General features: G+C 49.3%; 53 protein-coding genes (2 of these 53 running past the window's edge). 31 read left to right on the forward strand and 22 right to left on the reverse strand.

All coding sequences use genetic code 11. The features are described 5' to 3' along the window. The 4 genes from MRJ96_07480 to MRJ96_07495 form a co-directional block, all read right to left on the reverse strand. Positions 1–1068: the beginning of an NADP-dependent isocitrate dehydrogenase gene (locus MRJ96_07480; protein ID MDR4501273.1), read on the reverse strand. Its footprint begins 1170 nt before the window's first position; only the first 1068 of its 2238 coding nucleotides appear in the window; its start codon is at positions 1066–1068; its stop codon lies beyond the left edge, outside the window. A 346-nt stretch (positions 1069–1414) separates the two neighbouring features. Continuing rightward, positions 1415–2746: a HAMP domain-containing histidine kinase gene (locus MRJ96_07485; protein ID MDR4501274.1), complete on the reverse strand. Its 1332-nt coding sequence runs from the start codon at positions 2744–2746 to the stop codon at positions 1415–1417. A gap of 3 nt (positions 2747–2749) precedes the next feature. Further along, a complete protein-coding gene (locus MRJ96_07490; protein ID MDR4501275.1) occupies positions 2750–3463 on the reverse strand; it encodes a response regulator transcription factor in 714 nt (237 codons plus the stop codon). Between the two features lie 61 nt (positions 3464–3524). Then, positions 3525–4025 carry a Spy/CpxP family protein refolding chaperone gene (locus tag MRJ96_07495; GenBank protein MDR4501276.1) on the reverse strand — a complete coding sequence of 167 codons (501 nt, stop codon included), beginning with the start codon at positions 4023–4025 and terminating at the stop codon, positions 3525–3527. Positions 4026–5107: 1082 nt separating this feature from the next. Here MRJ96_07495 and MRJ96_07500 point away from each other — a divergent pair. The 8 genes from MRJ96_07500 (at position 5108) to sucD (ending at position 15671) form a co-directional block, all read left to right on the forward strand. Beyond that, on the forward strand, positions 5108–5482 hold the full coding sequence (locus MRJ96_07500) for a hypothetical protein (GenBank protein MDR4501277.1): 375 nt from the start codon (positions 5108–5110) through the stop codon (positions 5480–5482). 144 nt (positions 5483–5626) lie between these two features. Continuing rightward, positions 5627–6823, forward strand: a complete 1197-nt coding sequence (locus tag MRJ96_07505; GenBank protein ID MDR4501278.1) for an ATP citrate lyase — start codon at positions 5627–5629, stop codon at positions 6821–6823. Between the two features lie 34 nt (positions 6824–6857). Next, on the forward strand, positions 6858–8684 hold the full coding sequence (locus MRJ96_07510; protein MDR4501279.1) for an ATP citrate lyase: 1827 nt from the start codon (positions 6858–6860) through the stop codon (positions 8682–8684). A 202-nt stretch (positions 8685–8886) separates the two neighbouring features. Beyond that, a complete protein-coding gene (locus MRJ96_07515; GenBank protein MDR4501280.1) occupies positions 8887–11133 on the forward strand; it encodes an aconitate hydratase in 2247 nt (748 codons plus the stop codon). Positions 11134–11189: 56 nt separating this feature from the next. Further along, positions 11190–11906 carry a 2Fe-2S iron-sulfur cluster-binding protein gene (locus tag MRJ96_07520; protein ID MDR4501281.1) on the forward strand — a complete coding sequence of 239 codons (717 nt, stop codon included), beginning with the start codon at positions 11190–11192 and terminating at the stop codon, positions 11904–11906. A gap of 26 nt (positions 11907–11932) precedes the next feature. Further along, entirely contained in the window at positions 11933–13513 is a 1581-nt protein-coding gene (locus MRJ96_07525) for an FAD-binding protein (protein MDR4501282.1), read from the forward strand. Between the two features lie 61 nt (positions 13514–13574). Continuing rightward, complete coding sequence (gene sucC / locus MRJ96_07530) at positions 13575–14759, forward strand: ADP-forming succinate--CoA ligase subunit beta (GenBank protein ID MDR4501283.1); 1185 nt, start codon at positions 13575–13577, stop codon at positions 14757–14759. A 39-nt stretch (positions 14760–14798) separates the two neighbouring features. After that, positions 14799–15671, forward strand: coding sequence for a succinate--CoA ligase subunit alpha (sucD, locus tag MRJ96_07535; GenBank protein MDR4501284.1), 873 nt, complete (start codon positions 14799–14801; stop codon positions 15669–15671). Between the two features lie 24 nt (positions 15672–15695). Here the strand turns inward: sucD and MRJ96_07540 are convergent, their stop codons facing one another. Next, on the reverse strand, positions 15696–17069 hold the full coding sequence (locus tag MRJ96_07540; GenBank protein ID MDR4501285.1) for a hypothetical protein: 1374 nt from the start codon (positions 17067–17069) through the stop codon (positions 15696–15698). A 343-nt stretch (positions 17070–17412) separates the two neighbouring features. On the opposite strand from MRJ96_07540, the gene MRJ96_07545 reads away from it, so the two are divergent. From MRJ96_07545 to MRJ96_07555, 3 genes are all read left to right on the forward strand, one after another. Beyond that, on the forward strand, positions 17413–17760 hold the full coding sequence (locus MRJ96_07545) for an STAS domain-containing protein (protein ID MDR4501286.1): 348 nt from the start codon (positions 17413–17415) through the stop codon (positions 17758–17760). Between the two features lie 231 nt (positions 17761–17991). Next, entirely contained in the window at positions 17992–19788 is a 1797-nt protein-coding gene (locus MRJ96_07550; protein ID MDR4501287.1) for an aminopeptidase P family protein, read from the forward strand. A 53-nt stretch (positions 19789–19841) separates the two neighbouring features. Continuing rightward, positions 19842–20153: a hypothetical protein gene (locus MRJ96_07555; GenBank protein ID MDR4501288.1), complete on the forward strand. Its 312-nt coding sequence runs from the start codon at positions 19842–19844 to the stop codon at positions 20151–20153. Between the two features lie 95 nt (positions 20154–20248). Here MRJ96_07555 and MRJ96_07560 read toward each other — a convergent pair whose 3' ends face one another. After that, a complete protein-coding gene (locus MRJ96_07560; GenBank protein ID MDR4501289.1) occupies positions 20249–20440 on the reverse strand; it encodes a hypothetical protein in 192 nt (63 codons plus the stop codon). Positions 20441–20637: 197 nt separating this feature from the next. Between MRJ96_07560 and MRJ96_07565 the strand changes: the two genes are divergently transcribed. From MRJ96_07565 to MRJ96_07600, 8 genes are all read left to right on the forward strand, one after another. Beyond that, positions 20638–21864 (forward strand): TraB/GumN family protein, encoded by a 1227-nt coding sequence (locus MRJ96_07565; GenBank protein ID MDR4501290.1) that lies wholly within the window; start codon positions 20638–20640, stop codon positions 21862–21864. A 1772-nt stretch (positions 21865–23636) separates the two neighbouring features. Continuing rightward, the gene (locus tag MRJ96_07570) at positions 23637–23990 is read left to right on the forward strand and encodes a transposase (protein MDR4501291.1); all 354 of its coding nucleotides are present in this window, start codon (positions 23637–23639) and stop codon (positions 23988–23990) included. A gap of 125 nt (positions 23991–24115) precedes the next feature. Beyond that, a complete protein-coding gene (locus tag MRJ96_07575; GenBank protein ID MDR4501292.1) occupies positions 24116–25219 on the forward strand; it encodes a hypothetical protein in 1104 nt (367 codons plus the stop codon). Between the two features lie 59 nt (positions 25220–25278). Beyond that, the gene (locus MRJ96_07580; GenBank protein MDR4501293.1) at positions 25279–26397 is read left to right on the forward strand and encodes a hypothetical protein; all 1119 of its coding nucleotides are present in this window, start codon (positions 25279–25281) and stop codon (positions 26395–26397) included. Between the two features lie 104 nt (positions 26398–26501). Next, on the forward strand, positions 26502–27083 hold the full coding sequence (locus MRJ96_07585; protein ID MDR4501294.1) for an LPP20 family lipoprotein: 582 nt from the start codon (positions 26502–26504) through the stop codon (positions 27081–27083). Between the two features lie 77 nt (positions 27084–27160). Further along, positions 27161–27610 carry a hypothetical protein gene (locus tag MRJ96_07590; GenBank protein ID MDR4501295.1) on the forward strand — a complete coding sequence of 150 codons (450 nt, stop codon included), beginning with the start codon at positions 27161–27163 and terminating at the stop codon, positions 27608–27610. Between the two features lie 285 nt (positions 27611–27895). After that, on the forward strand, positions 27896–28663 hold the full coding sequence (locus tag MRJ96_07595; GenBank protein MDR4501296.1) for an SIMPL domain-containing protein: 768 nt from the start codon (positions 27896–27898) through the stop codon (positions 28661–28663). 114 nt (positions 28664–28777) lie between these two features. Next, positions 28778–29659, forward strand: coding sequence for a GTP-binding protein (locus MRJ96_07600; protein MDR4501297.1), 882 nt, complete (start codon positions 28778–28780; stop codon positions 29657–29659). Positions 29660–29798: 139 nt separating this feature from the next. Here MRJ96_07600 and MRJ96_07605 read toward each other — a convergent pair whose 3' ends face one another. The 3 genes from MRJ96_07605 to hflK form a co-directional block, all read right to left on the reverse strand. Beyond that, positions 29799–30470 carry a pentapeptide repeat-containing protein gene (locus MRJ96_07605; GenBank protein ID MDR4501298.1) on the reverse strand — a complete coding sequence of 224 codons (672 nt, stop codon included), beginning with the start codon at positions 30468–30470 and terminating at the stop codon, positions 29799–29801. A gap of 70 nt (positions 30471–30540) precedes the next feature. After that, positions 30541–31404 carry a protease modulator HflC gene (gene hflC / locus MRJ96_07610; protein MDR4501299.1) on the reverse strand — a complete coding sequence of 288 codons (864 nt, stop codon included), beginning with the start codon at positions 31402–31404 and terminating at the stop codon, positions 30541–30543. After that, complete coding sequence (gene hflK, locus MRJ96_07615) at positions 31401–32444, reverse strand: FtsH protease activity modulator HflK (protein ID MDR4501300.1); 1044 nt, start codon at positions 32442–32444, stop codon at positions 31401–31403. The genes hflC and hflK overlap by 4 nt, the downstream gene beginning before the upstream one ends. Positions 32445–32710: 266 nt before the next feature. Here hflK and MRJ96_07620 point away from each other — a divergent pair, with 266 nt between their 5' ends. From MRJ96_07620 to MRJ96_07635, 4 genes are all read left to right on the forward strand, one after another. After that, positions 32711–33304 carry a pseudouridine synthase gene (locus tag MRJ96_07620; protein MDR4501301.1) on the forward strand — a complete coding sequence of 198 codons (594 nt, stop codon included), beginning with the start codon at positions 32711–32713 and terminating at the stop codon, positions 33302–33304. Positions 33305–33733: 429 nt separating this feature from the next. Beyond that, positions 33734–35875 carry a V-type H(+)-translocating pyrophosphatase gene (locus MRJ96_07625; GenBank protein MDR4501302.1) on the forward strand — a complete coding sequence of 714 codons (2142 nt, stop codon included), beginning with the start codon at positions 33734–33736 and terminating at the stop codon, positions 35873–35875. A 305-nt stretch (positions 35876–36180) separates the two neighbouring features. Continuing rightward, positions 36181–37503, forward strand: a complete 1323-nt coding sequence (locus MRJ96_07630) for an ATP-binding protein (GenBank protein ID MDR4501303.1) — start codon at positions 36181–36183, stop codon at positions 37501–37503. Further along, positions 37500–37943, forward strand: a complete 444-nt coding sequence (locus MRJ96_07635) for a response regulator (GenBank protein MDR4501304.1) — start codon at positions 37500–37502, stop codon at positions 37941–37943. Before MRJ96_07630 ends, MRJ96_07635 begins: the two co-directional genes overlap by 4 nt. A gap of 88 nt (positions 37944–38031) precedes the next feature. Here the strand turns inward: MRJ96_07635 and MRJ96_07640 are convergent, their stop codons facing one another. From MRJ96_07640 to MRJ96_07650, 3 genes are all read right to left on the reverse strand, one after another. Further along, entirely contained in the window at positions 38032–38487 is a 456-nt protein-coding gene (locus MRJ96_07640) for a winged helix-turn-helix domain-containing protein (protein ID MDR4501305.1), read from the reverse strand. Positions 38488–38734: 247 nt separating this feature from the next. Further along, positions 38735–40060 carry a cytochrome b N-terminal domain-containing protein gene (locus MRJ96_07645; GenBank protein ID MDR4501306.1) on the reverse strand — a complete coding sequence of 442 codons (1326 nt, stop codon included), beginning with the start codon at positions 40058–40060 and terminating at the stop codon, positions 38735–38737. Between the two features lie 3 nt (positions 40061–40063). Beyond that, complete coding sequence (locus MRJ96_07650; GenBank protein MDR4501307.1) at positions 40064–40606, reverse strand: ubiquinol-cytochrome c reductase iron-sulfur subunit; 543 nt, start codon at positions 40604–40606, stop codon at positions 40064–40066. Positions 40607–41028: 422 nt separating this feature from the next. Between MRJ96_07650 and MRJ96_07655 the strand changes: the two genes are divergently transcribed. The 3 genes from MRJ96_07655 to MRJ96_07665 all read left to right on the forward strand — a co-directional run bounded on the left by MRJ96_07655 (position 41029) and on the right by MRJ96_07665 (position 44233). Beyond that, positions 41029–41796: a hypothetical protein gene (locus tag MRJ96_07655; protein ID MDR4501308.1), complete on the forward strand. Its 768-nt coding sequence runs from the start codon at positions 41029–41031 to the stop codon at positions 41794–41796. 240 nt (positions 41797–42036) lie between these two features. Beyond that, positions 42037–43476 carry a hypothetical protein gene (locus MRJ96_07660; protein MDR4501309.1) on the forward strand — a complete coding sequence of 480 codons (1440 nt, stop codon included), beginning with the start codon at positions 42037–42039 and terminating at the stop codon, positions 43474–43476. Between the two features lie 4 nt (positions 43477–43480). Further along, a complete protein-coding gene (locus tag MRJ96_07665; GenBank protein MDR4501310.1) occupies positions 43481–44233 on the forward strand; it encodes a DUF3313 domain-containing protein in 753 nt (250 codons plus the stop codon). Positions 44234–44396: 163 nt separating this feature from the next. Here the strand turns inward: MRJ96_07665 and MRJ96_07670 are convergent, their stop codons facing one another. After that, complete coding sequence (locus MRJ96_07670; GenBank protein MDR4501311.1) at positions 44397–45281, reverse strand: universal stress protein; 885 nt, start codon at positions 45279–45281, stop codon at positions 44397–44399. A 322-nt stretch (positions 45282–45603) separates the two neighbouring features. Between MRJ96_07670 and MRJ96_07675 the strand changes: the two genes are divergently transcribed. Genes MRJ96_07675 through MRJ96_07690 form a run of 4 tightly spaced genes read left to right on the forward strand, consistent with a single transcriptional unit; the run spans position 45604 to position 49083 of the window. Continuing rightward, on the forward strand, positions 45604–46218 hold the full coding sequence (locus tag MRJ96_07675; protein ID MDR4501312.1) for a paraquat-inducible protein A: 615 nt from the start codon (positions 45604–45606) through the stop codon (positions 46216–46218). A gap of 41 nt (positions 46219–46259) precedes the next feature. Next, positions 46260–46859: a paraquat-inducible protein A gene (locus tag MRJ96_07680; protein ID MDR4501313.1), complete on the forward strand. Its 600-nt coding sequence runs from the start codon at positions 46260–46262 to the stop codon at positions 46857–46859. Continuing rightward, positions 46852–48456, forward strand: coding sequence for an MlaD family protein (locus MRJ96_07685; protein MDR4501314.1), 1605 nt, complete (start codon positions 46852–46854; stop codon positions 48454–48456). The genes MRJ96_07680 and MRJ96_07685 overlap by 8 nt, the downstream gene beginning before the upstream one ends. Positions 48457–48468: 12 nt before the next feature. Then, complete coding sequence (locus tag MRJ96_07690; GenBank protein ID MDR4501315.1) at positions 48469–49083, forward strand: PqiC family protein; 615 nt, start codon at positions 48469–48471, stop codon at positions 49081–49083. Positions 49084–49195: 112 nt separating this feature from the next. Here the strand turns inward: MRJ96_07690 and MRJ96_07695 are convergent, their stop codons facing one another. The 3 genes from MRJ96_07695 to MRJ96_07705 form a co-directional block, all read right to left on the reverse strand. Then, positions 49196–49732 (reverse strand): hypothetical protein, encoded by a 537-nt coding sequence (locus MRJ96_07695; protein MDR4501316.1) that lies wholly within the window; start codon positions 49730–49732, stop codon positions 49196–49198. Positions 49733–50059: 327 nt separating this feature from the next. Then, positions 50060–50704 carry a pyridoxamine 5'-phosphate oxidase family protein gene (locus tag MRJ96_07700; GenBank protein MDR4501317.1) on the reverse strand — a complete coding sequence of 215 codons (645 nt, stop codon included), beginning with the start codon at positions 50702–50704 and terminating at the stop codon, positions 50060–50062. 164 nt (positions 50705–50868) lie between these two features. Continuing rightward, positions 50869–51348 carry an acyloxyacyl hydrolase gene (locus tag MRJ96_07705; protein ID MDR4501318.1) on the reverse strand — a complete coding sequence of 160 codons (480 nt, stop codon included), beginning with the start codon at positions 51346–51348 and terminating at the stop codon, positions 50869–50871. A 463-nt stretch (positions 51349–51811) separates the two neighbouring features. Here MRJ96_07705 and MRJ96_07710 point away from each other — a divergent pair, with 463 nt between their 5' ends. Further along, positions 51812–52339 (forward strand): Slp family lipoprotein, encoded by a 528-nt coding sequence (locus MRJ96_07710; GenBank protein MDR4501319.1) that lies wholly within the window; start codon positions 51812–51814, stop codon positions 52337–52339. 94 nt (positions 52340–52433) lie between these two features. Here the strand turns inward: MRJ96_07710 and MRJ96_07715 are convergent, their stop codons facing one another. The 6 genes from MRJ96_07715 to xerC all read right to left on the reverse strand — a co-directional run. Beyond that, complete coding sequence (locus tag MRJ96_07715) at positions 52434–53231, reverse strand: tetratricopeptide repeat protein (protein MDR4501320.1); 798 nt, start codon at positions 53229–53231, stop codon at positions 52434–52436. A gap of 313 nt (positions 53232–53544) precedes the next feature. Then, entirely contained in the window at positions 53545–54189 is a 645-nt protein-coding gene (locus MRJ96_07720; protein ID MDR4501321.1) for an isochorismatase family protein, read from the reverse strand. 4 nt (positions 54190–54193) lie between these two features. Beyond that, on the reverse strand, positions 54194–55087 hold the full coding sequence (gene argB, locus MRJ96_07725; protein ID MDR4501322.1) for an acetylglutamate kinase: 894 nt from the start codon (positions 55085–55087) through the stop codon (positions 54194–54196). Between the two features lie 68 nt (positions 55088–55155). After that, entirely contained in the window at positions 55156–56553 is a 1398-nt protein-coding gene (gene hslU, locus MRJ96_07730) for an ATP-dependent protease ATPase subunit HslU (protein MDR4501323.1), read from the reverse strand. 4 nt (positions 56554–56557) lie between these two features. Then, positions 56558–57100 carry an ATP-dependent protease subunit HslV gene (gene hslV, locus MRJ96_07735; GenBank protein MDR4501324.1) on the reverse strand — a complete coding sequence of 181 codons (543 nt, stop codon included), beginning with the start codon at positions 57098–57100 and terminating at the stop codon, positions 56558–56560. 110 nt (positions 57101–57210) lie between these two features. Then, positions 57211–57671 carry the final stretch of a tyrosine recombinase XerC gene (gene xerC, locus MRJ96_07740; protein MDR4501325.1) on the reverse strand. The gene runs 487 nt beyond the window's last position, so only the last 461 of its 948 coding nucleotides appear in the window; its start codon lies beyond the right edge, outside the window — the gene reads right to left on this strand; it ends in the stop codon at positions 57211–57213.

Below are 57671 nucleotides of genomic sequence, written 5' to 3' on the forward strand. Positions count from 1 at the left end.
CGAGGCGTCGATGATGATATCGCTGGGAACGTGCAAGTTGGTAATGCCTTTATCCGAATCCACCATCGCCAACGTCGGCCCATTCTTCTGGGCGGCTTGAAGGTCGTCTTTGATTTCATCCTGCTGAGCCTGGGGTAATTTTCCGATTTTGGCATATACGTCGCCGATGCCGTTGTTTGGATTCACGCCCAATTCAGTAAACGTCTTCTCGTGTTTCTTAAAGACGTCTTCATAGTAGACGCTCACGCAATGGCCGAAGATGATGGGGTCAGAGACTTTCATCATCGTGGCTTTCATGTGCAGTGAAAACAGGACTCCTGGTTCCTTTTTGGCTTCTGCGACCTGATCTTTGAAGAATTGACGCAATACATTCACGCTCATCTTGGTGGCGTCAACGACGTCACCCTTATCGAACGTGACGCTCTCTTTCAAGACCGTGGTGCTGCCGTCTGCCCCAACAAATTCGATACGGCCTTTGCCTGCGGTTTGTTCGGTAATCGTGGCTGACTTTTCGTTGCCGAAGAAGTCGCCTTCCGACATGGACACCACGTGGGTTTTGGAGTCCTTGGACCATTTGCCCATCTTGTGAGGATTTTTCTGAGCATATTGTTTCACTGATGAGGATGCCCGGCGATCGGAATTACCTTGTCGCAAGACAGGATTGACCGCACTTCCTTTGACCTTATCGAATTTGGCCTTAATCGCTTTTTCTTCATCGTTTTTTGGCTCTTCCGGATAGTCGGGAATATCGTATCCCTGCTCTTGCAATTCTTTGACGCAGGCCTGAATCTGAGGAACCGACGCGCTGATATTTGGAAGCTTGATGACATTGGCATCAGGCGTAACGACCATTTCGCCAAGCAAGGCCAGATCATCCGGTTGTTGTTGCTCCGGTTTCAGCCGCTCAGGAAATTGGGAAATAATACGCCCGGCCAGAGAGATATCCTTGGTCCCAACATTCACGCCAGCGGTGCTGGCAAAGGCCTGAATGATCGGAAGAAAGGACCCACTCGCCAGCTCAGGGGCCTCGTCAACTTTTGTGTAAATGATATCGGGTTCTTTAGACATGGTCGATTCTCCTTTAGAAGGTTACATGTTAGCTGTCTGCTTGAAAGGGGATTAATAAAACAGAATCACTCGAAGTCGGTATTTTATAAGGATTTTTTGGGGTGAGCAATAAACCGAATGGCCTACGAAAATTGGAGAGACTAAAGGCCCAGGTAAGAAACACGAGCCTGAGAAGCCCTACTGGTTCACAGGACCATTAGGTGAAAATCCATTGAGATTCAATGGGTTGTCACTCATCGGACAAAGCCCGATTGCCTTCGAACATTTCCGAGGTTCATGTGGAGAAGTCACTTCAGACATCCACTCAAAAGCCGCTCGTGTATCGTGACGGAGTTTTCGTCCAGATTCAGGAGTTTATAACTGGAAAATTCAGTATAAACGTACTCCCGATTCCCACTTCGCTTGAAACTCGAACATTTCCTTCATGTGCGACCATGATCTTCTTCACTAAGCTGAGTCCAAGTCCATATCCGCCGGTGTTGCGTGTTCGTGACGGGTCGACTCTATAGAATGGTTCAAAGATTCTGGCTTGGTCTTCTGCGGGAATACCCAATCCAAAGTCTTGAACGGAAACCGAGGCTGACCCAGGAGTCGTTTCAATTCGTACGATAATCGGCCCGAATTCCGGACGAGAGAACTTAATCGCATTTTCGAGTACGTTCCTGATTGCCATGCGAATACGTTGATGGTCAAGCCGTAAAATCAGCGTGCTAAGCGAAGTCGTGAGTTCAACGCCAGGTCCGATATCATTATAATCGTGGATGACTTCCTGGGTGAGGGTCACCAAGTCTACCTGTGTTCGCGTCAAGCTACCGGCTTGGCTCTTGAGGCGCTCAGACTCAAGGAGCTCAGTCACCATCATTTCAAGCTCGTTGATTTCTTGTTGAATCTTTTCTTTGACCGTGGCATCGTCGATGAATTCAGCAGCTACTTTCATGCGCGTTAATGGCGAGCGCAACTCATGGCTGACATCGAGCAACAATCGGTCTCGTGACTGAATCATGTCATGCACTTGCCTGCCCATCTCATTGAACGATATCGCCAAATCCCCGAGTTCATCCGAGGACGTCACGGGTACCTGATAGTCCAATTTTCCTTTCCCGATTTCTTTGACGCCTTCCGTCAACCAATGGACTGGCCGGATGAGTCGTCGAACAACCAAATAACTGCCGCCGATCACGATTGCGACGAGCCCAGCCAAAAGCCCAAAAGACCAAGCCGGCAGCTCATCAAAGGGCCGGTGAAGAAAAAAGACCGCATATTGCGTGTCCGCACGGTTGAGAATCACGAACGGATGTCGATGGAATTGTCCAACCTGCGCCGTCGTTCCAGAATATGCCTGCTCAACGCTGAGCGAGTTTATTGGTGGCAGAGAAGGATCGGTCGACCAGGACTCTTTCGGAGTCCTGATTCGAAATTGTAATCCCAGTTCCTCAGCCAAGGCGTCAGCACGTTGTTTATTGGGAGGCGTTCCGATTTCCTTGACCAATTGAGCAGAGTATTTCGTGAGATTGTTGAATAAATCCGATTTGAACGAATGGCTACGGTCGATGGCGAGGAAAAAGAACCCCCGTATCACGACCATCAGGACACAAGCCGTGCCCAAAAAGATGAGGAATAATTTTAAGAAAATCGAACGACGAGGGGAAAATTTGAATTTTGGAATAGATGGCGACATGTGTCATGTGGGAACGATGGGACGAGGAGTCGGTAAGAATTGATAGCCTGCGCCCCAAATGGTTTTGATGTAACGAGGACGTTTGGGATTGTCGTGTAACTTCTGCCGTAGCCGGCTCACGCCGACATCAACAGAGCGATTGTAGGCCTCCCAGTCAATCCCGCGAATGCGGTCCATCATTTCTTCTCGGGTCAAGACCACACCTGGATTGTTCAGGAATAACGACAGGATTTCAAATTCCATCGTCGTGAGGTCAAGCGGTTTGTTGTCCAACGAAACGGTTCGTGTTCGTAAGTTGATGGCTAGCTCGTCGGCTTCGAGTTGCTCATGCTCGATATATCTGGCGGATGTTGAGGTCCCTCGCCGAAGGACCGTTTTGATGCGAGCCACTAACTCCCTGGGTTCAAATGGCTTGGCCAGATAATCATCGGCTCCGAGTTCGAGTCCTGCGACACGGTCAGGCAAGTCCCCTCGAGCCGTCAGCATAATAATCGGTACCGAACTTTCCTTTCGAATTTCCCGACAAACCGCGAACCCATCCTGGTCGGGCAGCATGAGATCTAAAATGACCAAGTTGGGTGACTGTTGGTGTAAAAGGCTCAATCCCTCCCGTGGATGCTCGGCAGTGAAGACCGTCATTTGAAACTGGCCGAGGTACTCGGTTAGGAGTTCGTTGAGCTTTCGATCATCGTCGATGATGAGAATCGTGTTAGGCATGGAATAGGAAGCTCACGCTCAAGATGGGGAAGGCCTGTACCTTCCCCATCCGGTCTAAATGTTACGCTTTATGCTTACCCCGACGCTCCATGCGACTTTTCCATTTTTGAATGAACTCAGCCGCTTTCGACTTTTGTGCTGGAGTGAGTGAGGCGTGAAACTCAGCGATCCTCGCGGTGACTTTTGGTGCGAAGTCATCTACCAGGGCTTGATGCCGTTTCACGATTTGTTGAACTTGGCTCTGGTCCAGCGTGTCGCTGGTAACCAGGCCAAGTACCTCATCGATGGTTTGCAGCCGTACATCACCAAAGGCCTGTCGTGCGTCTTTCATGGTGTTGTGTACGCCTTGCAGCTTTTCTTTTTGAGCGTCATTCAGGTCTAAGACTTCAGCGATGACGTCCACTCGATGTTGCCCATCGCCATGTTTTCCCCAATGAGCCGGAGAAAATCCCCCAGCATGAGACCCGCACCATCCGGACTTGCCTTGCGATGCTCCAAACGCGAGAGCCGATCCAAGAACTACTACTCCGACCGTGCTGAGAATAAGTACTTGCTTTGTCATGTGACACCTCCTGTGAGTGATGGATGAGTGTTATTGATCTTTCATCACACACGGTATCAATCATCGACTTGGCAATCTTCTCACAATCGTAATCATTTGTAACGAATCGTAACAGAGGTTGGTACTGTTACGAACTTGTGAGTCAAAAGAAGATGCAGACTAGGGCGTGTTCACATTTAATCATCCGTCAAGTATTATTCTGGCCATCATAAATCCTTGTGTTTTTGTCTGCAGGAGGCACGATGGCACGCAAGCTGTTGCGAAACGACAAAACTCCGATTACGGGTCAGGTTGCGTGCTTTATGACACAGCGCTTCCCGAACTCAATGGCTTGAGACCATTATGGTGTCCATCTCTCTTCCGTCAACGTTGCCCTCTCATTACTCATCCGCCCAAGACGCAAGTCTGTCATCACTTTCCACGCTCCTCATACATTCCAGGAGCCAATCCCGCGTTTACCGACTTTGGGTATACCGACTGGGATTATGGGGTCAGGTCTTGCTATACAGCATCACGTTTTATTCTCCTCTGGATTCATCCCCGTCAACCTGGCATTACAAGACCTGACTCTCAACTCCGGAAACAGCACCCCAACGGTATTTTCAGGGACGACGAATCTGGTGAAATTTTGTACGAGTTGTGCATGAATACTGACAATTTTTAGCCATAAATACATACTATTTCCTAGAGGGAGGGTTCCTATGCCTATGAATATCTCGTTAACTCCAGAATTTGAGGCGATGATCCAGAGCAAAATCCATACGGGCTTACACGAACGCCAGTGAAGTGGTACGGGATGCATTGCGACGGATGGATGTGCAGGATCAATATAAAGATCTTCGTGCATACTTTGCTCCGTGAATTGAAGAAGCACAACGTGGGGAATTGTCAGAGAAAAGTTTTGAGACCATCATTGCAGATGCCAAGAGACAAGCAACAGCAAGACAAAGATGATCGGCCGGTTTGAATACCACCTCACCAAATCAGCAGAGGGCGACCTGGGTGAAGTTTGGATTTACACATATGATAAATAGGGTGAAGAGCAAGCCGATTGTTATGTGACAGGACTCAAAGATTGTTTTATGAAGATTGGTGGAAATCCGTTCATTGGCAAGCTTGTCAATGAGATCGGGGCAGGATTGCGGATGTTTCGTTGTCAGCATTACTACCTGTTTTATGCACTTCAGGAGCAAGCCGTGATTGTTGTAGGCATCCTTCCTGAAAAAGATGTATGTAATTCAACGGCTTCAAGAAAAGGATGCACGATAATCGCTAGTGGTTTATGGCTAGGCGCACGTGGGGTGCTCTCTGTCTCTCATCACAACCCATTTCCCATATCTGCTCGCCAGATCCTCTTAAAGGGCACCTCTGTGTCTATTCCACTATTATATTATGATGTCCCACACTCATTTGTAGAGATTTTTCTGCAGCAAGACTTTTTACCCCAGAAGGTGTGAATAAAATTGGGTTTCTAGGGCTTCAGGGCTGAAAATTGGGCCTTTTGATTGGTTGCGAAGCCTCTTCCATCACCGTACAATCCACATTTTCACGCGAGCCGTGGTTCACTCTAGACTTGTCTTTTCATAAATAGGGGCACAATTATGGCAAAAGTACTCGAAGGTCCAGGAATGGGCTTACTCAAAAAGTGGGGATTGAAAACTCCAAACTATGTCGTCGTTAGTACCGGTGATGAGTTTGACCAATTGGCTACGGCCAATGATTGGCTTCAAAAAAGCAAGCTTGTTGTCAAAGCCCACGAAGCGCTGGGGTCGAGATTTAAGTTGGGGCTCGTGAAGGTCGGGTTAGATTTGGCTGCCGCGAAAGCCGCAGTGCGAGAAATGATCGGGAAGCAGGTCGAATCGGTCAAGATCGGTCAAGTGATTGTCTCCGAAGCGATTGATCACAAAGAAGAATATTATGCCTCAGCCAAGTCCACGCGTGATGGTGTGGAAATTATGGTGACTACTCATGGCGGTGTAGAGGTTGAATCCAACTGGGACCAGGTGAAGCGAATTCTCGTGGATATTGGGGAGTCTCCTACTGACGCTGAGCTATTAGCCCTTGCGAAAGATTCTGGGTTTACTGGCGACACGGCGACAAAGATGGCGGAATTTCTGAAAAAACTCTACACCTGTTTTGATAATGAAGACGCGCAATATCTGGAAATCAACCCGGTGGTGAAAGCGGAAAACGGCGATCTGGTCGCACTTGATGCGGTGACGCTGCTCGACGGCGATGCCAAATTCCGTCATAAAGATTGGAACTTTCCCTTTGCCGCAGAGTTTGGACGGGCCTACACCAAGAATGAAGAAGAAGTGATGGCGGTCGATGCAAAAGTAAAGGGATCGGTCAAGCTCATTGAAATTCCTGGAGGGACGATCGCGATGTTGCCGGCTGGCGGTGGAGCGAGCGTGTATTATTCTGATGCTGTGGTTGCACGAGGTGGAACACTCGCGAATTATGCCGAGTATTCCGGTGATCCGCCGGACTGGGCCGTGGAAGTGCTTACCGAAAAGGTCTGTTCATTGCCGAACATCAAACACATCATCGTCGGTGGAGCGATCGCGAACTTTACGGATGTGAAAAAAACGTTTGGCGGTATCATTAACGCGTTCCGAAAGGCCAAAGGCGAGGGCAAGCTGGATGGTGTGAAGATTTGGGTGCGCCGTGGAGGTCCCAATGAGAAGCAAGGGCTGGCCGCGATGCGGGCATTAGAAGATGAAGGTTTTGATATTCATGTGTTTGACCGGACCACCCCGTTAACGGACATCGTCGATATGGCGATGGCGGCGAACTAATACATTTGAACTAGAAGACTAGGAGATTGCTTCGATGAGCATACTTGCCACAAAAGACACACATGTTGTGATTCAGGGAGGGGCTGCCGGTGTGAATGCGGCCCGCCGCATGGCCGAGTTCCGGTACATGATCAAACAACCACTGAATGTTTCGGCTTTTGTCTATCCGCCGGATGCCGGCAAGACGAATGAAGTGGTGTGTGGAACCGAACTGGTTGCGATCCCCATCTATAAAACGGTTGCTGAAGCCACGGCCAACCACCCAGAAATTAACACCAGCTTGGTCTACATCGGCGCGAATCGGGCTTATGAAGGCGCCATGGATGCCTTGAACGATCCCAAGATTCAAACGGTGTCGATGATTACGGAAGGCGTGCCTGAGAAGGACTCGAAGCTTTTGGGTAAACACGCCAGAAAACTGGGGAAGATTTTTAACGGTCCATCATCCATCGGCGTCGTGTCAGCCGGTGAATGCCGATTAGGTGTGATCGGCGGGGCGTTTGATAATTTAGTGGCGTGTAAGTTGTATCGTCCGGGTTCCTTCGGTGTGATCACGAAGTCCGGCGGTTTATCCAACGAAATCATCTGGATCTGTTCTCAATTCGCGGATGGGATTACGACGGCGATCGGGATCGGCGGCGATGCGTATCCTGGCACGGATTACGTTAGCTACCTGGAAATGTTCGAGAACGACCCACAAACCAAGGCTGTCGTTATCGTCGGAGAGATGGGCGGGGATTTGGAAGAGCGTGCTGCCGAATGGTATGGCGCGAAGAAGCGGCGCGTTAAATTGTTGTCGGTGGTTTCGGGGTTCTGCCAAGAGAGTCTCCCCAAAGGTATGAAGTTTGGACATGCCGGCGCCAAAGAGGGATTAAAAGGGGAGGGTTCGGCCCGCGCGAAATCCGATGCGCTTAAAAAAGCCGGCGCACTCGTTCCCGATACATTCGGCGCGTTGGGTCCCGCGATCAAGTCGACGTACGAAGAAATGGTCAAGAGCGGAGAAATCAAACCCATTCCTGATTTGGCCCCAGCGGATCAGCCTAGACTTCCGAAATCTGTCGCCGAAGCGAAACAAGATGGAGAAGTGCTGGTCACACCGTTGATCCGGACTACCATTAGTGATGATCGTGGCGATGAGCCTTACTATCAAGGATATCCCGCATCGGAATTAATCAATGCCGGCTACGATATTCCCCATATTATTGGCTTGCTCTGGGATAATCGGCTGGTCACAAAACAAGAAGCGGAAATTATTAAGCGTATTATCATATTGTCGGCTGATCATGGGCCCTGTGTCAGCGGCGCCCTGACCACGGTGATTGCGGCCTGCGCAGGCATCGGGCTTTCCCAGGCTGTTGCCGCGGGCATGATCATGATTGGTCCCCGATTTGGCGGGGCGGTTACCGATGCGGGGCGGTGGTTCAAGTATGCTATCGATAACCAGTTGACAGTTGATGACTTTCTCGCCTACATGAAGCAAAATGTCGGACCGGTTCCTGGTATCGGTCATCGAGTGAAGAGTTTGAAGAATCCGGATAAACGTGTGAAGGAGCTTGTCGGGTACGTCAAAAGCCTCGGGATCAAGACGCCGCACCTTGATTTCGCACTCGAAGTCGAGAAGAAGACCACCGTCAAGAAAGACAACTTGATTTTGAACGTGGATGGGACGATGGCGGCGGTGTTGGTTGATATCGGTTTCCCGGTCGACAGTTTGAACGGCTTCTTCGTCCTGGCGCGAACCATCGGCATGATCGGCCATTGGACTGACCAAAAGCGTCAAGGAAGCCGGCTGATCCGCTTGTTCGATTATTTGGTGAACTATGCATCACCGAAACGTCGAGAAGTGCCACCACTGAAATAAAGACTGTAGAGGCAGTCTGACGTGTGTATTTTTCCATTGACGTCAGCCCCGTGCCTGTTTCGTAACGAGGTAATTTCCCGCATGAGGATGAAATTCAGGATTGCTGCCTCTACGGGCGCCGAGTCGCAGAGTGAATGATAAGAGACCGTTTTCTTAACCTGCAGGTAAATTTGTAGACTGCATAAACGATGGAGAGGTTGCTATGTCGATAGAACTCGTCAAAAAATTGTATGCGTCGATGCCGGGCATCATCGCCAAAGCCCGTGAGAAATTTGGTCGTCCATTGACGTTGGCCGAGAAAATTCTTGTTTCGCATGCCGATAATTTTGATACGCAGGTCTGGGATCGTGGAAAGGCCATGTTGGCTCTTCGTCCTGATCGCGTGGCGATGCAGGATGCCACGGCCCAAATGGCCATGCTTCAATTCATTCAAGCCGGTAAAACGAAAGCCGCCGTGCCGAGTACCATTCATTGTGATCATTTGATCCGTGCTGAAATGGGGTCAGAAAAAGATCTTGTGGTGGCGAATGATGAAAATCGAGAGGTCTACAATTTTCTGGCTTCTGCCGCCAAAAAGTATGGAATCGGATTCTGGAAGCCTGGAGCGGGAATCATTCACCAAGTCGTGCTTGAAAATTATGCGTTCCCTGGAGGCCTGATCATTGGGACGGATTCTCATACGCCCAATGGTGGAGGGCTTGGCATGTTGGCGATCGGTGTGGGAGGAGCGGACGCGGGCGAAGTGATGGCTGGACTGCCTTGGGAAGTCCTGCATCCAAAACTCATCGGCGTGAAACTGACCGGAAAATTGAATGGGTGGACGTCGCCAAAAGATGTGATCCTTCATATTTGTGGAAAGTTGACGGTCAAAGGCGGAACGAACAAGATCGTGGAATACTTTGGGCCAGGTGCCGAGACGATTAGCGCGACCGGTAAAGGAACCATCACGAATATGGGTGCTGAGTTAGGGGCCACGACCTCTATCTTCCCGTTCGATCAAAAGATGGTCGATTATCTCAAGATAACTGAACGAGAAGATATCGCGAAGCTCGCAGAAGCGAATAGAGAGATGTTGGTCGCTGATCCTGAGGTCTATGCGTCTCCTGAAAAATATTTCGATGAGATCGTGGAAATTGACTTGTCCACGTTGGAACCGCATGTGGTGGGTCCGCATTCTCCGGACCTGGCTCGCCCAGTCTCCAAGTTGGCGGAAGAAGCCAAAGAGAAAGGGTATCCCGTCGAATTGAAAGCGACCCTGTTGGGCAGTTGTACCAATTCTTCCTATGAAGATATTGGCCGTGCTGCACATATCGCACAACAAGGGTTGAAGGCAGGATTAAAAGCCAAGACCGCCTTTTTGGTTTCTCCTGGCTCCGAGCGAATTTTTCATACGATGAAGCGCGATGGATTTATGAAGACGTTTGAAGATCTGGGCGCTACGGTGTTGGCCAACGCCTGTGGACCTTGTATCGGTCAATGGAAGAGAGCGGATGGGGTGAAAGGGAAAGCCGATTCCATCGTAAGTACCTTCAACCGGAATTTCCCGGGGCGTAATGATGGCATCGCTGAGACCCTGTCGTTTCTGGCAAGCCCCGAGTTGGTCGCCGCCTATGCGCTGACAGGTGATCTACGGTTTAATCCGCTCACCGACACGATCAAAACTGCTGATGGTCAAGACATCAAATTGGACCCTCCTCAAGGCGAAGAATTGCCGGCCCAAGGATTTGCCAAAGGTGAAGAGGGGTATGTGGAACCAGCTGAGAGCGGAGAAGGGTTGGAAGTGGATCTTCCTCCGACGAGCGAGCGTCTTCAATTGCTTCAGCCGTTTCCCAAGTGGGATGGGAATGATTTTGAGAAATTGCCACTGCTCATCAAGACAAAAGGTAAAACCACGACCGACCACATTTCTCCAGCTGGTAAGTGGCTAAAGTTCCGTGGACACTTGGACAAGATAAGCGACAACATGTTCCTCGGTGCCAATAATGCCTTTACGAGTGAAGCGGGAACCGGAAACAATGTGTTGACGGGTGAGTCTGGACTGTCGCTGGCGCAAATCGCGAGAGATTATAAAGGGAAAGGTATAGGATCGTTCGTGGTTGGCGATGAAAACTACGGCGAGGGCAGCAGCCGGGAACATGCCGCGATGTCACCTCGGTTTCTTGGAGTCAAAGCCGTGCTCACCAAGAGCTTCGCGCGAATCCATGAGACGAATCTGAAGAAGCAAGGAGTCCTGCCGATGACCTTTGCCAACCCAAGCGACTACGATCAAATTGAACAAGAAGATCGAATCAGTGTCACCGGGCTCGGTGATTTAGCTCCTGGAAAACCGATCTCTGTAATCATTCATAAAAAAGATGGAACGGACATCACGATTCAAGCGAATCACAGCATGACCGAGCCTCAGATCAAATGGTTCAGGGCGGGGTCTGCATTGAATGCTCTCAACTAAATTGCATAACCATGGCCCTTTACAATTAGGGCTCATATTGATCGGTACGTGTCACCATGACTGAGTCATTCGATAAAGAAAGTACTCTTGATCAAGAGGAAAGCCTCCAACCAAAGATGGTCACGGTTGAGATCGAGGGAAAGCCGTTTCAAGTGCCGGCGGGTATTACCTTGATGAAGGCCATCTGGTATAGCGGGCAAGACGTAGTTCGAGGCGCTGGCTGTCTGGGCGGGTTTTGTGGAGCCTGTGCGACCTATTATCGGACCAAAGATGATCCCAAGGTCAAGACATGCTTAGCTTGCTCGTTCGCGGTTGAAGACGGCATGTCGTTTTCGTTCATGCCCGCGTTTCCTGCCAGAAAAGCCACGTATGACTTGACGGAACTGAAAGATCCCAAACAGGACCTTTTTACTCTCTACCCTGAAGCTCCGCTTTGTCGAAACTGTAACGCCTGTACGGAAGCCTGTCCTCAATCGATTGATGTCCGGGAGGGCGTATGGAAAGCGGTGTTTGGGGACTTTAAAGCCGTCTCAGAAATGTTTATGGACTGCGTAATGTGTGGGATGTGCACACCTGTGTGCATCGCTGATATTGCGCCGAATCTGGTGGCTGTCTATGCGAGCCGGGCCCAGGGCGTTCACTTCACCGATAATCCGGAAGGGTTGGAGAAGCGAATTCAAGCCATTACAGAAGGTCGATATCAGGCTGACTGGGCGAGAGTGTTGAAAATGTCGGACGAAGAGCTGCAAAACGCCTCGGCGACGATTCCTTAGAAATATTTGAATTGACAGGTTTCAAAATGAACCTTACCGCCCTTCATGATGTCGTGCACAAGTCTCGTGACACTCGTCGCAAGCAAACCCTGCCAAAATTTTCTCCAGCCGAACGCGATACATTGATTAAAAAATACCACCCCGATCATCGGGAGCAAGCCTATCGTCCGATCAAGTTCGGTCCCAATTCAGGGGATCGAACCGTGCGAGAGCTTGCCGCTATTTTGGAAGGTGAAAGCCCAATCCCGTTGGATCTTCCGTTGACCCCAGATTACACGGTTGATGTTCTGGTTGTCGGGGGAGGAGGCGCGGGTTGCGCGGCGGCGTTGCATGCCCATGGTGAAGGCGCCAATGTTCTGTTAGCGACTAAACTTCGCCTTGTCGATTCCAATTCCGTTATGGCGCAGGGTGGGATGCAGATTGCTGTGGCGCCCAATGACTCACCCGTTCAACATTTCCTCGACACACTCAAGGGTGGTCATATGAAGAATGACCACAACCTTCTTAAGGTTATGGTTGAAGAGGGGCCTGCGGTCGCCAAGTGGTTGCTCCAATTGGGCGTGCTGTTCGATCGGGACGCTGATGGCAATTTACATGTCAAGAAAGGCGGAGGGAGTTCCAGGGAGCGCCTGTTAACCTGCTCTGACTACACGGGCCTGGAAATCATGCGGGTGCTCAAGGATGAGGTGCTGAATCAAAAAATTCCTCTTTTGGAATTTGCTGCGGCGCTGGAATTACTGAGCGATGAGCATGGCTCCTGTTCCGGGGCGATTTTGCAAGACTTGGATAATAAGCGAATGATCGTCGTCGCCGCGAAGACCGTCATTTTGGCGACCGGGGGCATTGGTCGTTTACATATCCAAGGCTTTCCTACCAGCAATCATTATGGAGCGACTGGAGATGGATTGGCCATGGCCTATCGAATGGGCGCTCCATTGGTTCAGATTGACACATTTCAATATCATCCTTCGGGAGGTGTCTACCCCGAACAACTCGTTGGAGCCTTAGTGACAGAAGGCATTCGATCGGAAGGCGGGCATCTCGTGAACGCGAAGGGCGAACGATTCGTCAATGAGCTTGATACCCGCGATGTTGTGTCGTCTTCGATCATTCGCGAATGTGAAGAAGGACGTGGCGTTCGGACGGCCTCGGGACGAGTCGGAGTCTGGCTCGATACTCCATTGCTCGATGTCGAGCATGGAGAAGGAACTCTTGATAAACATTTTCCTGCCATGGTGAAGCAGTATGAGCGATTTCACGTCGATATCCGTAAAGACCCCGTGCTGATTTATCCCACGCTCCACTATCAAAATGGCGGCGTGAAGATCGATGAAAATAGTGAAACCCCGATTAAAAATTTATTCGTGGCCGGCGAAGCCTCTGGAGGATTACACGGGCGCAACCGACTGATGGGGAACTCACTGTTAGATCTGATGGTGTTCGGTAAGCGATCGGGTCTGACGGCTTCTGCCAGAGCAGTATCAGTTTCTCATGGTTCTTTATCCTTGGGGCATCTTAAACAGTTTCGAGACGAAGCGGCTAAACATGGAGTGACCGATCAAATTACCTCTCCGATGGTCTTGCCAGCCTATACAAGAAAACCGTAACACCATCGTGAAAGACGATGAGGTGTGGAAAATTTTCTGCGATTGTAAAAAAGGGTAAAACATGAACATCCATGAATTTCAAGCGAAACAACTCTTTGCTCAATTTGGCGTGACCGTGCCAAAAGGGAAAGAAATAAAAAATGCCCGCGCAGCAGAAAAATGGGCGGCAACGTTAGACACACCAGTGTATGTCGTCAAGGCCCAGATTCATGCGGGGGGACGCGGAAAAGCCGGTGGCGTGAAGATCACCAAAAATAAAGATGAGGTGCCTGGTCTTGCGTCTGAGTTGATTGGCAAGACGCTGGTGACCCATCAGACCGGTCCAAAAGGCCGCAAAGTGAGACGGTTGTTAATCGAAGAAGGAGCGGGTATCGACAAGGAGCTCTACCTCAGTCTCTTGGTGGATCGTGAGACTGGGTGTCCGACGTTTATCGCCAGCACAGAAGGTGGGATGGAGATTGAAGAGGTTGCGGAAAAAACGCCGGAAAAAGTGCTGAAAGAACCAATCGATCCGGCAGTGGGTTTTCAAGCGCACAATGGACGAAACTTAGGGTTCGGACTTGGGTTACCCACATTAGAGCCGGCCGTGATTAAACCGTTCTTCCAAATGTTGGAGAATCTCTATCGCCTATTCATGGAGAAAAATGCTTCGCTCGTGGAAATCAACCCACTGGTTATCACCACGGATAAGCGGCTCATCGCGTTGGATGGGAAGGTGTCGTTCGATGATAATGCCCTGTACAAACATCCTGATGTGCAAAAATTGCGTGATCTTCATGAAGAAGAGCCCATGGAAATCGAAGCCGGTAAGCACAATCTGAATTATGTCAAGCTCGACGGCAATATTGGTTGTATGGTCAATGGCGCTGGACTCGCGATGGCGACGATGGATGTGATCAAGCTGGCCGGTTCGGAGCCTGCCAATTTTCTCGATGTCGGTGGTGGCGCGACGAAAGAAACAGTTGCCGCGGGATTTCGGATCCTCTTAAAAGATAAAAAAGTCAAAGGCATTTTTGTGAACATATTTGGCGGGATCGTGCGTTGTGAGCGAATCGCGAATGGTGTGATCGACGCGGCGAAGGAAGTCGGCATTAAGCTGCCGGTTGTCGTGCGGCTCCAAGGGACCAACGCTGAAGAAGGCAGGGCACTGCTGGCAGAATCCGGGTTGAAGGTCGAAGTGGCGACTGACTTATGGGAGGCGGCGCAGAAAATCGTGGCATTATGTGGCAAGGAAAAGAAATCATAAAACTTCTAGACTCTTGGCAATTAGGGAAAGGTTTGAGGAATGAGCATTCTGGTCGATAAGAACACAAGAGTGGTGGTGCAGGGAATCACGGGAAAGGAAGGATCATTCCACGCGACTCAATGCAAAGCGTATGGAACGAAGGTTGTGGCCGGTGTGACGCCCGGCAAGGCTGGCCAGGAAGTCGAAGGGATTCCAGTTTTTAATACGGTACGTGACGCCGTCAAGAACACGGATGCGACAACCTCTTTGATTTTCGTTCCACCGCCATTCGCGGCCGATGCCATTCTTGAAGCAATGGAAGCTGGAATCTGGCTAATCATTTGTATATCAGAAGGGATTCCTGTCAATGATATGGTGAAGGTCAAACGGGCGCTCGAAGGACATGCCACTCGTCTGATCGGACCGAATTGCCCAGGGATTATCACCGCCGATGAATGTAAGATTGGCATCATGCCGGGCTTTATCCATAAGAAAGGCAAAGTCGGAGTCATCTCAAGAAGTGGCACTTTAACCTATGAGGCAGTGAATCAGCTCACGAATCTCGGTCTCGGTGAAACCACGTGCGTAGGGATTGGCGGCGATCCGATCATCGGGACAGGCTATATCGATCTCCTGCATATGTTCGAAGAAGATGATGAAACTGAAGCAGTCGTGATGATTGGCGAAATCGGGGGAGATGCCGAAGATCAGGCTGCGGAATACATCAAGGGCAATGTGACCAAACCCGTAATCAGCTTTATTGCGGGAATCACGGCACCACCAGGTCGGCGCATGGGCCATGCCGGAGCGATTATCACTGGCGGTAAAGGCACAGCCGCAGAAAAAATGGCCAATCTCGAGGCGGCCGGCGTCCATGTGGTTCGAAACCCAGCAGAAATCGGCCAGGCGGTCAAGAGCGCTTTAGGCGCGTGATCTCCATCGTTTCGTTTCAATGATTTAGTGATCTGAAAAAAGCGAACGCCACCGTCCGTCAAATCCTCCATTTTCGGCCTTGTGCCAGCCTTCCGGTAACCATTGTCCGGCTTCTAATTCCGGCGAAGGCTTTTGCCGCGGACTCTGGATTCCATCATGTGCGAAATAGTCATGCTGGTTCCAAACCTCTCCGCGAGCCTCATAGGCGTCTCGCGTCCATTTCCCTTCGTTGCCCCAAAAATACGTTCCCCAAAACCAGTGTTTACTCGGGTATCCGGTTCGTTCTCCAGCATGACCTCCATCTAGGGCACGTGGATGAAAGGCTTGAAGTCCAGCAGGGACGTCGATGGGGTTGGCCGTAATCGACGACTTGATGGAATCAGCCAATTCAACTTGAATCGTGGTTCCAGTCCAGTTGATATTGAAGTTCTGACCGTTTGCGTGAATCCAATGCGTGGGGAAGATATCCGCAAGGTCTTGGAGCTCATAGGTGATTCGTATGGTTTTGTTCGTTTTCACGACGTCATCGTCATCTTTCCCTGATGCGAGTTGCGCGGCGTTGTGAAAGGTGATGCTCTTCGCGTTCCAGAAATAAACGGCGTCCTTGGCATCTTGATCGACGAACACATAGTGAAATTCTTTATCATCGTATCCGCTGATATCAACCTTAGCCTTTCCATTCAAAAAGTCGTTCAACCCATCTTCGACGAAACGTAATTCGCTTTTCCGCGGCCCAGTTCCGCCTCGCCAGATGGCTTGCCAGATGAGGAGGTGCTTCCCACCGATCGCATGGGGTGTTTCCATGTTATCCAGGTAATGAAGGTCGGAATGTCCGCCCTGGCGGCCGGTATGTTTCGAATGGGCGGTGAGAACATAATATCGGATGTCTTCCCCATGCCCAGGGCCAAAATTCGTCACATTATTGATTCGTACTTCCATGCGTTCCCAATCGTGAACGTCTTCATTCCGGCAGATGATGCGTTCGATTTTTTGACAGCCTTGCATCGCATGATACACGTGATAGAGCAGGATAAGATTTTTCTGCCCATTTTGCATGAACTCAATAATCGCTGAGTACAGCGTGGGGCGAATAGTCCAGTTTTCGTTCGCTTCACCGGCTATAAATCGGCGCTTTTCTTTCGTCCAATTTTTTCGGTTATTGCTGAAATTGTCGTCACGGTCGAAATTGAAATTCGTGATCCAATCATGCCCAAGAGTTTTGCCTTTAGGCTGGTTTTCATCAACGCGCTTGAGGATGATGGGTGAATAGTAGTGAAGAAAGGCTCGCCGCTGATCGTCGGTCAATGCCCAGTGATCATTCGAATTGGCCCATACGAGTCCCGTGAAGATGGAAGAGAAACATCCCACTAGCCCGATTAGACTCACGAAGTCTTTCATCTTGCTCCTCTCCGTTATGGCATTGATTGATGGATGAATGGGGTGAATTCCATGAAATGATGGCTTCCAATGGTACTGTCTTGAATGTGTTTGTCAATCCTAGGAAAATCCCAGAATATATTGGCTAGATCAAATGTCTGTTGTTGCCGATCAAGCAAGTTTTTTCAGTTTGTGTGGGGTTACTCTTACTGTCAGTCGTTTCCTGTTCGATAATTCATGTAGGTGATTGTTCGGGGCGAGAATTCTTAAAAAACATTCATATGATGCAATTGAATGATTAATTACGTAAGTATTCATGGAAATTGCCGATGAATAACAGTGTAAAGGTTTCATTATGCAAGTCATGGAGCGATTGCAAGACGACGTGTTGATCCTGGTGATTTCAGGGAAGGTCAACTTCTATTCGCGCAAAGTATTTCAGGCGGTGATTAGAAATGCGAGCGCGACCAGCGCTCAGCATATCATTATCAACATGAAAGATGTGACGAGTATGGATAGCGCAGCCTTGGGTTTTCTTGCGTTGGCCCATCTGAGTCTTGTCGGAAAAAACATTGGCCTGAGTCTGGTCGCTCCTCCCAAGCCCATTAAGGATATGTTGGAGCAGATGAATTTCACCAAGTTCATTCCGACGTACGAGACCGAAAAGCAAGTGTTGTGTGAGCGAGCCTTCGTTTTAGGCAATCAATCGTAAGTACTCCTCTGATTCTCCTTCCCCCCCACACTGCCTTTGAAGGCTGCCTTGATCGCATGTTGCTTAGATATGGACAACGTGTATAGGCAGTCTACTGTATATCGATTGTTGCAGGACAATAGCAGAACCCCGTGACACAGGAAAATGCCATTTCTTGTACATGTTTTGTTACAATGGGTGGCATGATACAGCGAGCGCGTTGCGAAAAGTCTTGTGGAGCATGTCGACGAGATGACAGATAGAGCCGACCAGGGTACGCGCGTTGCCGCGCTGCGGACAGAGCTACGGCGACAGAATGTTGATGGGTTGATTATTCCTCATGCGGATGAATATCAAAACGAATATACGCCTGATTCGGCAGAGCGATTACGGTGGGTCACCGGATTTTCCGGGTCGGCCGGGACAGCCGTCGTTCTCGAAGATCGCGGAGCGATTTTTGTGGATGGCCGCTACGTGTTGCAGGTCAAGGAAGAAGTCAATCCAGACTGTTTTATCGCCTACCATAGCGCTGATACATCGTTGCTTGAATGGTTAACGTCCGCACTTGGTCCTGGGGTACGTCTGGGGTATGATCCATGGTTGCACACTCCCTATGAAGTCGAAAAACTTCAAACCGTGTGTCAGAAAACTCAGGCCGTTCTCATCGCCTGCGAGCCCAATCCTATTGATCGTGTCTGGATCGACCGACCGGACATACCTTGTACACCTATGGTTGTCCATCCTCTTCAGTTTTCAGGGAAGGATTCTGCAGAAAAGCGGTCCGAACTCGCGCAAAAACTCAAAGACGATGCTATCGAAGCTGTCGTCGTCACGGCTCCAGATTCATTGGCCTGGCTGTTGAATGTTCGGGGGCGGGACGTTTCCTACAGTCCGTTGTCGCTCTGTATGGCCATTGTCGGTGCCGATGGATCCGTTCAACTCTTCATAGATGCCAAAAAACTCACTGCTGACGTTCGAGATCATTTGGGTCATGGGGTCTCCATTCTTTCTCCGGAAGATTTCGGTGATGAACTGAAACAATTGGGGAGTCGACGGGTCACCGTGCAGTGTGACCCTGAAAAATCGGCGTTCTGGATCATCGATCGATTGTCACGGCATGGGGCGACGGTAGTCTATGGCGACGATCCCTGCACCCTTCCGAAAGCTCGTAAGAATTCCAATGAAATTCGAGGAATGAAGGAGGCTCACCTTCGAGATGGGGTTGCGTTGTGCCGTTTTTTGTCCTGGTTGGATCGAGAGGGGCCAAGCGGACGGGTCACGGAATTAGAGGCTGCCGAATATTTGGAACATGGCCGCCGGCAGAATGATCTTTGGCAAGAACCAAGCTTTCCGACTATTTCTGGCGCCGGACCTCATGGCGCGATCGTTCATTATCGATCGACGCCTGAAACGAATGCTCGTCTTGAACGTGGCATGCTGTATTTGGTGGATTCTGGCGCGCAGTATTTGGACGGGACGACTGATGTGACCCGCACCGTAGCGATCGGGAAGCCTACGTCCGAACAGCGAGATCGATATACTCGAGTGTTGAAGGGGCATGTGGGGTTGGCCATGGCTCGTTTCCCCAAGGGGACAACCGGTGGGCAATTGGATGCTCTGGCCCGAAAATCCCTTTGGGATGTCGGATTGGATTATGATCACGGGACGGGACATGGCGTAGGGAGTTATCTTGGCGTCCATGAAGGACCGCAGCGTATCGCGAAGAAGGGTGGGGCAGTCGCCCTGCAACCTGGTATGATCGTCTCGAACGAGCCAGGATATTATAAAGCCGGGGAGTATGGTATTCGAATCGAAAACCTGGTGCTGGTCGTCGTTTGCGCAGATGTTCCTGACGCTGAACGGGAACTGTTGTCGTTTGAAACATTGACTCTTGCGCCGTTCGACCGTGAACTTATTGAACGATCATTGTTACTCGAAGAAGAAGTCGCGTGGGTCGATGCCTATCATGCTCGTGTGTTTCACACCATAGGTTCGTCCGTTGACGGCAAGACGAGTGAATGGTTGCAGTACGTGACTCGTCCCTTGTAAAACCTGAAGATCGGTATGATCGGCGGAAGAACCGTAAAGAAAGAGATGACCAGATGAAGAATGAAGAATCTGATAACGCTATTGCTGAGGAGATCAAAACCCTTTTGAAAAACTCCTCTGATGTAGAAACGGTGATCGTCAAAGGTCACTTGCTTCGACTTCATATCACACAATCGTTGTATAACCGGTTTGCGAATGACCGTGAGCGGGGAAGAAAGATTGTGTTGATGCTGATGCAATCGATGAAGAGGCTGACGGGATCTTCCGACGTCACGGTTTGGATTTATACTGACCAGGAAAAGGTCATCGAAGGACGGGTGAAAGAATGGGGAGGTGACAATGTACAGTATTTCTACGATTTATGAAGAGCGTGTTCGGTTGGGCACGTTATGATGGCATCGGATAGTCATCTCCTATTCGTGACGTGTTGTTGTCTGTGGTAATCACATGAACGTCGTGCTTATCGAGTTTCAAACCATTCAGGTAGGGGCCCCAGTCCTGGTGGGAAACCGGGCTCCCAGCTCGCCAAGCGTTTCCCTCCAAGTCCTAGAGCGCAATGCCAATACCCATCCTTAGTTTTTGCCACTTGCCAACGGGTGCCGTCTCCGCTAAACCAAACCCACACACGCAACGCCTGCGTTCGCTTACTCATACAGACTACCCCGAGCAATTCGTTGAGATTATTAGGCGTTCTACTCAAGGTTCAGGAAAAGAATTACCTGAACGAGACCGTCTTCGTGACCTCATATGGCCCATTAGGGCAGGTAGTCTACCATGAATTCCCCGACATTTGCTCTTATTTAATTCTTCACTTGACAAGTTGCTGTTCAATTATGCCAAGGTGTGAACATGGATGAGCCGATACACAAATCTGTTCCAGAATCGACTGAATCTGAAGTCCTGCGTGGAGACTATTCAGATGATGTTCAGGTTGTCTGTTTGCCGGAAAAATCGATTATTCTCATCGGTACGGCGCATGTTTCTCAAGAGTCTGCGGAACTAGTTCGTCAGGTCATTGACCAAGAACAGCCTGATTGCGTGTGCGTCGAATTAGATGCGAGACGTTTTGAGGTACTCTCAAAGCCCAAACGCTGGGAATCCTTGGATCTCAAAGAGATCATTCGAAATAAACAGCTCAGTACGTTGATGGTCAACCTCGTTTTAGCGTCATACCAAAAACGTCTTGGGGACCAATTAGGGGTGATGCCTGGCACAGAAATGCTTGAGGCGACCAAGACGGCGGAAAAATATCAAATTCCAGTCGCCTTGTGCGATCGTGATGTTCGGATCACCATGCGACGTGCGTGGAGGACAACACCATTTTGGCGAAAGAGCATGCTGGTATCATCACTTCTGTTGAGCATATTCGATACCACTCAAGTCTCGGAAGAAGAAATTCGAGACCTGAAAAAACAAGATGTTCTCTCTGAAATGATGGATGAACTCGGAAAAGAAGTTCCCACGCTAAAATCCGTGTTGATTGATGAGCGTGATCGTTATCTAGCCCAAAAGATCCGCGATGTGAAGGGCGAAAAAGTCGTTGCGGTCGTGGGGGCAGGGCACATGCCTGGCATTCAACGCACGTTAAAGGAACGACAGCCTGTAAACTTGGAAGAGCTTGATGTCATTCCCCCAGTTTCCGCTGCCTGGAAATGGGTTGGGTGGAGCATTCCCGCGATTATTATCGGATCTATTGCTTACATCGGGTTTCAACAGGGCGCATTGGCTGCAGGGGAGAATGCCTTGTTCTGGATTCTGGCAAACGGAATTCCGAGTGCATTGGGGGCCATTCTTGCTCTTGCACATCCGTTGACGATCCTGACGGCGTTTGTGTCTGCCCCGTTCACAAGTCTTACACCTGTTATTGGCGTCGGATATGTAACGGCCTTCGTTCAAGCTTACGTGCAACCTCCACTCGTGCGAGAGTTTCAAAGCGTGGCCGAGGATATCACGATTCCAAGGCGTTGGTGGCATAGCCGCCTTTTGCGAGTATTTTTAGCTTTTTTGCTTCCGACGTTGGGTAGTATTATCGGAACCTACGTGGGCGGGGCCAAAATTGTGTCGAATCTGTTTTAATCTCTCTTGTTATCTAACAAGTTCTCACCTGTCAGGGTTTCCCTCCATCACTTCTACAAAATTTGCTTAACTTAATACTTAACTGAAAGTCGGAACACATTCCAGTGAAAAGGAATTTCAAGTGTATGGCTTTGTATTATGTATTCTAGGCAGTGTCGTCATAAGATAGATCCCCACAGCCAAATACACCGGATTTGCACGATGGCCTAAAAGAACGAGGCTCTCTTTGCATGTCGGGTGGCAATCCCCCGCCAACCTTTAAGATGCAAGAACGTATTTTCGATCAAGTGCCGCATCTGAGACCAATGGTGATCGTATGCCTGTAGAGGCCTCTGGTTTTTCTTGGGCGGAATGACCGGTGTGATTCCTCCGCGTCGGCCTCGAAGCCGGTCATGAGTTGTGCAGCTTGTGTGCAATCCGTCATGGGACCTGCTGTAACAAGAACTCGGAGCGGCAAACCATGCGCAACGCCGTGCCTCCTTGTTCTGCGAATCATAGCCGAGGCGCCTTCTCGTGATGACATTATCTAGCAATTACGCGGAATCCCATGACCCAAGTGTTCACGGATTTCTAGGCTCCATTTTTGATTATGAGATGCTCATGTTCAACTGGGACAAGCGATAATCGCTAGCCAAATATAAGCAGTGATAACAGTGGTACCAGCAATGTGCAATGAACCTCTTTTGGCTTACACCCGTGGCCTCTTTCTAATATTCAAGCTCCGCTTGCCACGTCTCCTGTTCATCCTGGTAGCGAACGTAGTGCTGGATGATGGTTTCGTCGATCCCTATGGTGGAGGCAAAAATTCTCGAGCACAAATCTCTCCGCCAGCCCAATATGTTTTTTCTAACACATGAGGAACTTTTCTTTTAGCCTCCGGCTTGTCCTTGCATGTGTGGAACTCTCGTTGAAATTGGAGAAAAGACGATCCTTCTCTGATGTATCGAAATAGATAATATATGTATCTGATTAGATACATGTCATTGGGTCAATAATTTGTTTTTCATCATCCATCATTAGTGTTGTGAGTCTCAAGATCAAATTATGAATAGATTTATGATTTTCTATTTTTGAGGAAAATAGAAGATTGTCAGGCATATATTCTGCAAAAGAAATGGTACACAATTGCACCAGGAAAATATGCAGAGTGTTGATTTGAATGCATTGGTACGCTGTGTAGGTTTTATTTTTAACATTCCGAAAGGTTTGAACTACAATAAATAAATGTGGAAAAAATGATGAAGGCGGCGTACCCTTTTGGTGACGCATCTCCAACACCCTGCTTGCAGGAATAGGCGGAGAAAGGATACGCCAATGCCAGAAAGACACAACGGAACAGAAGAGTCAAAGGAGGGGCCGTACGGTTGTCTCGAGGTCCTATGCTGGACAGGAGACTCAACGCTGGCTGTAAGATCTGCTGGAGGAAAAGGTCGCAGACTTCTTAGGGCGCGAGCAGAGTGAGCGCAAGGTTGTGAGAGCCGAACAGTCTGGCTATCGCAATGGCTATGGGCAGCCCCGACTGGCCACCCTTAGCTTCGAGACCATTGAAATTTTCCGTCCTCGGATTCGCAATGTGGAGGAGCGGTTAATCTCCTGGTATTGCCCCTCTCTCGCCGCCAAAGTCAGGAGAGGTGTGAGTGTTGTTGCCGGAGTTATATCTGTACGGGTTGGCCAGTGTGGATTTTGAATTGTCCTTGCAAGGCTTGTTAGGAACCGGACGCCCTTGTCGGTTTCCTCACTGCAGCACTTCAAAGAGAAGTGGACTCTGGAATATGGCAGTGACAAGGGTGCTGATTGAGAGATGTCAGGCGGCGTATTTGTGGACTGATGGCGTTTATGTGAAAGCGGGATTGGGCACAGAGAAAACGGCCCTGCTGCTGATTATTGGAGCGATGCAAGACGGGAGTAAACATGTGTTAGCCGTGGAGGTGAGGTATCGGGAGAGTAAGGATTCTTGGTCCGTTGTCTTACGACACCTCAAACAGCGTGGTCTGACGACCGTGCGGCTCGTGGCGGCCGAGAAGAATTTTCGGAAATCGCATGCTCAGCCCTGGGTGGAGCATGCACGGGAAGGCGAGGAGTTCTCCGACGGAGTCAAAAAGCCTAATTCGAAGGTCGCCGTCTAACGCTTTTTACACACTATTTGTCAACAGCTCCCGGGGTAGGAGAAGTCTGAAATTAGAAATAAGGCATAGGCATAATTCGTTATACCTGAAGCCATCTACTAGGCTTAGAAAGGAAGGGCAGGAGTATGAAATTAAAGTATATTGTTATTACTATGTCGCTGATTCTAATCGCTTCTGGCTGTGCAAAATTGGAAAAGTATTTGAGCCATAAGAAACCGGACGCCACGTTGGAACAATGTGAAGTCCTCACAAAACAAGATTACTGGGCTAATTTTACCGCAAAGTTGTGTCAATCATTTACGCTGTTCTGTAATAGCCGTCAGGTTGACCTTAGAGTAACACATCGAGCGGAAATAGATTTGGGAAAATATAAAACTATTGCATTCACGAAGATTGAAGGTGATTATGGCGATATGTTTGCTACTGCCTACAAGGAGCAATTGCAAAAAAAAAGCCAATTGAAAGTACTTGACCGCACTCAATTGGATAACTTGAAGTCAGAATTAGGTAACAATGATGATTTGTTCGATCCTAAGAATCGTCCGGAACTTGGCAAGTTATTGCCTGCTGGTGTCATTGTAACAGGAAGGATTACGAGTAATTATAAAGAACCTGAGGAACTTAGTAAGTCGGAAATTCCGTGCCACAAAAGTAAAGAAGAAATGTGTACATTAAACACTCGAAATGGTTCGGCGACGATGAAGGGAACACTGAACGTGGTTTCAGTAGAAACTGGAGAAAACCTTAAGAGCAAGCGACTACATAGAACTCAACAAGATACATCCACAGCATTGGATCCAGCTATACCAGAACCCATTGATGAAGAGACGTTACAGGAAGAAAATCTCACTGGACTTGTTAGTGACATGACAAAGGCTACGGTTAATTGGACTGAGCTTCGTAAGGTCGTATTGTTTGTGGACAGCGATATTCCTAAATTAGATCGTGGAATTCTTGAGGTGAAGTCCGGACGAGAAGAAAATGCTGAAAGGATTTTTGCTAAGGCCCTACAAGAAGCTGAGGCTCAACCACAAGTTGACATTAAGGCTCTCTCTGCAGCTCGTTTTGATTTAGCCGTACTCAAGGCATATCTTGGAAAGCATGAGGAGGCAGAAAAACTTCTCTCTAAGGTCATAGATGACACTCTTGATACATTCCCTGCCCCAGTGATGAGGAAAATAAATGATTGTCTTAAAAAAGAGCGTAGAGAAGCTGGAGATGGGGCATGAGGCTGGGGGGGAAGTCGATGCATTCGTTATGCAAATTGGAATGGTTATGCATAATCGGAATGGCATTGCATGTTATGGTCGGGTGTGCGAGCACTCCAGAAATTACATGGACAGAATCAAAATCCAAGCCTCAATGGATTTCACAAGTACCGCTAGAATTGGACTTTTTGTATTTCGTGGGATCAGCTTCGCGCGCAGATTCACTTGAAAGTGGAATTCAGTCTGCCCGGCATGCGGCTCTCAGTAAAATCGCTGGTTATCTTGGGACTGATATCGAGTCAGAGTTCAAGATGGCCAATACTGAAAGTGAGCAAAATGTAGGAGAGTCACTCAAAGCCAATACAAAAGCCTTTGTTGTAAAAGCGATTTCTGTTGACTTCTATCATAAAAAAATGACCAGAATTGAAGGGAATTCTCAATTGGAGCAGTATGATGTGTTTGTGTTGCTCAAGTACCCCAAAAGAGAGGCGACGGAAGAGTTTATTCGACGGCAAACGAAAGATGAGTCAACGGTGTACGCAGCCTACAACCTATATCAGACAGGCAAGGAATACGAAAAAGAAAATAAATTCACCTTGTCCAAGAAATACTATCGTGATGCACTAAGCCTGGTTGGACAAGTACGAACGGTCGTTCCATTAGATGAGGATGATGTTGCCGACAGTCAGGAACTAGCAATATTGCTTACGCGCTCCGAAGAGAATGTCATACGACAGCTGAGAAGAGTTGTTGTTTGGGTCGTGGAGAAAAACCACGATCAGACTAATACTCCATCGATCCTGGGGGCACATCTTACAGCTGTATTAACGAAGCATTTGTTTACAGTATTGGACTTAACTCCCCCCAAAGATTTTGAAGTGGAGAATGTTCATCAATTGGAACTGAAGGATAAAAAACCGCTATTACGTTTCCTGAAATCTCAGGGCGCTCAATTTCTTATTGCTGGCAATGGCAATGCTTCCTCTCGTAGTTTCACGATGAACAATTTTTTTTATGAAGCACAGGGAACATTACGTGTCTTCGATATTGCTACAGGGGACACAATTCTTACATTGCCAATACAACAGCGCGGGTATGACCGAAATGAAAAAACAGCTGGTATGAACGCATTAAGAGAGGCGGGGAAGGTGGCAGGCGAACTACTCGTGAACGAATTCCTTAGCCGAGAAGAGACATAATCAGCAGAATACCTTGGCAAATATAGAAATTTGGTGAAAGACGATTATGGCCACTTTATGTATAAGAGAAAATTGAGTTCTCAGTGTTCAGGAACGGAGGCTTCATGATGCTCGTAGGCAGAAGAAATAGTTGGAATTCTCACTTCATGGTGTTTGGCACGTTGTTATTGATTCTGTGGGGCTGTGCGAGTCAACCACTACCAGCGCCATGCACAAGTACTGAATGTTTGATCCAGAAAGGTGAGGCGCCTAAATGGATAAACGAACCTCAGGGGTTTTATCCTAATACTGAGATGCTTTATGGAGTTGGAAGTGCTAGTGGTATTCCTAATAAATCATTACTCCGTCGTGCTGCGCAAGAGAACGCAAAAAATCAAATTGCAGCGAGTATAAAAGCATCAATAAAATCATCGTATTCAAGTACAGCGAGATTTGCGAGTTCGAGTGTAAATATTTCGGCCGAGGAAAATGCGGTTAGTGAGGCTCTCAATAGGCTTGTCTTAGCTGAGTTGGTAGGAAGCAAAATTGTTGCAGTGTGGGTAAATCCATTCATAAGCGAAGCTTATGCGTTGGCTGCTTTGAACAAATCTCTAGCTTGTGAAAATATTTTATCGCAGTTGAAGGGCAAAGGTGGTATTGAGATCAGTAACATGAAGGAGTTTAAGGATAATTGCTTGAGAGTATAAGCAGACATTCATGTACGGTTATTAAGAAAGTTTCACACTCATTGACTTGTGGGATTCGTACGAAAGGACAAAAGCTTATGATGAGACAACGTTGCGACGATCGAGAAGAAAGAATTTCTGTAATGATCGTGGTGGCTATTGTCAGTGTTTTCATGTTAGCGGGTTGTGCAGGATTCCCACAAGGTAATAATTTTGAAAAGTCAATGGATTGCTCTGTGTACAAAACTATAAAAACGAAAGATTCGTTTAAATTCCAGCTAGGATACATGCAGATATCTGCCGGTGCCGATCTTGGAATGGATAGAGAGGAAGCGGTCAACTGGAATAACGACATGCATAAGATTATTGTGAGATATCTTGAAGCATGTAGTGGTTATAACGCAGGCATGATGACAAAAGACGAATATCAGCAAAAGATTCAACGTATTGCCTTGCTAAGTAAAGAGGCGCAAGAAGCCGAGCAGCGTATTATTGATGGGGTGTGGGAACGTCATGAAAAAGACCAAGAGAATCTGAGAAAACAGTGATAAAGTTATGCAGGCAGCGAATAAGAGTAGATGGAGCGAACAGGTAAATGTAGATTGTAAAGTCTTGTCAACGCTATTCTTATTGGATGTTATTCTTGGCCGTATGTTGGAATACGCACGAAGGGCAGGTATAGTGGATAAATCTTCCTTCGCCGACCAGCCGTTTTTTCATCGTAGTTTGGCACCAGGTGCATAGGCGATCGGGAATTGAGGAGGCGGGTTCCTTTGAGTCTGACAGAGAAGTAGTCATCAATCTATTCTCATGAAGTTTCAAGGACTTTGTCAATGATCAGAATAGTTTGTCTGGTATTTTTTCTACTCAATGTTCCAATGCCGTTTTTCGGGAACACCGCCAATCAGGCATGGGCAGACGAAGATCGTCAAACGACCCCAACTCTGACAGTATCGGAGGAGGGCATCGTTCAGTTAGCGCCAACCAAAGCCGTTATCCATCTCTCAGTGGAAACGACGGGTAAGTCCTTTGAAGCCGTGCAAGAGGAAAACAAGGAAAACATGGAACGAGTGCTATCGGACTTACAAAAGCTTGGTATTAAAAAAGAACATGTGCAAACATCCTCGTTGTCAGTCACTCCCCAATATCCCCCCCGTCCTCATCGGCAGTCTAGTCAGCCGGCCATCCCCGATGTCCCGAGAATCATCGGATACACGGTCGTTCATACTCTCCTGGTTGAAGTGTTCGACCTCACGCGGGTCGGTCGTGTAGTTGATCAAGCATTGAAGGCAGGGGCCAATCGATTTTCCCATATTACCTGGGGATTGCGAGATAGCTATCCGGCCCAACTTGACGCGCTTACGAGGGCGGCTCATCGTGCTCGGGAAAAGGCTAAAACATTAGCTCAGGCTCTTGATGTGCGATTGCTTCGGTTGCTCTCTGTCACGGAGAGAGGAGGATCTCCCATCCCGAACCAACGGACGAGAGAAAGAGCGATGATGAGCATGGCGATGGAAAATGCCGGTTCTTCGGTACCTGTGTCTCCAGGCGAGCTCTCCATTCGTGCTTCAGTCACGTTAGTCTACGAAATTAGTGAATGACGTTCATCAGTCTATAGTTTCCCACCATCCCAACTAGAGCCGATAGAGCGCATAAAGTCCAACGATCAGTAATGAAAAAGGGGTTGTTTAGTCACCATGAAAGATGAGACTAAGATGACGAACAAGGTTCCGGTCTTAGTCGTCTCTGGATTTCTTGGGGCGGGAAAGACCACCTTGGTTCGTTCGCTCTTGCAAGAGGCGCAAGCCACCGGTCACCGGCTTGCCGTCGTCTCTAATGAGTTTGGAGAGCTTGGGATTGATGAAGCGCTTTTGCAAAATGAGAGTTCCAGAGGCTACGTCGAATTAGAGGGGGGATGTGTTTGTTGTCAGTTATCGAATGAATTGCTGACAACTCTTCAAGGACTGTGGGAACGAATTCGGCCAGATCGCGTCATCGTGGAAACATCTGGAGTCGCCCTTCCTTTTGATACTTTGACGACGTTCTGGCGTGAACCGGTTTCAGTATGGGCCGGAGAGAGCCTGGCTGTGGTCGTGGTGAATGCCGAGCAATTGCTCCAAAAGCGGGACTTAGCCGGAACGTTTGAACAGCAGGTGTCATCGGCCGATATTCTTGTACTCAATAAAATAGATTTAGTCCCCAATTCCCATGTCGAGTCGTTAAAGACGATACTTAATGAATATGCGCCAGACACTCCCATCGTGGAAAGTGTCAACGCGGCCGTGGATTCTGCGATTTTATTTCCTCCCGATCCCCAGAATATTTCGTCCCGCCGTTCTCACGAATCTGAATGCGGGGAAACCCATACGCATGAACAATTTACGAGTCAGATCTTGCCGATAGAATCTGGAATAGAGGAAGAGGTTCTGGTAAAGCGATTGACCGAATTGAACGCGTTACGTATGAAAGGCATCGTGCAGACGGCTTCAGGAAAACGTTTGATCCAAGGAGTCGGTCCACGGATTGACTTTGTTGACCCGCCCGATTCGTTCCCATCCCGCCTGATGGGGAAGATCGTCGTGATCAGTCGCGCTTAGCCAGGGCTGATTTCTCCACTATAGCGAATCCAGATAAATTCCAATCGATACAGACGACAAACCCCGCGCGGTACGACGTTGAACCATACGGAAGTTATTTGAAACGGCTATAGAAATTCAGGAGAGTCGGAAGAGAAGGCTATGCTGAAATGCGGTCGTCAGGCTTTTCGAATAGGTTCTGGTGTGAACGTAGCGCGTCAGCAAGACAGGCATCAAGCTGAGCCTGGTAGAGGGTCTTGGCCTTGCTGAGTAAGTCAATGGAGATGTGTTTGATGCCGGTCAAATTGGCTCTCGTGAAATTCGTGCCCGTGAGGGAAGCATCCTGAAGCGAGGCGCCCTGAAGATTGGCATCAATCAGTGCAGCTTCTCGTAAATCTGTGAGATGTAGCTTTGTTCGCGTTAAGTCGGCCTTCGTGAGATTTCCCCACGGTAAAGAAGTCCGGGTCAAGTTTGCCTCTGTCAGATTCACTCCTGATAGGTCAGCTCTGATTAACCCTGATCCACTGAGATCGACCATGACCATCGTGGAATTTTTCAAGGATGCCTTGATCAGGTTAGCCTCGATGATATCGGCTTCCGTGAAATTCACCGCGTTCAGGATGGACTCGGTAAAATCAGCTCTCAATAAATAAGCATCGGACATATTCGCTCCGGTGAGGTCAGCATGACTGAAATCCGCGCGCGTAAAATCATACCCAGACAAATCGGCGTCTCGCAGGTCGGCCTGAACCGCCGGGTTCGTCCGCCGGAATTTATTCCATGCTTCAACGCCACCGTCGATCAATATGGCGAGTTGTTCAGCGTTGGCCATGGCCGAAGTCTATCAGGTAAGGGTGGAGATGTCCTCCGAATGCCGGAGGACGTTGGGCGGGGTTGTTGTCCTACCGCTTCTTTAAGTATTGCAAAAATTCGGAATCAGGACTTAAGACCATCGTCGTATTGTCTCGAGTAAACGTCTTTTTATAGGCTTCCATGGAACGCAGAAATTCGAAAAATTTCGGGCCTTGTCCGTAGGCCGCCGCATAGATTTTAAACGCTTGCGCGTCGCCGTCACCTTGTAACTCCTGGGCTGTCTTGTAGGCTTTGGCGAGAATGATCTCCTTGTCTTTCTCTGCTTCAGAGCGAATTTTTTGGGCCTCTTCTTCACCTTCGGCGCGATACTGTTTTGCCTGCCGCTCCCGTTCAGCCTGCATTCTTTGGAAAATGGCCTTCTCATTCTGTTCCGGAAGATCTGCCCGTTTAATGCGGACGTCGGATACTTCCAGCCCATATGCCGAAGCCTTTTCATTCGAACGCTCGGAGACGACTTTCATGATGAGTGCGCGGTTCGCTGAGACAATATCGGTTAATTCATGACGCCCCAGTTCAACCCGAAGCTCAGAATAGATGATGTCGTCCAGACGTTGAAGTGCTCCCCGCTGAGTCTGGAAAGCCTGGTACACACGGAGTGGATCCACGATACGCCACTTCGCAAAGTTATCGATGACGATGGTCTTTTTATCTTCGGTGATCACATCGCGCGAGGGTGCGTCGTAGTCGAGAAGGCGTTTATCAAAATAGGTGACTTCTTCGATAAAGGGAAATTTAATCTTGAGTCCGGGCTCGGTCACTGTATTGACGGGTTTGCCGAGGCGGACGACGATAGCCGTTTCGGTCAGGTCAACGATAAAGACGGGCGAAGCGCCAAGGATGACCAGCAGGATGAGAATGCCGAGGAGTCCGACGAGGATATTTTGTTTGTTCATGACCCCGCTCCTCCTTCTCGTGATGAACTCAAGGGCTGTTTCAGCCGGTCGAGTGGAAGATACGGGAGGACATTCTTCCCTGCATTCGTGTCAAGAATGATTTTATCCGTGTTGGAAAGAATTTCTTCCATGGTTTCGATGTAGACACGTTTGCTGATGACGTCTTTGGCTTGGTTGTATTCCTTGAGCGTCTTCAAAAAGTGATTGGCTTCACCCTCGGCTTTGGTGATGCGTGCCTGAGCGTACGCCTTCGCGATGTTCACCTGTTGAGCCGCTTCACCTTTGGCTCTGGGCAAGAGGTCGTTCCGGTACCCGTGAGCTTGATTGATTAGCTTCTCACGGTCTTCTTTCGCACTCGCAACGTCTTTGAACGCCGCGGCGACGGCTTCTGGCGGATTGACATCCTGGAGCTGGACCGTCGCGATTTGTACGCCTGCTTGGTATTGATCGAGGATTCCCTGCAAGAGAGCTTGGGTGCTTTGCTGGATCTCGGCCTTTCCGACCGTCAAGGCTTCATCTATCTTGTTTTTCCCGATGACTTCACGCATGGCCGCTTCGGCAGAATTATGAATGGTGGCATCAACGTTGGTGACATTGTAGAGGTAATCGCGAGCGTTCTTGATTTTATATTGAACGATAAATTCGACTGACAGGATATTCATGTCCCCCGTGAGCATCAAGGATTCGCGAGGAACCGGGCGTGTCCTTCCTCGTTCATCCGTTCGGAATCCCACTTCGACGCGGTGTAGTTTTTCAACTTTCGGAGTCACGACGGTTTCGATGAAAGGGATTTTCAGATGCGGTCCAGGTTCGACGGTCCGAACAACGTTGCCAAACCGTTTGACCAACCCCTCTTCATCAGGAGCCACGATGAAAAACGATTGTGCGAGAGCCAGTATGGCGACGACGATCAGAGCGATCGACGTGAATCCACCACCCGTCGGTACGATACGCTTGAATTGATCTTGAGCTTTTTTCAGGGCTTCATCAAGCGGATCATCCCCGCTACGTCCCCAAGGGTCTTTGGGCTCCCACGTCATGCACGGCTCCTTCGTCCAAGAGTTTGATCGACAAATGTCATTGTGAAACTTGGGTGCCACGTTATCAGAAATCACACGAGCGGGCAATAAAAATTGGAGTGTTCCTTGGTCTCGCGGATGATCACCGTGTAGTGAAAACGCATGAAATGAGGATTCAGGAAAAGACTTTTCTCGAGGTGCCAGTTCTTAATCTTTAGGGTTCTGATAGTCTACGGATGGAAGTTTTGTTAGGGTACCCAATTCTTCGCGGCCCAATTCGTTGCGACATGGATGTTTCACCCCACAAATACCTCGTGTTCAATAAACCGTATGGAATCTTGTCTTCCTTCACGGATTCTGATGGGCGCCCGACGTTAGCCCAGTACATCAAGACTCCATACGTATATGCCGCGGGTCGACTCGACCTGGATAGTGAGGGGCTTTTGTTGTTAACCTCGGACGCGAGGCTGCGGCATCGTATAACCGACCCGCGCTATAAGGTTTGGAAAACATACTGGGTTCAAGTGGAGCGAGTTCCCACGGAAGAGGCGTTATCAACCTTGCGGAGTGGGGTATTCCTCAAAGGAAAGAAAACCCGGCCAGCTAAGGTCAAGCGGCTTTCGTCAGAACCATGTTTGTGGCCGCGAGCAGTTCCCATACGGTATCGTAAACATGTCCCAACGGAATGGCTTCAGATCGAGATTCGCGAAGGAGTCAACCGACAGATTCGGAGAATGACTGCTACGGTTGGTTATCCCACGCTCCGGTTAGCTCGTGTTCGAATTGGTTCCCTGTATCTTGAACATTTACAACCTGGAGAGAGTCGCGAGATGACTAAGGAAGAAGTCGATGCCCTGTATCAGTCCTGCTTCGACCATTGAGCTTGTGCGGCTTTTTCATGTCGAATGAGAGTCAATCGATGGGCAGGGTTGTCTGTGACCTCATTATTTTCCTCAAGACTGCAGGCAGCTACCTAGTAGAAACCCACATATGGGCTTGATCATTTTGTTCTCTACTGGTTATAATGGCCTGTTTTTTCGGATAATTTTCCTATCATGCTGCTGATCGTGAGCACATCTGTTGATTCGCCGTTATTCTTCGTGTAGGAGCAAGTCACGAGCGAATAACGACGCCAGCCATTTGGCCATCCACGTTTCATGAAGGAATCTTTGGTAACAATTGCGTAATAACGTTCTATCGATTTGATATGAACGAAGACGAGTCAGAATCTAGATGTGAGCAATTTATTGCCTCGTCGTATGAGTGAGCGTCGGAGTAATCTTTCTTAGAAGAATGGAGAACTAGATAACATGGCGATAACTATTATTCTGGCCCTTTCACTGCTTGGACTAGTCATAGCGTTTTACTATTCATCCTCCATTCAAAAAATTCCGATTGACATGGGGGTGGATGATCCTGAGATTAAGCAACGATTAGCGCGGATCCATGCAGCGATCGCGGGCGGAGCCATGGCCTTTTTAAAACAGGAATATAAATTCATGGCTATTTTCATGGCCGTGTTTGCGGCGATCATCGCTATTTTGATCGATGATCATCATACGGACTATGTGAATGAAGGGATCTATACGGCCATTGCGTTTATCTTTGGGGCGATTATTTCGATCGTGTCGGGTTTTATCGGCATGAAGATCGCTACGCAAGGAAACGTACGGACGACCGTTTCGGCCAATAAGTCGCTTTCAGAGGCCTTCAACGTAGCGTTGCATTCCGGGTCTGTGATGGGTTTTGGGCTTGTGAGTCTCGCTGCACTCGGTATGCTTCTGATCTATCTTCTACTCGTCAACATCATGCCGGAACAACTCCCTACTCACATCCTTATGGAGGTTATCGCGGGGTTTGGTCTTGGGGGCTCGAGTATTGCGTTATTCGCCCGGGTAGGCGGTGGAATATTCACCAAGGCAGCGGATGTCGGGGCCGATTTGGTTGGGAAGGTCGAAGCCGGTATCCCTGAAGATGATCCCAGAAACCCCGCTGTGATTGCGGACAATGTGGGCGATAACGTCGGTGATGTGGCCGGGATGGGCGCTGATTTGTTCGGTTCTTGTGCGGAAAGTACCTGTGCCGCGATGGTGATCAGCGCGGTGGCCTTTTCCGGGATGGTCGATGCGTTGCTCTATCCGATCGTGATTTCAGCCATCGGGATTCCCATCAGTTTGCTGACTATGATGATGATTAAAGTCAACACGGAAGACGAAGTCGGGCCGGCATTGAAAAAAATGTTGATTGTGTCCAGCGCGTTGACAGCCGTGGCAATGTTCGTTGTGACGAAAATGATGGTGCCCGAGTCCTTTCAAATCGCAGGACATACCTACTCGGATATTGGGGTCTATTTCTGTTTTTTAACAGGCCTAATCGCGGGCCTCCTGGTCGGACTGATGACAGAGTACTACACGTCGCATGATTATACGCCGGTGAGAGAAGTCGCGAAATCATGTGAAACGGGGTCGGCGACGAATATTATCTTTGGGTTGGCCTTAGGATACCAGAGCGCTGTAGGCCCATACCTGGCGATCGGGTTGGCGATTTATATTCCCTGGATGTTGGCCGGTATGTATGGTGTGGCGATTGCCTCACTCGGGATGTTGGGCACGTTGGTCATTGCATTAACCATTGATGCGTACGGACCCGTTTCGGATAATGCCGGGGGCATCGCCGAAATGGCCGGAATGCCGGAGCGTGTACGAAATCGGACTGATGTCTTGGACGCCGCTGGAAATACGACTGCAGCCATCGGAAAAGGGTTTGCGATCGGAGCTGCGATCTTGACGTCATTGGCCTTGTTCGCGGCTTTCCTCACTCGGGCTGATTTACTGCTCAAGGAGCAACACGGGGCAGACTATGATCTCTTGGGGAGCATCAATCTGCTCGATCCTCTGGTCTATACTGGACTCTTTATCGGTGCCGTGTTACCGGCTTACTTTTCTGCGATGACGATGAAGTCCGTGGGATCAGCAGCCTATAAGATGATCGAAGAGGTTCGACGTCAGTTTCGTACCATCCCGGGACTCATGGAAGGAAAAGCCGAGGCGGACTATGAACAATGTGTCGCCATCTCGACTCAGGCTGCCCTGAAAGAAATGATTGCTCCGGGTATTCTAATCATGGGAACTCCTTTAATTACGGGATTCTTATTCGGCATTCAGGCTGTCGCCGGGGTCTTGGCCGGGTCACTTGTTGCTGGTGGAGTGATTGCCATTTCTTCGTCGAACAGTGGCGGGGCCTGGGACAACGCGAAGAAATACATCGAGAAGGGCAATCTTGGAGGAAAGGGCACAGAGGTTCATAAGGCGGCAGTGGTAGGCGATACGGTGGGGGATCCATTGAAAGATACCTCGGGTCCATCACTGAATATTCTTATAAAGCTGTCGGCAATTTTATCATTGGTCTTTGTCCCATTTTTTGTCCAATATGGAGGGCTCTTGACTCGATAAACTCTCACGCTGCTTCTTAAATCGTTATATATAAGAGGTACGAAAAAATACCCGAAGTTTCGGGTATTCCCTCTTACTGCGGGGGTATTGCTCGCGTCCAGAAAATGTCATACAATGATTCATCTATCTATTCAACATTCCTAATTTTCCGCATTTATTATTCTTTATCTTTCTTCCCGTCTTTATCCCAACTCGTTTCAAAGAATCGTGCTGCAACTTTTTTCCGAACGTAGATATCCGTCTATGACTTCGTGAAAACGTTCAGCTGAAGTGTCGTTATTCACAGCCTCGTTCGCGAGAGACGTATGCTCGTGCATCCACCCAATCGTTCCGTCGACTTGCCTCGAACGCTGAAAGGCCAAAGGCAAACTGAAAAAATTGTATTTCAGGTCGTCCGGACACGTTCCAGGAGAGAGTTTCTGTGGGGCGGGCTGGTCGTCGTTCTAGGGGGGATCGCCCTTGCTCTAGATTCGACACCAAATTCCAGCACAGTGGTTGGGACCATCTATGCACTCTGTGTCGTGCTGGCATCACGCATATCCTATACGTCTGCTGCGTACGTGACAGCAATTATCTGCTCAATCCTCTCCCTCTTACCGCTGGCCAATTCGGATTTAACTCGTTTGGCGTGGAGTGATGTGACAGACCGGCTTCTGGTGTTGCTCGCCATTTGGGTGGCAGCATTCCTCTCCATGCTGTGGGATAAGCCTCAATATGACAATCAGCAGAGCGTTCGCGGAAATCAGAGGCGTTCAACTCGTCCGACGCTTCATGCGGAAGTGACCACCGAACAAGCATCAGTCGAACCACAGCCATCTTTATCCGCGAATGTTGATGATCTGGCACGACTGAATGATGCGCTATTGCAAAAAAACTATGAGTTAGAAACCCTCATTAATGTCGTCTCACATGATCTGCGTTCTCCACTCGTGAATATCCAGGGTTTTAGTAAAGAACTGGACAATTCCTGCGCAAGACTTCGAGAAAAAATTGAGCACATGCCTTCTCATGAATTACCCCCTGCCGAGATCGTGCAGCTGTTGGATGAAGAAATTCCGGAAGCCTTACGCTTTATACGAGCGGGGTCAGAGAAGATTAGCAGTGTTCTTTCAGGAATCTTGCAATTTTCAAGACTCGGCCGTTTATCATTGAATCAATCACCGCTGAACCTCAATATCATCGTCTATGGTATTGCGACGGTCATGGAATTTCAGCTGAAGGAAAAAGGCGTGTTGCTCCAAATTGATGACCTCCCTGATTGTCTGGGTGATGAGACCCTCGTGAGTCAGGTGTTTTCGAATCTCATCGAAAATGCCTACAAATACCTGGATCCCGCGAGACCTGGCGTGATTCGTATTTCAGGAAAGATCCAGGATGAAAAATCCATTTATACGGTGGAGGACAATGGCATCGGGATTCATCCCGATCATGAAGGGAAAATATTCGAGATGTTTCATCGGCTGAATCCCAAGGAAGGCGGCGGAGAGGGTCTGGGGCTCACGATCGTCAGAAGAATCGTCGAGCGTCACCAGGGCAACGTGTGGGTCGAATCGGAATTTGGACATGGGACGAAATTTATGGTCAGTTTTCCTTCTGCTACCACCGTGCATAAGGCAGGGAAGACTTGAGTCAGTCACCGATAATTCTCATTGCTGAAGATGATGACGGTCATGCGGCGCTCATCGAGCGCAATCTTCAGCGGTCGGGGGGAAGTCGAACGTATCTTCGGCTGAAAGATGGACAAGAAGCCCTGGACTTTTTATTCCGGCGGGGAGACGGGAAAGTTCGGATCCAGCACTGTCCGTATATTCTGCTCTTGGATCTTAATCTTCCGAAAATTAACGGTCTCGAAGTTCTGAGGCAAATAAAGGAACATACGGAGTTGCGGAAAATTCCGGTCACGGTATTTTCCACGACCGATGATCCTCAAGAGGTCCAGCAATGTCATGATTTGGGGTGTAGCTATTATATTACAAAACCAACGGAACCAGACGGGTTCATAGATGTCATCGCCCGCCTCGGGCAGCTATTGCATGTTGTCCAGGTGCCTCAAATCCATGACTATTAATGTGATGCCGAGGCCGCAAGGGTCTTTGGTTAAAGAAGGCTTGAGAGCTGAGACGCGTTTTGTGTACGACAGAGGAAGAGAGAGAAATTTAAGGATTGACCCACTGACGGCGTACGTTGTGTCTTGACTTGATATTCGAGTGGCTTTTGGATTTCGTTTTCCGGTATTTCCAGCCCAGCGACCGGAGGATTCGACTGACATGATCGGCATGATAACGAATCCCAAATGTCCGCCGGATGACTTTTTGAACATGATGGCAAGTCCAATAGTCGGCGCGCAGCTTTGCGGCTCGTGGCCCTTTCCGTAAAATCTTTGCTAATTGCAGGCGCTGTTGCCGTGAAAGACGGGAAGGCCGTCCGGTATGCGGTTTAGCTTTGAGAGCGTCGGAGCCTCCTTGTTCCAGCGCATCCTTCCAACGTTTGACCGACGATGGTGCCGCGCCGATCTGACGAGCCACTTCACGAATGCCTTTTCCTCTGGCGAGTAGTTTCGCGGCTTGCCGCCTGCGAGTCTCAAGTTTTTCTGGGCTACCTTTGGGACGCATATTTCTTTTTTCGGAACCTGTCTGTGCTTTCTTAAGAGCGGGCACGAAAAAATATTTATTTTCTGGATTGCCTGAGCCTTCTCGTTGAGGCAGAGGAACGTCTGAAGTTAAACCCAGGAAGTTCGATAGGACTAAAGCGAAATTTCGAGTAGGGAAATGGATGAGAGAGAAGTCAGATCATGGGTGATGCGACCAGATGCAGGCTCGTAGCGGATTTCCGTACAAGCCTGTTTGGTAATACAGTCGATTAGTTTCCGCTTTTAAGGGTAAGAATATAACTTGTTAGATCGTTTAATTGTTTATCAGTTAGCGGAAATTTTGGCATGAATGAGCCGGGAGAAACAGACTGCGGATCTTTAAAGTGTCGAATATGCCATGCGCGATCGGGGTGCCGGTCGGCGACATAAGAAAGGTCAGGGGCGATATTTGCTCCATCACCATGGATACGATGGCAGGTTTTGCAGCCAAACTTCTCCACGAGGGCTTCGCCCTTGGCGATCACAGGATCTGTTTTGGGGACGGCGTAGAGATCGCGTAGCGAGATTCCGAGTAGCACAAACACGGTGATCAAGAATGCCAATCCCGCGCTTAAGACTCGTGGACGGGACGATGGATTGCGTCCCGGGTTTCGGTCGATGAATGGTAAGGCGAAGAGGAGTAGAGTAAAGAGGGCTGGCAAGAACCATGAAACGTAAGGAATTAATGGGCCAGGGGCGAGTTTGAGTAATTCATATAGAAAGAGGAAGTACCATTCCGGTACGGGTTTGAATGAATGATCGGAGGGGTCAGCCTTGTCGGCAAGAGGGAATTGGAGTGAATAGGCGAGGATGGCCACGATCGCGAACGTGATCAACATGACGACCGCATCCATGTAGACCTGCCGTGGATAAAACGTTTCACTGCCTTGCCTGGCTTTGGTTTCGTCATGTGGCCCCGCCGGCCCGACCCGTCGCAAGATAAACAGATGGAGAATGATGCCGGTCATGATCAGGGAAGGAAGGATCATCACGTGAATGGCGAAAAATCGTGATAGCGTCAGTGCGCCGAGCGTATCGCCTCCACGCAAGAGATGAACCAGAAAGTCACCGATGAGCGGCACGGTGCCTGCCATGTTGATTCCGACCTGGGTGGCCCAATAGGCATTCTGGTCCCACGGGAGCAGGTATCCGGTAAACCCGAATCCCAACATGAGAAGCAAGAGCACAACGCCGACCATCCACATGATTTCCCGTGGCTTTTTATACGCGCCGTCGAAGAAGACTTGAAGCATGTGGAGTCCGACGGCCAAGAGAACGGCCGAAGCCCCCCAGTGGTGCAATCCGCGGATGAACCAGCCGAACCAGACTTCGTTTTCGATATACTGGACGGTGTCGTACGCGTGGTCTGGCGACGGAACATAGTAGATGGCCAAACACATGCCGGTAATTGCCTGAAGAACGAAGAGAAAGAGGGTCGCGGAACCGAACACGTAGTTCCAACTGGCACCCCCTGGAATGGGTTCATCCAGCAGCGTTTGTTCTATCGGTTTGAGTTTGAGCCGCTCATCAATCCATCGATAGACAGAAAAGGCCATGGTTTATAACTCCACTTTTTTGGATAACCCGGATTTGAATTCTTCGTAAATCACCATCAGCTGACCATTCTCGATCTTCACCGGGAGGGTATCCAACGGACGAGGGGCCGGCCCGGCTTGAACCACGCCTTTCATGTTGTACACGCTTCCATGACACGGGCATTTAAATAAATGGTCTTGGGCATCCCAACGGTACCCGCATCCGAGATGTGGACAGATTGGAGAAAACACGGTGACATCGTCATTCGAGTGTTTAATCGCCCAAATACCTTTTGTGACCTTGGTCTCATCCCAGCCGTCTTTGATCGTGACGGTGTAATCGAGGGATTTGGGCTCTTCAAGAGGCAACTCCTTCACGGTACCGACGGTCACCCATTCTTTTTTATGTCTGGCAAACGCCGGAAATATGACATACCCTACGATCGGGATGGTCAGGGAAGCCCCGATGAATGAGGCAATCAAGGCTGTCATTCGGGTAAAAAACGATCTTCGAGTGCCAACCGGAGTCGATAGCCCGGGCTCGCCTTCCTGCACAGAATCAGACATATTCTCCTCCAGATCGCAAACCTCCCTCGACAACTTCCATGTCGATTTTTGGAGGGTTTGAAAAATATGAACGGAATGCTACGGATTAATAATCCTTGCCTGGGAGAGGCATTCCGTTGATGACAGGCACAAGAAACAGCCGCTTCGCCCGAAACGTTTTAGGAGAAAACATTGATGGTCAATGGACTCTGGTCGTCACGGTTGGTCGTTTAGCAAGACAAAGATTTAAAGAAGAATCGTGCCGGAAATACTCTCCGTGAAGACAATCAAGTCTACTATATCATAGAGCCGAGATGCTGCAAATAAAGGAACGGGGCTGGCGGTCTGCCAGAGACGGCTTGTCCCCATATGCCCGCTACGATAGACTCAAAGGCATAGTGACGAGGACGACGAAGCGCGAGAGCACTGGTTAACAGGATCCCATGTCGCGAGCATTTCCACGAGAAACGAAGATTGATGGTGAAGTCTACAGGTATGAGCGCGTCTTGAAAGACGATTTCTTTTCGATGAATTTGCTGTACCGCAATACTCACGGTCAAGGATATGTGTTAAAGCTCAGCGACTTTCGATTCATTGGCGGGATTCTGTTTCGCCCACTTGCCTGTCTCATCTCCAGACATGAATACCGGGTCTATCAACGGATAGCGGACATCGAAGGCATTCCCACGCTCGGGCCTCGGTGGGGATGGCGAGGGTATTTCCATCATTATATAGAAGGGAAGACCCTTCATGAAATAACCCCGAAAGATCATCTGCCGGATTCGTTCTTCGATCGATTGAAAAAGATCCTGCAGCAAGTGCATGCTCGACGCGTGTTTTATGTCGACCTGAATAAGCAAGGGAATGTAATTTGTTCGACCAATGGTCAGCCTTATTTGATTGACTTTCAGATTTCTCTGGCGTTTCCTGGTGACGGGACCTTGATGGGAAAGATGCTAGACCGGATTTTCAACCGGCTCATTCAAGAAGATTTTTATCATCTCTATAAACACAAAAAGGCGTTTCAACCTCAGGGTATGACGGAGGACGAGTTGAGATGGGCAAGGCGTTCCAAGCTGAACGCACGATATTCGCGGTATCTTTTGCGACCATATTTACGCATCAAACGACGCCTCTATCCGCACGGCAGCAATGAGGTCATCTGGTACAGGTGGAAAAAGTTAAAAGACAAGTCAGTCCAGATGCCTTGACTGAAAAGACGCACTCTGATGATCGACATTTCGTCTCAGCGCGATCATTTCCATGAACGTGTATGTCGTGAACGTTGAGATGTTCCTATTCTTATGTCATAAAATAGGTTCTTGTCCGACTCAACCGTTGTCCTTGTTCGTTGCGGATCAAATTTTTTGATTGTCTCTCTTGTGAGAGTCTTGAAGTTGTGTTATCATTCCGTCCGGTTTTCCTCACAATTAATGAACGAGACGCCTATCATGGACAAGTCTCTACATTCTTTTCCCAGACACAATCGATCCAGCGCTGAGAGCATATGGGCTTCTCGGTCCCTTTCTTCTGCCAATACTATTGTCCTGGTGTTCTTGCTGTGTATCGGATGCTCGACAGATCAACAAGCCACGTCGAGCGAACCCCGAAAGTCCACCGCGTTGATCGAGCAGGCGTTAGAAAAAGAAAGCGCCCTATCCCCCGCCGAAGCCAGCTCTACGTACGAAGAGAAACGACGCTTGAAAGCGAGCGAGCTGGTGTCGTCAAGTGAGCTTCTGGACGGTAAGCACCACACCGTAGAGCCAGAGGTTCGGACAGATGGTTTTACCAATACCTATACCATCATTTCTGATTACGGTACGTTTGTGGCCCATGGTGACGCGATGCTTCCTATCAGAGTGCATGAAATCAATACCATTGCCACCTTAAAAGAATTGCCGGCCAGGACTGGATATCTAGGAGGCCTCGCAGGTTCTCTTACCCGACCGTTTCGAGGAGCCTGGGATTTTATCAAAGATCCGGTCGATACCGTGGCTGGAATTCCGAAAGGCGGATACCGCTGGTACACTCGCGTTAAAGAAATGGTGAGAGGGAAGCGAGGGGAAATGGAAGATACCTACGCAGAGGAGATGATCGGGTTTGGACAATCGAAACGTGAATGGGCCTATAACTTGAAAGTCAATCCATACACGACGAACACAGTGCTCCAAGAAGAGTTGAATACTGCCGCTTGGGCCTCGTTGGCCGGCAATTATACCGTGACCATCGCCACCATTCCCATTGGTGGAGTCGCCAGTTTAGCGTTGTCGACCACAAAGACGGCTAAAAATATGGAGATTGTTCTTCGGGATAGTTCTCCTGAAGATCTTCGTACCAAGAATCGAAAAAAGTTAGAGGACATGCATATTGAAAAACCGGTGATCAAACAATTCCTCGAGAATCCCTGGTTCAACCCGTGGAATGAAACGATTTTGATCGAGGCCATGGCCAAGCTGAACGATGTGGAAAACAAGACTGCGTTCTTCGAAGTCGCTGTGGAGGCTGAATCGGAAGAAGAAGCATTCTTTTTTCAACGTATGGCGGAGATGCTGCTGGGGTATCATGAGTTTGTGACGCCGGGAAAAGAAATTCTGGTGGTGGACAAGATTCCTCTATTGTACACAAAGGACCAACGCTTGGTCTTTACGGTCGAGTTGGATTACGGCTGGTGGTCGAAGGAAACTGATTTAATTTCAGATTTGATTCTAAATTTTTCGCCGCCCAATCACCCGATCACGAAACGTGAGGTCTGGATATCAGGACGGTTTTCACCACGTGCGAAGGCAGAACTGGAACAACGAGGTTGGAAGGTAGAAGAATCGGCGGTCCAAAAACTTGTCGTACGAAGAGAACTGCGGGATAAAACATTCAAGATCATGAATGATGACTAGACACATGAAGACATCACCATTTCTGCAAATATTCAGGAACTCAGGAACTAACAGTACGTGGTCGGTTATCTGGTTGTGTGTTCTTCTTGGTCTGCTTGGTGGGTGTGAATCGACGAAGCAGGCGCGAGTCGACAGTACATCGGGTTTTCTGAATGATTATTCCATCCTCAGGGTTGGGAAGGTGGACGAGGCAGATCGGATCTATCGAAAACCTCTGGTTGATTGGAAGTCCTACCGCAAAGTTCTTTTAGATCCTGTGTCCATTTGGAAGCCATCTCAAAAACAACTGGATGCCCATGCGGAAGCGCTGGATCTTGAGCATTTTGCAGATTACTTCTACCATGCATTATATCAATCACTCTCAAATGATTATGAAATGGTGTTTGATCCAGGTCCTGATACCTTACGAGTGCAAGCTGCGATAACCAACATCGAACAATCCTGGGTCATTCTTGATGTCATAACCGCCATGCCGGGGGTTGACCTCTTCTCCAGGGTCAAAGAGTACACGACAGGAAAACCTCTGTTTACCGGAGGAACCAGCATTGAATTCAAAGTTGTGGATGCCAAGACTCAAGATTTACTGATGGCAGGGGTCGATCGGCGAGTAGGCACTAAGGACATTGATGCTGATGCTTTCGACAGCTGGGCTGATGCTGAAGCTGCGATGAATTACTGGGCGCAACAAGCCCGATGGCGTTTCTGTACGCTCCGTGGCGACATCAACTGTGTAAGGCCTGGGGACGAAGAAAACTAGGCCTTCCCTCCACCTTGAATTCTTGCTAAGCAGCATCGATCCTCCTATTTTTCTCTCCCACATTGCATCCCTCTGATCCATTAAGCTTCCTTAGAAAATATCGGAATCTTTCTTGTGTCGGTGTCATGAACGCGTTGAACGATTGCGGAAAATTTTCAAGAACTTACGTTGATTCAGCCTGAAGCAGGGAAGCCATCCATCCCCCGGCGGGAATTGTCAATAACGGACATGTCACCTTGCTGAGAATTTGTTCTGTGTGACTTCCCCTCAAAGCATCCAAAAATCCGCGTCGTCCTGCAGTCGCCATGACCAAAAGGTCGGCTTCTTCCTCTTTGACGGTTTTGAGGATAGTTTCTGTGACGTGGCCTTCTACCGACTTCTGAATCCATTTCCACCCCGGTACCGTAGGAAGACTGACGGTTGGTGTTTGATCAGCCTGGCCGACATGGAGGACGGTGAAACGACCGGATGGGCAGTTGAGCCGGTAGACGACACGGGCGGCTGTTTGAATGGCCAATTGAGGATCAGGATCGGACGCGATGGGAATCACGATATGTTTGACGGAGACCGTTCCGTCTTTCTCCGACACAAACCCTTTGAGCCCTGTGGGGATCATGAGGGTCATTAATCGGGATTTCCTCGATACGGGTCTAGCCACCGATCTCCGGAACCAAAGGAGCCGGCCTTTGTCCTGTTGAGTCGCTAGAACAAGCAGATCAGTGGGGTGGCTTTCCAGCCAGCTCAGAACTGATTTTACTGGATCGCGACGTTGCGCGATCACTTTGCTGACCTCAATGCCTAATCGTGGAACAGCGGACCGTGGACTGTCTTTTGGTATGAGCTTCCATTGTAGGAGCGTTTTTCTGACTTCGGGAAATTCTGTCCAATCGGTCGGTTTTTCATCGGGCACATGGAGGATTGAGAGTTTGGATTGAGTAACCAGCGCAGCTTTAAGGGCATGTATAAATGCGGTATGACTTCCTGGACTGAAATCTGAACAATGGACGATATTATTAATGAGTGGAACGTGGAGGTGTTGTTCGTTCATGGCAATCCTTTCAAGATGTGGCGACGAAGGTCGTCTTCATTGTTTCCAAACGTCCTTGATCATTGGATATGGTCCTTTGTAGCTTTGCATCTACGGCCCTGATTCATCACGAGATGCGTCTGTCGTGTGACTGCCTCACTGCACCGAGCGGGAAAGGCACATGACAACAGTCATTGAGAAAACTTCCACACACCTGGATGAAGCGTTTCGAGAGCAAAAATTGTGAATACGCCAAGAGGATAATTTAAGGAAGATTGTCTGTAAAGTAATATGCCCCACGAATCTTTCGTGATCTGTTTTACGAAATATGATATAAGTCGAAATGGAACATGCGTCAGTCCATTCTTTAATCGCCTGTCATGAATGCGATTTACTGCACCGCAAGCGATTCTTGCAGGATGGCCAGCGTGCCATATGCGTGCGTTGCGGCACGCTCCTCTATCGTCAGGTCCAAAACGGGTTAGAGCGTACACTCGTCATGACCCTGACAGCTTTGATTCTGTTCCTGTTGGCGAATACCTTTCCGTTTATGACGTTCATGCTGGAAGGCCGTTCTCAGGAGAGCATCTTATTGACGGGCGTCGTCGAGCTCTATCTGCAGGGATTTTGGGAGCTTGCGATCTTGGTGTTTGCGGCAAGCATCGGGTTCCCGTTGATGAAAATTATCGGGATGTTGTACGTTCTGTTACCGCTGAAGTGGAACCGCCAGCTCTGGAAAGCCAAGGACATATTCCGGTTTGTCACCTATCTGACTCCGTGGGCGATGACGGAAGTGTACATGCTTGGAGCGTTTGTTGCGTATGTCAAACTGATCGATCTTGCGAGGATTGAGCTGGGGATTGCGGTCTATGCGTTTGCCACGCTTATTGTCGTGCTTGCTGCGGCCGGAGCCGCACTGAATCCCGAAGAAATCTGGGAGAGATTGGACGCGACGTGACAAGCCACGCTTCCTCTACTATGGCGGTTCATGCTTCGCTCATGAATTGCCATACATGTCACCAATTGAGCCGGGTCCGTTCCCATTCTCCTCATTTCCGTCCCCACTGCCCGCGCTGCGGGACGACCCTACATTTTCGCAAACCCAATAGTGTTAGTCGCACATGGGCGCTGACGCTGACGGCGTTTATCCTATACATTCCAGCCAACGTGTTTCCAGTCATGACGGTGATTTCATTCGGCGAAGGTTCCCCCGATACGATCCTGAGTGGCGTGATACATCTTATCGAAGCCGAGATGTGGCCGATCGCGCTTTTGGTGTTCTTCGCGAGCATCGTCGTTCCCATGGCGAAACTCGTGATCATGACGTATCTCCTGCTATCTCTTTACTTTCGATCTCATTGGAGGCCTAGACAACGTACGGTCCTTTACCGGGTTACTGAAGCGATCGGACGTTGGTCGATGATTGATATCTTCATGATCTCGATTTTGGTCGCCTTAGTACAGCTCCAGGCGATTGCGACGATAGAGCCTGGGCCGGGGGCGATATCGTTTGCAGCCGTTGTCATCATCACCATGGTCGCCGCGATGTCATTTGATCCGCGTTTAATCTGGGATGTGATGGAGAAGCGCGATGAGTGACACGAAACCGACTCAGTCCGACTTGGCCGGGTTGCCAGAGGCGGTGGTGGAAAGGCGAACGAAATTCCCGCTCGTATGGCTGATCCCGCTCATCGCGGCCATCATTGGTATTTGGCTCGCGTATAAAACTATCACTGCAATGGGACCGACGATTACTATCAGTTTCAAAAACGGGGAAGGCCTGGAGGCTGGCAAGACCAAAGTCAAATATAACGCCGTAGAGGTTGGTCTGGTCGAAACGGTTGAAATCAGCGAAGATCTGAGCCGCGTCATCGTAACCGCTAAGATGACCAAGGGGTCGAAATCGCATTTGAGGGAAAAGACACGGTTTTGGGTGGTCCGGCCTCGCATCGGATTAGCTGGTGTGTCCGGTCTCCAAACGTTGATCTCAGGTCCCTATATCGGGGTGGATCCCGGTCCAGGGGCTCTGAGCATGAACTTTGTCGGACTTGAAACTCCACCAGGAGTTACCGCGTTCGAAGAAGGTCGTCAATTTCGTTTGCAATCTCCAACGCTCGGGTTTTTAAAAGTCGGTACGCCGGTATACTTCCGGGATATCGAGGTAGGAAGAATCTTAAGTCATGAATTGGCGGATGATTCCCAGAGCGTATTCCTCAATATCTTCGTCCATGCGCCGCATCACCTTCGAGTACGTAGCACGAGTCGTTTCTGGAAGACCAGTGGGTTCGAGGTTTCTCTAGGAGCCAAGGGGTTGGACGTCAAATTGGATTCTGTGGCTTCCTTTATCGCGGGGGGGGTCGCGTTTGATACCCCTGTCACCGCGGCAGGAGGGGCGACGCCCAGTCAAGAGGGAACGGTCTTTGAGCTTTATGAGAGTTTTGACAGTATCGGTGAATCAGTGTACACACAGAAAGTCCCATATTTATTGCATTTTGATGGGTCGGTGCGAGGACTGGCAACCGGCGCGCCTGTGGAATTTAGGGGCATCAAAGTCGGGTCCGTCACGGACATCGCCGTCGTCATCGATGAAAAGGCTCTTGATGTCAGCATTCCCGTCGCGATCGAGATAGAGCCGCAACGTGTCTCGACGACACTCCATGAAGCTCGCCGGAACGACTACCAGACCATCAGCCTCCTGGTAAAACGCGGGTTACGGGCGCAGCTTCAAACGGCGAGTTTGCTCACGGGGCAACTGTTTGTCCAGCTCGAATTTTTCGAAGACCTTCCTAAGAAGAAACTGATCATGACCGGAAAATATCCTGAGATTCCAACCGTTCCATCAACCATGGATCAATTGCAAAATACGGTGAATGATGTTCTGGCAGATGTGAAAACACTTCCCTTGGACAAGATTGCCGACGAAGTCTTAAGCACCATGAAGGGGGTAAACCGGTTTGCGAACTCACCTGAGTTGCTCACTTCCGTCAGGCAATTGACCGCGACATTACACGATGTCAGGAGATTGACCCGTGATATGGATCGGGCGATCGTTGATGCGGCCGATCCTGACGCGCCAACGATGGTTAATTTGGCGAACATGCTGGAAGAGCTCTCGGATGCAGCCCGTTCCATTCGGGTCTTTGCCGAATATCTCGAGCGTCATCCCGAAGCGTTGGTGCGGGGGAAAAGTGAGTAAAGGATGGTGCGTATGAGAATTTCCGTCATGGCATGGGTAATTGTCACCGGCTTTCTTATCGGTTCGAGTGCCGGATGTGTGAGAACTCAACCGACGCATTATTATATCCTGAGCTCAATCGATTCTGAGGGCCGTTCGTCAATGCCTTCCATAGACGGGCCGGATGTGCGTATCGGCCTCGGGCCGCTGACCCTGCCGTCGTACTTGGATCGTGCGGGAATTGTCACGCGAATCACACCCAATACACTGAACATTGCTGATTTTGATAATTGGGCCGAACCACTTCACCAGAATGTCATGAGTGTGGTGTCCGAGAACCTGTCCTGGCTGCTCGGGACCGACAACATCGTCACGTACCCATGGAAGCGGAGTCATACCGTCGATTATCAACTCGTGCTTGACGTCATCGAATTTGATGTCAACTCAGCGGGGAATGCGCTCTTGTTTGCGCGCTGGAGTGTGGTGGGCGATGACGGGGAAACGGTCATCGCCACCAACAAAGGCCGGTACGTCAGGACGCCTGCGGGGAAAGACTACCACCACCTGGTACAAGCCCTCAGTGAGACGCTTGAGGACATGAGCCGGGAAATTGCGGATAGGATGACGGCTCTTCTCACACACGAGTAGTCACATGTCTTTTGATATGAAACCTCTTGTGATTTACTAAGGTAAGCGACCGACCGTCTCACATCAAAGCGCTACGTGACACCTGGTGATGACTGGCGCTTGCCAGGAGCAGTTACCTGGGAAGCGTATACTGGAGATTTGGCCATAGGGCCAGCCCGGAGGCGATTTGTTGAAAGCTATCCGGCGAAACAGGATTGGCGATGATGCGCATGGCGATTCGGAACACGACGGAATTCTTTCCCGAGATACCGAAGAATTTTCCCGTTCCGCCGACAAGATTGAATGGACCTTTGCAGCCATGTTCGTTTCCTCGGCACGACCATTGGGCATACACCTTGTCACCCTCTTTATCCGTGATGATACATCGTCCGCTTCCGACCCTGACTTGAGTTTCTAAATTCGTCTCTACCGAGCCTGGGCATAGAAGGCCGGCGGCATCTAATTTCCCTTTCCCCTCTTCGATAAACATCACTCCAGCCAGCACTCCGACCATTAAGGCTTTGTCTTCTTCCACTTGAGTAATCAGGCCTTGAGCTTGCCATGTGGCCATGGCCTTGACTGAAGTCTCTGTCGCGAGCCCAGAAGAAACGGTAGCAAGAATTGACCAACAGCAAAGAATGAAGACAGGAAAAATGGTTTGGCCTCTCATACATCGCTCCTTTCATGAGATGAATGGGGTTTATGGTATTAGAGAAAACGAAACTTTAATCCTGGCCAAGTAAACCACTTCGCATGATGACGCATCTCAAGTATGTGAAAGTGATGTGATGCGGCGACAGACGGGCTTACTCTCCAAGATAGAGTGCTGGAATCGCTTTGTCCTCCACAATCTTGTTTTGGCGTATCTTATGCAAAAATTCTGGAGAAGGCCAGCGAAGATGTGAACGAGAAATACACTAAAAATAGCTGTGGTGCATCGATTATGATTTTGGTGAACGTGCTTTCTAGAATGGCGAGATTTTGTAAGGGAGCAGAATCAGGATTGAGCACGAGAGGAATTGGGATCTCTCGACGGGGAGACCACAACCTTGCCGGGAACAAAGAAATCCTCGGTTTTAGCTTGAGGATCATCGGTGCCCCACGTGATGGTCTTTTCCATCTTTTGAAGACGCGGAATGTGTTTGGAACAATGGATGTAAGCTTCCTCAATATCCACTAGGACCCACTGCACGATGAGGTGTGGTGACGGACTGGCCTCGTGCAGGAGGGCGATTTGTGCCAGGGAGGCCGGGATCTGCTCCGCCTGAAATAATCGAGCGGTGCCATTGACATGGAGTCCGACAGTTGAACCGAAAAAATCGACAAACACCAGTCCAATGTGAGGATTCTCGACGATATTCCCTAGGCTCGCGAAGACACCATTCCCGCGAAATTCGGGGTACGCTAACGTGTGGGGATTCAACACGACAACAAACCCAGGCTTGCCGAATCTTGGAGAGCAATCACAGTGGCCATTGGTGTCGGATGTCCCGATAAACATCATCTCTTGCCTGCCGATAAACGTTTGCATGTCTTCCGTCAAATGGTCGTGCATTTGACGGTCATAAAACCGGCGAGCCCGATCTTGGCTGCCTAGCGTTTGTTGTAATTGCCGCTCGCCTTGAGAACCTGTCGTACTCATTTTGGTACCAGTGAAATCGTGAGAAACCTTAAGCTGTGGCACTTGGATTCAAGCCTACTATAAATGCAGATGGAAATGCATCCCTTCTTAAGTGCGGGGGAGGTATAGGGGGAGAATGGTGAGAAGGACTTCAGCGCAAGAGCCAATTCATGAGTGATGGCGAATCAGAGGCCTTCAAAATAATAACTGAATTCAATCATGTGGAGATCTGTCCCTCGACTTTTTCCATAAATCATCGCATCTGACATGTGATGAAATCGATAGCCGACGGCCAGATTCCAAGGAAGATGGTAGGTAACTCCCAGGTGCCCAATAAATTGGAACGGTCCTCCGACATCTTGACGGCCATATTCCCAATCGCTAATTAGCGCTCCACCAGCGGCGATATCGAATGTGAGATTCCAACTCTTGTTGGTGGCTGCCAAGCCAGGGGTCACGGTTGTGATGAAACCCAAGTCACGGGCTCCACGTATGACGCCAGCTGAGCCATACAGTCTGACTCGTGCGCTCCAGTCCGGTGATAAGTCCCATTGCCATGGCAAGCCCATGATGCCAAACACGTCGAATTGCTCAAAGTCCACCTTTTCACCGGGTGGCAAACCTGCATCTTTGAAATTCATGCCTCCACGAATGCCTACGGCCATGAGGTCAAGGTCTTTTGCCCAAGCCCCTCCCGCAACAAATCCCGTAGAGGCAAAAAATAACGTAGAAACAAATAGAATTAGAATGTTCAATGTAAGTGGAATATTGAGTCTATTTAATCGGATAAGCAGAACGTTGCGCGGCCCGCCAGAAAAAAGCTCGGGTTCGTCACTTTGGGATGCGGCAATGTCGGGTGAATATATAATTGCATTTCTTCATATTTCAAGATTTATTTGATAGCATTACTGTTACCCCTTGATCCCAGCCAAAATATCATCCAGGAATTGATTGATTTAGTCCCTGGACCACTGAGACTGTTACAACTTACCTTTTACCTTGTTTCTGGAAAACATTATGCCTGAATGGGTAAAGTGTGAAATTTTCAAATGTTACATCTATGTTAATTGTATGTTACGAATGTATTAATTATAATGAATTTTAGAATAATCATTATAAGGGAGGTGAATGATGAAACATATCATGATTGGAGCCACAGTCGGATATTTCTTGTTTCTCTCGGGATGCGCTGCGACTTCGCCGTTTCCGATGAATGATAGTCAAGCCTTAAAGTCGGATTCAGAGTTTGGAAGCCTGACGGCTCAACCGGATGTCTTCAAAGGGCGAGCGATTAAGCTGGCAGGTCGTATGGTTGGGGTTGAGTCGACCGATGAGGGGACATTCGTCACGGCAGAATGGCTTCCCTATCCAGAGGCTGAATACCTAGGGCCCTACAAGACCACTGAGGGCTCGCCTGAGAGATTCGTCATTTTCTACCCGGGCAAGCTTGATTCTAAGGGACAATTGTACGGGAATAAATTTCTTGTCTACGGCAAAAACGAAGGGAAGCCTCTAGGTGAGCGCGCTTCTGCAAGCGTTCCCTACATTACCGCTCGTTGTCTGCACGTATGGAAAACAGGGCTTGATCGACTAGATACGAGACCTGACACCGAATACACACAATACGACGAGGAAACCTATTGCGCTGATACATAAAGAGTAGAGGTGTTAAGGAGAAAGTCCCTGCCGAGGCCCTTTGCATGGAGGTCCGGCAGGGATTTTTTTATGAAGGGCGAGACAGGATGGGACGTTACAGTTGGAGATGGACTTGTGTCTGAATTCCGGAATGATCGCAGGCTTGATAAATATGTCGTTGACAGGCTAAGTCATACTCTTCTTGAGCGTGGCCCTCGTCTCCCGCCATTGTAAGCGCCACTCCCCGATTGTAGTGAACGAGTCCTCCATCCGCTCCTAAATGAATCGCTCGGGTAAAATCTTGAATAGCCGCTTCGATTTCGCCATTCATAAGCTCAAGGAGTCCTCGGCTCTGAAACGCTTGGTGAAGCGAGCTATTGAGTCTGATCGTTTGATCGAGGTCTTTCTTCGCTGCTTCTCTCGCGCCCGACTTGAGGTACGCGACTGCTCGATTGAGGTAGATTTCAGCCATGGGGTTGTCGAATGTCAAGGCTTTTGAAAAATCCTGAATGGCGTCTTGATACTGTCCGAGTTGACTGAACGCCAACCCCCGATGATTCAACGCTTGCGGAGAATCTGAAGCAGATTCCAAAACCAGAGAAAAATATTCGAGAGCTTTCTGGGGATGCCCTGCTTCCAAATAGGCGGTCCCGAGATTCTCCAGATATCGAGAGTTCTGTGGGGCCAATTTGACGGCCTGTGTCAGATCTTTGATCGCTTGATCCCATTTTCCTCGTTTTGCGTAGACATATCCCCGGGCATTTAAGATGGCGTGCTGACTCGGGTTTTTCTGCAACGCCTTCGAGAAGACCTCCTCAGCTTCATTCAACCGTCCAGAATAATAAAGATTCTGACCTTGCGTTAATGTTTCAGAAGTGTGATCAGGAGCAGAATCTCTCGAATTCAGACTCATACAGCCTATGAGAGTTCCTAATAGTGCGAGGAGGAGAACCCATTGAACACATTTACAGATTGTTAGTGATATTTTTCTCATCTCTGTATATTTCTCCAGGAATGAATGTTGAGCAATGCTCAACTGTATCGCGCTCGTGTTACGCTTCAAGGTCGTCTTTGTTACATTGGTGTTACGTTATGGTTGTTTGGGCGGTCGTACGCTGGTGGTGTTTCAGTCATTCAAGGAAAGGGGGGGAGATTTTCTTCTGGCAAGCCTGGAAATCAGTTATTCGAAAGGATGGTAGGAATGGGAAAGGGTAGGGAAGAAATCCTTACACTGATGGAAGCTGCATGCTCAGGTCTTTTGCGGTGGCTCGCCGGGCTCCGGCTGCCGTCATTTCTTGAAGGGCGTCCTCAGAGTCATGGGGCTTCAGGTTGACGCCGCATATCGCGTCTTCCAGCACGACCATCCGCAACCCCAATTTCAATCCATCCAAAACAGATTGCTTAATCCAATGCTCGGTGGCGAGACCGACGATATAGACAGTTGTGGCGTCCCGGTCTTCGAGATAATCGGCCAGGGAGGTGCCATCAAACCCTGAATAGGATTCTTTTTGAGGGTTTGTGGCAACAGAAATGATGAGGCTGCCGTTCGGGAGGTGGAGATCTGCATGAAATTGTGCCCCCCGTGATCCCTGGACACAGTGAGATGGCCATGGGCCACCATGTTCTTGGAAAGAACAGTGATTAGGCGGATGCCAGTCTCGTGTGGCCATCACTGTGGCTCCTTGGTGTTGAAACAAGGCGATGTAGCGATTGATTTGAGGAAGAATCTGATCGCTACCCTCTACAGCTAATGCTCCTCCAGGAAAAAAGTCATTCTGGAGATGGATAAGAACCAGGGCGCACGTTTTATCTGGTTTCAAATCCGGTGGCGGTGGGCTGGTGGGCTCCTGGGATCTTTTAACGAGTTTCATACGATTAGGCCACGATTTCAGTGCCAATGCCCTTGTCGGTAAAAATTTCCAGCAAAATGGCATGGGGGATTCGTCCGTCAATGATGTGAGCTTTTTGGACTCCACCATCCAAAGCCGTCAAACAGGCATGGACTTTGGGGAGCATGCCTTCGCTAATGATCTTTTTCTTGACCATTCGCTCTGTGTCTTTACGCGACAACGTGGGCACATGATGATTCTCGGCATCCCGAATCCCTTTGATGTCGCTCAACACCAGGAGTTTTTCGGCATGGAGCGCGCCGGCCACGCTTCCAGCCACGAGATCCGCATTGATGTTGTAGGTATTGCCTTTTTTGTCGACACCAATCGGAGCGATGACAGGAATGAAATTTTCTTCTTGAAGTTTTACGATCAATCTTGCATCGACCTGGTCGACTTCGCCGACGAACCCATAGTCGTGATCTTCCGGGGTATCGGTTTCACCCGTCAGTTTGTGGACCAATGCCTTCGCATTAAATGGTTTGGAGAGAAACAGACGTCCATCTTTTCCCGTCAGACCAACAGCCTTTCCTCCATGCTGGTTGAGCATGCTCACGATTTCTTTGTTGATCTTTCCCCCTAGGACCATTTCAACGACGTCCATAGTGGCCTGGTCGGTCACACGGACGCCATTGACAAACTTGGGTTGAATGTTCAGCTTATCGAGCATGGCATTAATTTGTGGACCGCCTCCGTGGATCACGACGGGATTCAAGCCCACGTATTTGAGGAGCACGACATCCTCGGCAAAACCCTCTTTCAAGGCATGCTGTGTCATCGCGGCTCCCCCATATTTGATCACGATGGTCTTGCCGGCGAATGTCCGGATGTAGGGAAGAGCCTCGACGAGAATGTCAGCTTTCTTAATCAGTCGTTCCATTGACGAAGAACCTCTAGAGAATTGGGATGCCTCCTCTCGGCATGTGCCTCATGCCGGGGAGAACAAGGTTACAGGATGTAGCGGCTGAGGTCCTGATCTTTCACGATGTCGTGCAGATGTTGTTTCACGTAAGCCGCATCCACGACGACCTTCTTGTTAGTCAGTTCTTGAGCTTCGAACGATACATCTTCCAGCATTCGTTCGACGATCGTGAAGAGCCGTCTTGCCCCGATATTTTCAGTCCGATCATTGACTTCGACAGCGGTGGCAGCAATTTCTTCAATGCCATCATCGGTAAAGTCGAGTGTCACCCCTTCCGTGTTCATCAGCGCTTGATACTGTTTGACGAGCGCGTTTTTAGGCTCTGTCAGAATGCGGATGAGGTCGTGTTTCGTGAGGGCTTCCAGTTCGACTCGAATGGGGAAGCGACCTTGCAGTTCCGGAATCAGATCCGCTGGCTTCGAGACGTGGAACGCACCAGCCGCCACGAATAAAATGTGGTCGGTGCGAACGGGGCCATACTTGGTGTTCACGGTGGAGCCTTCGACGATAGGGAGCAGGTCGCGTTGCACCCCCTCCCGAGAGATGTCAGGGCCGGTATGTTTTTCCCGTCCGGCGATTTTGTCGATTTCATCCAAGAATACGATGCCTGATTGCTCGGCTTTCTCGATGGCCTCTTTCGTGACTTCGTCCATATCGATCAGCTTTTGCGCTTCCTCTTGTGCCAGCACTTTCAACGCATCGGGGACTTTCATCCGGCGATTCTTACTTCGACCGGGCATGAGCCCGCCAAGCATGTCACGTAAGTTATTTTCTAAATCTTCCATGCCACCCACGTTCGAAATAATCCCGACGGGCAATGTCCGTTCCTTGACTTCGAGTTCGACGTGACGGTTGTCGAGTTTTCCTTCCCGTAATTGCTTGCGAAGTTTTTGGCGAGTATCCTCGGCGGTATCGTAGCGTTCTGGCTGACCTGGCTCTGTCTCTTTGGACGGCGGCGGGGAGGACGGTCTCGAACTGGAAGGCAGCAACAGGTCGAGGATTCGATCTTCAGCCAGATCTTCGGCTTTCTTCTCGACCTGCTCAAGATATCGAGTTTTGACCATGTTCACCGACAGTTCCGTCAAGTCGCGGATCAGTGACTCCACATCACGCCCGACATATCCCACTTCGGTAAACTTCGATGCTTCAATCTTGATGAACGGAGCATCATCGAGCTTAGCCAAGCGACGTGAAATTTCGGTTTTCCCCACGCCGGTTGGTCCGATCATAATGATGTTTTTTGGATAAATTTCTTCACGAAGTTCAGGGCTGAGTTGTTGGCGTCTCCAACGATTTCTGAGCGCAATGGCTACCATGCGTTTTGCATCGCGTTGTCCGATGACGTACCGATCGAGTTCGTCTACGATCTGTCGAGGTGTGAGGCCATCGAGTCGGCTCGGGTTTTGTTGGGATGTATGATTCATGGTCTTAGGTTGTCAACTCCTCAATCATGATGTGGTGGTTCGTATAGATGTCAATGGCTGCTGCAATGCCCATGGCATGTTCCACGATGGGTTTGGGGGCCAGAGTCGTGTGGGCGACAAGCGCGCGTGCGGCCGCTAAGGCATACGATCCGCCTGAGCCTATGGCCATCACCCCATCTTCTGGCTCGACGACGTCGCCTGTCCCTGAAATGATGAATGAATGGTCGCGGTTCGCCACGGTTAGCAGCGCTTCCAACCGCCGCAAGACACGATCCGTTCGCCAGTCTTTCGCCAATTCGACGGCTGCCCGTGTGAGGTTCCCACGATATTCTTCAAGTTTGGCATCAAACTTCTCAAACAAGGTAAAGGCATCCGCCGTGGCTCCGGCGAATCCTGCCAGCACTTGATTGTTGTGCATCTTCCGCAATTTCTTCGCGTTGCTTTTCATGATGGTCGTTCCGACGGTCACCTGACCATCGCACCCCATGGCGACGGTGTGTTCTTTGCGTACGCATAATATGGTCGTAGATCTGACTCGTATCCCCATGAGATATCCTTCTCTAAATTTTTTGTAAGGTCCACAGCTCTAGCAGAGAATGCTCCCACCTGACAATAGTGAGGGGGCTGCTCATGAGCCGGTCTGACCCTTTACCCGTCTCATGTCTTTCGCATGTGCTGGGCTCGTGGATGCGCACGATCGTACACTTCCATCAGCCGGTCTGCGGCGACTTGCGTGTATTTTTGAGTCGTCGCGAGAGATTCATGGCCTAACAGTTCTTGAATGACTCGTAAGTCTGCTCCTTCATCCAACAGATGAGTGGCGAATGAATGTCGTAGCGTATGTGGGCTCACGGCTCCGTGAGGCAGTCGTTGAGAAAGTTTCTTGACGATTCGTTCAACGCTTCGACTGGTCAGGCGTCCACCACGATTATTCTTAAAGAGAGCATTGTCTTCTGAGCGTACACGAGAGGGTTTATTGGATTGGGCGGCAGATTGCTTCTGTCTCGATGCGTGATGACGATACTCCTCTATGGCCTGAATAGCGACATCGCCGATCGGAACAATCCGTTCTTTTTTGCCCTTCCCTCTCAGACGGGCAATGCCGGAACGGAGGTCGA

It is taken from the genome of Nitrospirales bacterium, from assembly GCA_031315865.1.
In the GTDB taxonomy this organism is placed as follows: Bacteria; Nitrospirota; Nitrospiria; order Nitrospirales; family UBA8639; genus JAGQKC01.

Coding starts and splice junctions, on each gene's coding strand:
- MRJ96_07580 (MDR4501293.1), top strand. CDS start 25,279: ATGGCATTGCATGTTATGGTCGGGTGTGCGAGCACTCCAGAAATTACA.
- MRJ96_07540 (MDR4501285.1), bottom strand. CDS start 17,069: ATGAAAGACTTCGTGAGTCTAATCGGGCTAGTGGGATGTTTCTCTTCC.
- MRJ96_07600 (MDR4501297.1), top strand. CDS start 28,778: ATGACGAACAAGGTTCCGGTCTTAGTCGTCTCTGGATTTCTTGGGGCG.
- MRJ96_07565 (MDR4501290.1), top strand. CDS start 20,638: ATGGATGAGCCGATACACAAATCTGTTCCAGAATCGACTGAATCTGAA.
- MRJ96_07660 (MDR4501309.1), top strand. CDS start 42,037: ATGGACAAGTCTCTACATTCTTTTCCCAGACACAATCGATCCAGCGCT.
- MRJ96_07575 (MDR4501292.1), top strand. CDS start 24,116: ATGAAATTAAAGTATATTGTTATTACTATGTCGCTGATTCTAATCGCT.
- MRJ96_07515 (MDR4501280.1), top strand. CDS start 8,887: ATGTCGATAGAACTCGTCAAAAAATTGTATGCGTCGATGCCGGGCATC.
- MRJ96_07675 (MDR4501312.1), top strand. CDS start 45,604: ATGGAACATGCGTCAGTCCATTCTTTAATCGCCTGTCATGAATGCGAT.
- MRJ96_07520 (MDR4501281.1), top strand. CDS start 11,190: ATGACTGAGTCATTCGATAAAGAAAGTACTCTTGATCAAGAGGAAAGC.
- MRJ96_07680 (MDR4501313.1), top strand. CDS start 46,260: ATGAATTGCCATACATGTCACCAATTGAGCCGGGTCCGTTCCCATTCT.
- MRJ96_07670 (MDR4501311.1), bottom strand. CDS start 45,281: ATGAACGAACAACACCTCCACGTTCCACTCATTAATAATATCGTCCAT.
- MRJ96_07630 (MDR4501303.1), top strand. CDS start 36,181: ATGCTCGTGCATCCACCCAATCGTTCCGTCGACTTGCCTCGAACGCTG.
- MRJ96_07700 (MDR4501317.1), bottom strand. CDS start 50,704: ATGAGTACGACAGGTTCTCAAGGCGAGCGGCAATTACAACAAACGCTA.
- hslU (MDR4501323.1), bottom strand. CDS start 56,553: ATGAATCATACATCCCAACAAAACCCGAGCCGACTCGATGGCCTCACA.
- MRJ96_07595 (MDR4501296.1), top strand. CDS start 27,896: ATGATCAGAATAGTTTGTCTGGTATTTTTTCTACTCAATGTTCCAATG.
- MRJ96_07585 (MDR4501294.1), top strand. CDS start 26,502: ATGATGCTCGTAGGCAGAAGAAATAGTTGGAATTCTCACTTCATGGTG.
- hflK (MDR4501300.1), bottom strand. CDS start 32,444: ATGACGTGGGAGCCCAAAGACCCTTGGGGACGTAGCGGGGATGATCCG.
- MRJ96_07620 (MDR4501301.1), top strand. CDS start 32,711: ATGGATGTTTCACCCCACAAATACCTCGTGTTCAATAAACCGTATGGA.
- MRJ96_07715 (MDR4501320.1), bottom strand. CDS start 53,231: ATGAGTCTGAATTCGAGAGATTCTGCTCCTGATCACACTTCTGAAACA.
- argB (MDR4501322.1), bottom strand. CDS start 55,087: ATGGAACGACTGATTAAGAAAGCTGACATTCTCGTCGAGGCTCTTCCC.
- MRJ96_07510 (MDR4501279.1), top strand. CDS start 6,858: ATGAGCATACTTGCCACAAAAGACACACATGTTGTGATTCAGGGAGGG.
- MRJ96_07490 (MDR4501275.1), bottom strand. CDS start 3,463: ATGCCTAACACGATTCTCATCATCGACGATGATCGAAAGCTCAACGAA.
- MRJ96_07505 (MDR4501278.1), top strand. CDS start 5,627: ATGGCAAAAGTACTCGAAGGTCCAGGAATGGGCTTACTCAAAAAGTGG.
- sucD (MDR4501284.1), top strand. CDS start 14,799: ATGAGCATTCTGGTCGATAAGAACACAAGAGTGGTGGTGCAGGGAATC.
- MRJ96_07500 (MDR4501277.1), top strand. CDS start 5,108: ATGAAGATTGGTGGAAATCCGTTCATTGGCAAGCTTGTCAATGAGATC.
- sucC (MDR4501283.1), top strand. CDS start 13,575: ATGAACATCCATGAATTTCAAGCGAAACAACTCTTTGCTCAATTTGGC.
- MRJ96_07560 (MDR4501289.1), bottom strand. CDS start 20,440: ATGAGTAAGCGAACGCAGGCGTTGCGTGTGTGGGTTTGGTTTAGCGGA.
- MRJ96_07555 (MDR4501288.1), top strand. CDS start 19,842: ATGAAGAATGAAGAATCTGATAACGCTATTGCTGAGGAGATCAAAACC.
- MRJ96_07495 (MDR4501276.1), bottom strand. CDS start 4,025: ATGACAAAGCAAGTACTTATTCTCAGCACGGTCGGAGTAGTAGTTCTT.
- MRJ96_07710 (MDR4501319.1), top strand. CDS start 51,812: ATGATGAAACATATCATGATTGGAGCCACAGTCGGATATTTCTTGTTT.
- MRJ96_07655 (MDR4501308.1), top strand. CDS start 41,029: ATGTCGCGAGCATTTCCACGAGAAACGAAGATTGATGGTGAAGTCTAC.
- MRJ96_07695 (MDR4501316.1), bottom strand. CDS start 49,732: ATGAGAGGCCAAACCATTTTTCCTGTCTTCATTCTTTGCTGTTGGTCA.
- MRJ96_07625 (MDR4501302.1), top strand. CDS start 33,734: ATGGCGATAACTATTATTCTGGCCCTTTCACTGCTTGGACTAGTCATA.
- MRJ96_07640 (MDR4501305.1), bottom strand. CDS start 38,487: ATGCGTCCCAAAGGTAGCCCAGAAAAACTTGAGACTCGCAGGCGGCAA.
- hflC (MDR4501299.1), bottom strand. CDS start 31,404: ATGAACAAACAAAATATCCTCGTCGGACTCCTCGGCATTCTCATCCTG.
- MRJ96_07485 (MDR4501274.1), bottom strand. CDS start 2,746: ATGTCGCCATCTATTCCAAAATTCAAATTTTCCCCTCGTCGTTCGATT.
- MRJ96_07570 (MDR4501291.1), top strand. CDS start 23,637: ATGGCAGTGACAAGGGTGCTGATTGAGAGATGTCAGGCGGCGTATTTG.
- MRJ96_07525 (MDR4501282.1), top strand. CDS start 11,933: ATGAACCTTACCGCCCTTCATGATGTCGTGCACAAGTCTCGTGACACT.
- MRJ96_07545 (MDR4501286.1), top strand. CDS start 17,413: ATGGAGCGATTGCAAGACGACGTGTTGATCCTGGTGATTTCAGGGAAG.
- MRJ96_07665 (MDR4501310.1), top strand. CDS start 43,481: ATGAAGACATCACCATTTCTGCAAATATTCAGGAACTCAGGAACTAAC.
- MRJ96_07720 (MDR4501321.1), bottom strand. CDS start 54,189: ATGAAACTCGTTAAAAGATCCCAGGAGCCCACCAGCCCACCGCCACCG.
- MRJ96_07705 (MDR4501318.1), bottom strand. CDS start 51,348: ATGGCCGTAGGCATTCGTGGAGGCATGAATTTCAAAGATGCAGGTTTG.
- MRJ96_07690 (MDR4501315.1), top strand. CDS start 48,469: ATGAGAATTTCCGTCATGGCATGGGTAATTGTCACCGGCTTTCTTATC.
- MRJ96_07550 (MDR4501287.1), top strand. CDS start 17,992: ATGACAGATAGAGCCGACCAGGGTACGCGCGTTGCCGCGCTGCGGACA.
- MRJ96_07685 (MDR4501314.1), top strand. CDS start 46,852: ATGAGTGACACGAAACCGACTCAGTCCGACTTGGCCGGGTTGCCAGAG.
- MRJ96_07650 (MDR4501307.1), bottom strand. CDS start 40,606: ATGTCTGATTCTGTGCAGGAAGGCGAGCCCGGGCTATCGACTCCGGTT.
- hslV (MDR4501324.1), bottom strand. CDS start 57,100: ATGGGGATACGAGTCAGATCTACGACCATATTATGCGTACGCAAAGAA.
- MRJ96_07605 (MDR4501298.1), bottom strand. CDS start 30,470: ATGGCCAACGCTGAACAACTCGCCATATTGATCGACGGTGGCGTTGAA.
- MRJ96_07590 (MDR4501295.1), top strand. CDS start 27,161: ATGATGAGACAACGTTGCGACGATCGAGAAGAAAGAATTTCTGTAATG.
- MRJ96_07645 (MDR4501306.1), bottom strand. CDS start 40,060: ATGGCCTTTTCTGTCTATCGATGGATTGATGAGCGGCTCAAACTCAAA.